The organism is Paenibacillus hemerocallicola (assembly GCF_006265175.1).
GTDB classification, from domain to species: domain Bacteria; phylum Bacillota; class Bacilli; order Paenibacillales; family NBRC-103111; genus Paenibacillus_AB; species Paenibacillus_AB hemerocallicola.
Genome location: NZ_VDCQ01000077.1, coordinates 355 through 46244 on the forward strand (window position 1 = coordinate 355; position 45890 = coordinate 46244).

Sequence of the window (45890 nt, forward strand, 5' to 3'; positions counted from 1 at the left end):
ATTTAATATGATTACTACATAAGGCTCGGTAGCTCAGTCGGTAGAGCAGAGGACTGAAAATCCTCGTGTCGGCGGTTCGATTCCGTCCCGAGCCACCATGTATGTCCAAATTGCCATTGATGGCATGGGACATGATTATGGAGGCTTAGCGAAGTGGCCAAACGCAGCAGACTGTAAATCTGTTCTCTTACGAGTTCGGTGGTTCGAATCCATCAGCCTCCACCATTTATTGCCTTTCTATATTTAGGCTTCGCCTTTGGGCTAATTTTCAAGCGCGAGCCATTAGCTCAGTTGGTAGAGCACCTGACTTTTAATCAGGGTGTCGTAGGTTCGAGTCCTACATGGCTCATCAAAACCTCTCCGTTGCGAGAGGTTTTATTATTTTATGATCTTATAATTTCGCCGAAGGACACAGCCATCCCACGATAGGATTGGGGTTTTAAGGCGGGATTCCAACCTTAAGGAACCCAGCTATACTATTACTGAACCTAAGTTCGCCAATAGTAAAGCTGGGTTCCTTCTTCTTCATTGTCTCGACCGGGACGAAGTGAATTATCGTGCAGATTGCAGCCGATCGGCGACCGACTTCATTTTTTGCTCCATGGAGGACGGACGGTCCCGGCGATCGTCTATTTTGATCGTCGTGCATACCCGGTCCGCTCCTTGGTCAAAAGGCGATTCATGAAGCTTGCGCACGATGTCCAGCAAATCGGACAATTCCCCTTCAATGATGGTGCTCATCGGCGTCATCTGATACTGGATCGGCACGCCGGCCTGTTCCAGCAAGCTCTGCATATTCGCTACATAACCGCTTAGGCTTGTGGTTTGCGTGCCTACCGGAATGACAGTGACCTCTATAATCGCCATGCCGAAAACCTCCCGTTTGATCAATGTGGCCCGTAATACTAACACTTGTATTGTAAACGGATATGGGCGATTAAGCCAATCTCATTTCCGGTAGCACGATCCAAATTACAGTTCGAATCGTTTTGCTTGTTGCCGGATATATTCCGACGTTCGCGAGGCCAATGCCATGACGGTATTGGTCGGGTTGCCGGCTCCCGAAGTCACGAAGAGGCTGGCGTCGCATACGAATAAATTCGGGATGTCGTGCGTTTGTCCGTACGAATTGGCGACCGACGTCTCAGGATCGTTGCCCATACGACATCCCCCCATGAGATGGGCGGTATCGGGAACGACATATTCCACTTTTCCGCCGGCCGCCCGCAGGATAGAGCTCATCATGCCGACGGCGTGCTCGATCAGTTTCAGATCGTTCTCGCCATAGCTGAACGATACGTTGGCTCTAGGCAAACCGTGCTGATCCTTTTCTTCGGCAAGAGTTACCCGATTGTGTTCCGACGGGAGCACTTCCCCCACCATCGTCACCCTTCCGTACATATTGTAATCGAGCAAAGCCTCGTGCAGCCGCTGTCCCCATACGGGTCCTTGCTCCGATTGGGAGATGCCGTTAGCGAAACCGACCGGTCGGGAACCGTGGGCATGCAGCGAGTAGCCTCGTACGAAATTATTTTTCCGATCCGTCTCGTAGAAATCCTGCGTTGTGGCCAATACAGGCGTTCCTTTATACAAGCGGATTTCCTCTTCGAACTTGGCATAAACGTCTTGGCTGCTGTGGGGCATTATCGCTTTGCCGACCCATCCGCTCCGATTGGCCAGTCCGTCGGGAAATTTGGAGTCGGCCGAGTTCAGCAGCAATCGGGGAGTCTCGACGGCGTAGGCGGAAACGATGACGATGCGCGCTTTTTGAACATAGGTCTCGTTGTTATGGATGAACTCGACTCCCGCGGCCCGTCCGTCATCGTTCATTAGAACCCGAGCGACCATACAATCGGCAAGCACTTCCGCTCCGGCAGCGATCGCTTTCGGGATATGCACGATCAGCGTGCTGAATTTGGCATTGGGCATACAGCCTTGGTTGCAAAATCCTCTATTGATGCAAGGAGGACGACCTTCGAAGGGAGCGGATAAAATGGCCAAGGGCGGCACGGCCGAGCGAATGCCGAGCTTCTCGCAGCCATTCATGAACATGTAAGCGTTAGGGCTAAGCGGCTCGCGCTCGGGATAGGGGTAAGGACCGTTATAATTCCCCCAAGGAAAATGCTTCGGTCCGGACACGGCTATTTCTTTCTCGATTTTGGCGTAATAAGGTTCCAAATCGGCGTATCCGATCGGCCAGTCTTCTCCGACGCCGTCCAACGTCCGCGCACGAAAATCGGAATCGTGAAAACGCAGAAACACGCCCGTAAAATGGGTCGTGCCGCCCCCGACGCCGCGACCTGAATTGTTATGCCCCATCTTGAGCGGGTCGGCCCCTTCTACAAGACGCGTATCCTCCCACCCCAACGATTTCATGGCCAGCTCGTCGCTGGCAAAATCGTGCTGCGGGTCCCGGAAAGGCCCGGCCTCCAAGACGACGACGCGCATACCCGCTTCGCTCAATTCCTTGGCCAGTACGCCACCGGCAGCTCCGGCGCCTACTATGACTGCGTCGACTTCATCGTTTGCGTATTTTCGATGCAGGGTCATGTATCCGATTTCGCCTCCCAAGGGTCCAACTGGCCCAGGTTTGCCCGCACATAACCTCGCGGATAAGCCGGACCGCCGTAACCGATCTCCGACCAAACCGTAGGATGCGAATAATACGATTCGACCGTCCAGCTCAACAGTCGGTTGAAAAACGCTTTTTGCGGAAAATTGGAATCTTCGTCCAAAGGAAGCTTCTCTTCGCTCAAGGCGGTAATGATCGATAGCTGGTCCGTTTCGGTTAAATCGATGAACGGACGCAAATAATAGGACATCGCCCATTGGTCCAATCGCTTCATCCCCAGTCGAAGCAAGTCGCCGGCTTTGGGAACGGACGGCTTACGCTCGCTTTCCCCCGATGGGGCAGTTAGCGACCGATCGATGTGGCTCAGCACGAATTGAATGATATTGGCCCGATTATCCCCTGCCAGGATGGAGCAGAGGGCGCGCAGCATTTCCGCCTCCGTCAAGGTAAGCGACTGATACCCGTCTACGCCTTCCAAACGGGAAGCGACGATGGAACGGGAATGAGCGTCCCAAGCCTCCTGCTCGCTCATTACATTATAGTCCGGATAACGGCTCTTCTTCATGGACGTCACCTCCAATAAATCGCAATAAGCCCGAGAGCGCTGATCGCCGTAAACAAAAAAGGCAATACAACCGGAGGGCCGATCAAAAAGTTGCGCATTTGCCAGCCTCCGACTCTCACACGGACGCCTTTGGCGTGAAAATATACGCCAACGAGACCGTCCAACACGCCCAGAGCCATAAACAGCACGAACAGCATCCGCAGCCAGCCGGCGTTATAGAACGTAAGCGCAAGTCCAGTCGCAAAAAAGATCGGTGACGATACGACTGGCACCCACATCGATTTATGGTGGAAATTTTGCCTGTAATGAAACATGGTCACTTGAATGCCGATCAAAACGAACGCTACACTGACGAAAAAAATCAAGAAGCGGTCCAAAGACCAATGATCCCAATACACGGGACATCCCTCCATGCAAAATGGTTAACGGATCCGCATTTACTCCGGTGCGGGAAAGGTAAGAGCGCCATGAGGCATCATCGCTACTTCGCAGTCTTCATTGTTGATGACGCTCGAGACCAATTGCTGCAAGTCGCGAACGGGAATAAAACCGGCCAGCTCGGTCAACGCATCGGGCATATCCGAATACAGATAGACCGTATGCTTGGAAACGATTTGCTCGATTTGAGCCACTTTATGGGCACCCAATACGAACTGTTCCTTCAATTTGCGGAGCATGGTCGGCCGGTCCCGAATCGTCTCGACCCAATATTGGAAAATACCGTTGCCGAACAGCTCCTCACAGCGCGCAAGCAATACGATCGAGCCCCCGGGCTTGGTGAAGGCCGATGCATTCTGCATCGTTTTGATCGCTTGGTACAGCTGCAAATCTTTGGGGGATCCTCCCGTAGAAGCCAGAATGATGTCGTACTGACTGCTTACGGGAACGAAAAAACGTTTCCTCGCCGCTTCAAGGCCTCTGCGATGAGTGGGAATCAACTCTCCGGAATACGCTTCGAGCAGCTCTTGGCGATGGTTCGCGATCACGTTGAACAAAAAATGGATCGGCACGAAAGCGAGCGCTTCCTCCAGATCGCGATGTATCGGATTATCCGGATCGCCTAGCGCCGCCTTATAGCGCCCGGACAGTGCATGGTTCGCCTCGATGCAGCGGTGGGATGCCGTACCGGGAATGAGCGCCTTAACCCCGCCGGAAACGCCGACCAGCCGGTGCGGCTCGATATTTCCTGTCGCTATGAGCAGATCCGCTTCGACGACGAGGCGATTGATTTCAATCGGAGTACCGAGACTGGTCGTTCCCACGGCGACGCAATCCTCGGATAGCGCGGAATGATTCACGACCGCTACGCGCTCAAAAGCCTCCTCGCCGACAAGCCGTTTCAATTCCGCATCCGTATGTTTTCGATGCATGCCGAGCGCTACAACGATTCGTATCCGGTCGTCGGCGATGCCCCCTCGATTCAATGCGCCGAGCAAGGCCGGCAAAAACAAGCGGCTCGGGCATAACCGTGTTCCGTCGCTCACCAGAATGACGGCCCGGCTACGGCCGGCAGCCAATTCGTGAAGCGGTTTTCCCGCGACGGGATGGCGAAGCGCCTCTTCTATAATGCCCTCGGCCGAACCGTCGGCTTCCGAGTGATAGTCGATTATCGTCGGAGAATTGGGGCAATCGATCGTGACTTCGACATGTCCGTTACCGTAAGGGAATAAAATCGGATGTACCTTCTTTCCTCGGGCTGCTGTGTGAAAAGTCCGAATGAGAAAATTATTTCCATTTGCCCCCGGAATAAACCAAAAATAGAAAGCCTCACGATCTGGGAATTATATCCTCACAGCAGCGATCCAGGAGGAGGGATGAAGCGGACAAGGTTTTCATCCCCCGTCAAAACGTGTATCATGAAACATATATCGCATTTTCAATCTCGAAGGCGGTCGGTCAGGGGGAAGTTTCAACATGGTGCAATGGGATCGGATCAAGCAGCAACTGGAGCAAATACTCGGAACCGAATTCCGGCGCGGACGGGTGCCTGCCGCCAAATGGAACCTGAGCGTCGAGAGCGATGCGGGGAAAAGCCGTATCCTTGACGGAAGGTACCATTTCTTTCTATATAAAGACGGGGGGCATATCCAAGCCGTATCGGTGGACGAGCCGATGCTGACCCCGTCCGAGAAACAGCTGGTCGAGCTGATGCTCGAAGCATATCGGACACAGGAGAAGCGAAGCGTTACGCCGGTTCATTCGGAAGACGAGCGGAAATCGCATCTGATCCGGACGTGGATCGCTCAGCAGCTCGAGCAAGGCATCTTCGACGCGGAGCTTCCAGACACGCTGGCGGCCAACTTTGCCTTATATACGCCAAAAATTCCGCTGCTCGTCTACGGCGATTATTCCGATCAACGGAAGGCAACTTACCAGGACTTGAAAAAGCTGCTGGAAAGTTTTTTCGACGGAGAAATCGTGCTCATCCCGCTGCTCGATAAAGAATGGCTTATTCTCGGGCCGGAATCGCTTCTTCAGGAAGGCGGAGAAGGCGAAGAAGAAACGGCGGAGGACATGCTCGCATCGCTCGGCGACGCGCTGCACGAAATGCTCGTTACGGAGTGGGTGGGCGAATGTCACATTGCCGTCGATTATCCGCTTCCGCCGACCAAATCGCTGCTGGCCTCGGTCTCCAAGCTCCGGGAGGCGATGACGCTCGGACGGACCTACCGCGTAGCGGACAATATCCATATGCCTTGGAGGCTGCAGCTGGAGAAGCTGCTGCACCCGATCGGCGAAGAGCAGAAGCAATTGTTTCTGGAGCGCGTGCTGAAGCGGATGGACCTGTTGAAGGATGTCGAAATGATGACAACGCTGGAACAGTTTATCGCGCTGGATTGCAGCGTGAGCGACACGGCCAAGAAGCTCTTCATCCACCGTAATACGCTGTTGTACCGCTTGGACAAGTTCAAGCAGGAGACGGGGCTCGATGTCCGCACGTTCCGCCATGCGGTATTGGTGCATGTAGCGCTCTTATTGTACAAAGTAACGAAAAGAACGTGATTTTTTTGTAAACAATGTGCATAGTCATGAAACGGGCCATAGGTTAATATAAAGCTGTGGAATATGAATACTAGGAGGAATGATCCATGGCAGGCGTTCGTTTGAATCATATCGTAAAAAAATATCCAGGGGCCGCGGAATCTACCGTTAAAGACTTCAATTTGGAGATCAAAGACAAAGAATTCCTCGTACTCGTAGGCGCTTCCGGCTGTGGAAAATCGACAACGCTCCGTATGATTGCAGGTCTGGAAGAAATTACGTCCGGCGAGCTGTTCATCGGTGACCGCCTTGTCAACGACGTCGCTCCGAAAGACCGCGACATCGCGATGGTATTCCAATCCTATGCCTTGTATCCGCACATGAACGTTTATCAAAACATGGCGTTCGGTCTGAAATTGCGCAAATTCAAAAAAGCCGAAATCGATGCACGCGTGCGCGAAGCGGCTAAAATTCTCGATATCGAAGTATTGCTCGACCGCAAGCCGAAAGCTCTTTCCGGCGGTCAGCGCCAACGGGTAGCTTTGGGCCGCGCTATCGTTCGCGATCCGCAAGTGTTCCTGATGGACGAACCTCTTTCCAACTTGGATGCCAAGCTGCGCGTGCAGATGCGCGCCGAAATCAGCAAGCTGGCCAAACGTCTCGAGACGACCGTCGTATACGTAACGCATGACCAGACGGAAGCCATGACGATGGGCGATCGTATCGTCGTTATGCACCAAGGCGTTATCCAACAAGCGGCTTCTCCGGAAGAAATTTATAATTTCCCGACCAATATGTACGTAGCCGGCTTTATCGGGTCGCCTTCGATGAACTTTATTCACGGTTCGCTCTCCGAGAGCGGCGGCAAAGTCCGCTTCAAGGCTCAAGGCGTAGATGTTGCCCTGCCGGAAGGCAAAGCGCAAATTCTTCGCGACCAAGGCTACATCAATAAAGAAGTCGTGTTCGGGATTCGTCCGGAAGACCTTCATGACGAGCCGATCTTTATGGAAGGCTCCCCGGAAAGCCATGTGAGCGCAACGATCGAAGTTTCCGAAAACCTCGGTCACGAAGTTCAGCTTCACTTGAGCGGACTCGGCACGCAATCGGTTGTCGCCCGTGTAGACGGCCGTTCCGGCTTCAAAGACGGAATGACGATCAAGCTTGCGATGGACATGAACAAAATTCACATTTTCGATAAAGAAACCGAAATCAACGTATTGATCTAATGAAGAATGAAGGAAGGCCGACGGCTATCGTCGGTCTTCTTTGCATTTTGCCGGCCAGGAGCAGGTGAAGGTTGCTTTCGCACCGCATTTCCATTACCATGAAAACATTGGAACATAAAGGAGACGTCAGGCAATGGGGAAAAAGACGAAAGTTTCCGACCTCGTCCGTAATTTTCACCTGGAGGTCGTGACCGGAGAAGAAGGGCTAGGGCGGCTGATTAAAGTAGCGGACATGTATCGGCCCGGCTTGGAGATGGCTGGATATTTCGCTTACCATCCCCGGGAACGCGTGCAAATATTGGGGCGGACGGAGCTGACGTTTTTCGAGACGTTATCGGCCGAAGAGCGGCACGATCGGCTTAAGAGACTGTGCAAGGAGGAAGAAACACCCTGTATGATCGTGACGCGCGGCCAAAATATTCCGGAAGAGCTGATCCGCGAAGCCGGGGAGTATGGCTTGCCGCTGCTGCGCAGTCCATTGGCGACAACGACGCTCGTAAGCCGGATAACCGATTTTCTGGAAAATAAGCTGGCGCCGACGACAACGATCCACGGGGTATTGGTTGAAGTATACGGGATCGGGATGCTGATTACCGGTACGAGCGGAATCGGCAAAAGCGAAACGGCGCTGGAGTTGGTCAAACGCGGCCATAGGCTGATCGCCGACGATGCGGTCGAAATTCACCAGACTCCGGATCATGTGCTTGTCGGCAATGCGCCGGATTTGATCAAGCATTTGCTCGAAATTCGCGGTGTCGGCATCATTAACGTCATGACGCTGTTCGGAGCGGGAGCGATTCGGAACAATAAGAAGATATCGCTGGTCATCCGCCTCGAGACGTGGCAGCAGGATAAGGAGTACGACCGGCTGGGACTGGACGAGGAACTTACCCGCATCATCGATACGGATTTGCCGCTTGTTACGATACCGGTTCGACCGGGACGGAATTTGGCCGTCATCATCGAGGTGGCCGCGATGAATTACCGGTTGAAGCGCATGGGCTACAACGCCGCATTGCAGTTTACGAACAAACTGACCGAGTCGATATCGGGTGATTTGGACGATTCGGAATAACCGCACTTAAGAAAAATAATGGCTTAAGGAGTTGGAGTATGGCTTATTTGCTCGATCCGATCGCTTTTTCGCTGGGGCCGATATCGGTGCACTGGTACGGGATCATACTGGGCTCGGCGGCGCTGGTAGGGCTGTGGCTCGCGGTCATGGAAGGGAAGCGGTTCGGAATCTCTCCCGATTTCTTCATGGATCTGCTGCTGATCGGAGTTCCTTCCGCAATTATCGGAGCCCGTCTGTATTACGTCGCGTTCAAGTGGGATGCATACAAAAACAATTTATTGGAAATATTTCAAATCTGGCACGGAGGCATCGCGATCTACGGGGCGCTCATCGGAGCCATTATAGCCGGCTATATTTATTTTCGCCGAAAGGGCTATAATTTCTGGAGAATCGTGGATATTTGCGCGCCTTCGCTTATCGTCGGGCAAATGATCGGCAGGTGGGGCAATTTCGTCAACCAGGAAGCGCATGGGGGGCCCGTGTCCGAGACGTTCCTGCGCGACACTTTGCATTTGCCGAACTGGATCACCGATCAGATGTATATCGGCGGCCTGTTTTACCATCCGACGTTTTTGTATGAATCGCTCTGGAACTTGGCCGGCCTGCTCGTACTGCTTTGGCTGCGCCGCCGTCCGTTTCTCCGTTCCGGCGAGTTGTTTTTCAGTTATTTTATTTGGTATTCGATCGGCCGGTTTTTCATCGAGGGGCTGCGCACGGACAGCTTGGCTTTCACGGCGCCGTCTTGGCTCGCTTCCTTGATCAATGGCCTTTGGTCGCCGATGAACGTGATGTTTGAGGCGGGCTCGATGGATTACGGCAATGTCCGCATTTCGCAGCTGCTGGCGATTCTTATTATAATAGCCGCGGTTGTACTGATTATCGTGCGCCGTAAAAAGGGATGGGCGTCGGAGCGTTATTCCGATCCGATCCGTTCGACGAAAACGACGGCTATTTCTACCTCGGAAGCGGGCGAGGGCATTTGAGCCCGCTGCCTATAACGACCAGGGAGGATTTGATACATTGGCAATCACGACAGTATTATTCGACTTGGACGGCACGATTGTCGACACGAACGAGCTGATCATTCAGTCGTTTCTGCATACATTGGAAGGCGAGACGGAGCTGCCGTACACGAGGGAGCGAATCGTCCCCCATATGGGCTATCCGCTCCTGGAGCAGCTGCGTTTTTTTACGGGCAAAGAACAGGTGGACGAGCTGGCGGTCAAGTACCGGAAATTCAACCTGGACAAGCATGACGAGCTGGTCGCGGAATTTCCCAACGTTCGCGAGGTGCTGGCCGAGCTGCAGCGCAGAAATATCCGGATGGGCGTCGTGACGAACAAAATGCGAATTACGACGCTAATGGGACTTAAACTATGCGGACTCGATTCTTATATGGAGACGCTCGTTACGATAGACGACGTTGTAAGGGGAAAGCCTGACCCCGAAGCGGTATTGAAGGCGCTCGAGCAGATGAAGGCCGATCCCGGGGAAGCTCTTATGGTCGGAGACAGCCAGTACGATATTATCGCGGGCCGGGACGCCGGAGTAAAGACGGTCGGAGTATCCTGGTCGCTGAAGGGCGAAGACCATTTGCGCACGTTCCGGCCGGATTATGTCATTCGCGATATGAGGGACCTGCTGGAAATCGTCGGATAAAGAGGGATCGGACAGTGAGACGAACGGAACGGTACCCGGTCGAAGGGCCGAATGCGCTCTGGCAAATTTACAAGACGGTCAGCAAATGGAAATCGGTTCGGAACTTTATATGCATCCAGTTTACCCGCTATTGTCCTTCGCTGCCGGTGAAAAACTGGGTTTACCGCAACGTCCTCCGCATGGAAGTAGGGGAGAATTCGGCTTTCGCGCTGATGGTGATGGTAGACGTCTTCTTCCCGCACAAAATCCACGTAGGCTCGAACTCGATTATCGGCTACAATACGACGATTTTGGCTCATGAATATTTGATACGGGAATACAGGCTTGGAGACGTACATATCGGCTCGAACGTCATGATCGGCGCCAACACGACCATACTGCCGGGTGTCACGATCGGCGACGGCGCCGTCGTGGGAGCGGGCTCCGTCGTTCATCGCGACGTAGAGCCCGGCAGTTTCGTGGCGGGCAATCCGCTGCAGGTGATACGCAGGGCGGGGGAGTAGGGGAAGGGCCATACTCTTGCCGAATCTCCCCCGCTTGCGGACAATCGCCGACATTAAACGGTTTTTTCCTGCAGGCCTTTGGCCTAACCCCTTAACGACCTTCCTTCGATAGTGATCCAGGCATATCAATCCTCTGCACGATTGTCCCCTCTCGGCCTTCTGTGAATTACAACTGCAAAATCCCCTTATCGAAGTAGAAAACAATTTGTAAAGGCGATTGACGGTGCGGTAGCCTCATGGTAAACTTACAAATACATTCTTTATTTAGGTAGTATGGTAGCATGGTGTCGCTTTAATGCGATGAAGAATCTGTCCCATAGGTCGGATGCGGGACCGCTATATGCGAACCCGAACCATGAAATGCCGTACGGAATCGATGTCAAGAACGGGGTGCCTCATGTCGAAACCGAAAGTTTTTGAAAAGCCGCCCGGCGTCAAGGATTATTTGCCGGATACGGTCGCCAAGCTGCGGCGCATAGAAACGAACGTGCTGGATTGCATGCAAAAGTGGGGGTACCGGCAAATCATTACTCCCACTTTGGAATATTACGATACCGTCGGGGTGGCCAGCTCCACGACCGACCGGAAGCTGTTCAAGCTGCTGGACAAGAAGGGAACGACGGTAGTGCTGCGCTCGGACGTAACGGCTCCGATCGCCCGCGTCGTCGCTTCTTTATTGAAGGATCAGCCGTTTCCGTTGAGGCTTTCCTACCATTCCAACGTATTTCGCGCATTCGAGGACGAGGCGGGGCGGGAAGCGGAGTTTTTCCAGACCGGCGTCGAGCTGGTCGGGGATCCTTCCGCCGACGCGGACGCGGAAGTGGTGGCACTGGCCATCGCCAGCTTGAAGGCGGCGGGCATTCGCCATTTCAAAATTGCGCTCGGTCACGTCGGCTTCCTGAACGGTTTGTTCCAGGAGGCGCTGCCCGACCGGCAGGACGAGCAAAGCGCTCTCAAGGAGCGGCTGCTGCAGCGGGATCATGTCGGATACCGGGATCTGCTGCGCAAATACGAATTGAGCGATTCCGTAGGCCGGGAGTTGGAAGGCATATTGCGGCTGCGCGGCGGGCAGGAAATATGCGAGCAGGCGCGGAGCTTGTCGCGTGACCGGATGGCTCAAGAGGCGATTCAGCATTTGTGCCAAGTGTGGGACGTGCTCGAGGCATATGGCGTAAGCGAGCATGTGCTGATCGACCTGACGATGATCGGGGATTTTACGTACTATACCGGAATGACCTTCGAGGGTTATGCCGCCGATCTCGGCTTCCCCGTATGCAGCGGGGGACGCTACGACAATTTGCTGAAGCAATTCGACCGTCCGGCGGCGGCGACCGGCTTCGCGCTCAAGACGAACCGGATGCTGGAGGTGGCGGATGTGGAAGAGACCCCGGAGCCGTATCGGGTGCTCGTCCTGTATGTTCCCGGCCAAGCGAAAGAAGCGCTGGCTTGCGCTCAGGGGTTGCGCGCCCGGGACAACATTATCGTCGAGACGACGCGGGTCGATACCGATGCCGCGGAAGCGGGCGCCGGCGCACGGCTGCTGGACGTCGCGCGGAATAAAGCGGACGCGTCCGGGTACGACGAAGTGATCGAGTTCGGCTGAAGGAAAGGATGGTAACGATGGAAGACCTGTTGAAAGTGGCGATTCCGAAAGGAAGAATCGTCAAGCATATACATCGGCTGTTTCAGGCTGCGGGACTGCCCTTGCCGGAAGACTTGGACGACTCGCGGAAATTTATCGTTCCCGTTCACGAGATGGGCATGGAATTTATCGTGGCGAAGCCGGCCGACGTTCCGACTTATGTGGAGTACGGAGTCGCCGATATCGGAATAGCCGGCAAAGATGTGATGATGGAAGAAAACCGCAACGTGTACGAGCTGCTCGACCTGGGCATCGCCCGCTGCAGATTTTCCGTCATCGGGCTGCCGGACTGGAAGCCGGTGCTGAACCCGCGCGTGGCGAGCAAATTTCCGAATGTCGCCTCGCAATATTTCCGCGAAAAAGGGCAGCAGGTCGAAGTGATCAAGCTGAACGGCAACGTCGAGCTGGCCCCGCTGATCGGCCTTGCCGACCGAATCGTAGACTTGGTCGAGACGGGCAACACGATACGCGAGAACGGCTTGGTCGAGCTGGAGAAAATAGCCGATATTACGAGCCGGCTCATTGCCAACCGGGTCAGCTACCGGATGAAAAACGGCGCCGTCCAGCAGCTATGCGACCGGCTGCAGTCGGCGATTACCGCCGCTGGCGCGAGATGAACGGGAGGCAAGGACACGAATGCGGATTATAAAAGCGAACGAATTCAAGCTGGCGCGCGAAGTGGAATACGGCACTCCCGAGCAGAACAAAACCGTGAGCGACATTCTCGAACGCGTACGCACGGAAGGCGACGCCGCCGTGCTGCGGTTTACCGAGAGCTTCGATAAAGTAAAGCTGGAAGCCGGCCAGCTCCGTGTAACGGAACAAGAAATAACGGCCGCGTACGACCGCGTCGAGCCGCGCTTCATCGAGGCGCTGCGCCGGGCGGCGGCGAATATCCGCAGCTTCCACGAGAAGCAGAAGCGCAACTCTTGGATGGATGTGCAGCCGGACGGCACGACGCTCGGTCAAATCATCCGACCGCTGCGCCGCGTCGGGCTGTATGTGCCCGGAGGCAAGGCGGCGTATCCTTCATCCGTACTGATGAATGCGATTCCGGCACAGGTGGCGGGCGTACCCGAGATCGTCATGGTCACCCCGGCGTCTACGGGAGGCAAGGAAGGAATCGATCCCTACATTTTGGTGGCCGCGGCCGAAGCCGGCATCCGCGAAATGTACCGGGTCGGAGGGGCGCAAGCGGTAGCGGCGCTCGCCTACGGAACGGAAACGATTCCGCCGGTCGATAAAATCGTCGGCCCCGGCAATATATACGTAGCGCTGGCCAAACGGTACGTATATGGCGTAGTCGATATCGACAGCATCGCGGGACCGAGCGAAATTCTCGTACTTGCGGACGACAGCGCAGACCCGTCGTATATTGCCGCCGACCTGCTGTCGCAAGCGGAGCACGACGAGATGGCCTCGGCCATCCTCGTCACGACCTCGCGGCCGCTTGCCGAGGCGGTGCTCGCGGAAGTGGAGACCCAACTGGCGACACTCCCGCGCAAAGAAATCGCGGAGAAGTCGATCCGGGAGCGCGGCGCGATACTGCTGGCCGACAGCGAGGTCGAAGCCGTCGCCACGTCGAACCGGCTTGCTCCGGAGCATTTGGAGCTGCTCGTCCGGGAGCCGTTCGGCTGGCTCGGCCGGATCGAGAATGCCGGCGCCATTTTCCTCGGCCCTTACAGCTCGGAGCCGGTCGGCGACTATTTTGCCGGCCCCAACCATATATTGCCGACCAACGGCACGGCGCGATTCTCATCGCCGCTGAGTGTCGACGATTTTCTGAAAAAATCGAGCGTCATCCACTACAGCAAGGAAGCGCTGCTGCGTGACGGCGAAGACATTATGACACTGGCCAAGCACGAGGGACTGGATGCCCACGCCAGAGCGATTCAAGTCCGACTGGAAAAGGAAGGGGAGCGAACATGAGCGAAACGGCAAACCGCCCGGCCCGTACGGCCGGCATCGATCGGAAAACGAATGAAACGAACATCAAGCTGTCGTTGAACGTGGACGGCACCGGCAAATCGGAGATCGCGACCGACGTGCACTTTATGAATCATATGCTCGACCTGTTCACGAAGCACGGCCAGTTCGATCTCCGCGTGGAAGCCGAAGGGGATATCGAGATCGACGATCACCATACGACCGAGGACATCGGCATCTGTCTCGGACAGGCGCTGCGCGAAGCGCTCGGCGACAAGCGCGGCATCAAGCGGTACGCGAACGTGTTCGTGCCGATGGACGAAGCGTTGGCGCAGGTGGCGATCGACATCAGCAACAGGCCGCATCTCGAATACCGGGCGGAGTTTCCGTCGGCGCAGGTGGGAAGCTTCACGACCGAGCTCGTACACGAGTTTCTATGGAAATTTGCCTTAGAGGCGCGCATTACGCTGCACGTGATCGTCCACTATGGCCGCAACACTCACCATATGGTGGAGGCGATATTCAAAGCGCTGGGCCGGGCTCTCGACGAGGCGACCTCGATCGATCCGCGCGTGCAGGGCGTTCCTTCCACGAAGGGAGTGCTCTGACGCGTGATCGCCATCATCGATTACGGCATGGGGAATTTGCACAGCGTAAGCAAGGCGGTCGAACGTCTCGGGTACGATGCGCTCGTAACGTCGAATCCGGACGAAATCATGGCCGCCGACGGCGCCATTTTGCCGGGTGTCGGAGCGTTCGGGGATGCGATGGACAACCTGCGCGAGACCGGATTGAAGGATACGGTATTGCGCTATGCGGAAAGCGGCAAGCCGCTGCTCGGCATTTGTCTCGGCATGCAGCTGCTGTTCGCGGAGAGCGAGGAGCATGGCAAGCATGAAGGACTGAACCTGCTTCCCGGCAAAGTGATCCGCTTCCGCGGCCCTTACAAGGTGCCGCATATGGGGTGGAACAAGCTGTCGTTCCGCAAAGCCTCTCCGCTCCTGGACGGCTTGGAGGAAGGGCACGTCTATTTCGTCCATTCGTATCATGCGATTCCGGAACAGACGGCCGACCTGCTGGCCACGACCGATTACTACCAGGCGGTTACCGCCATAGTCGGCCGCAATAACGTGTACGGCATGCAGTTTCATCCGGAGAAGAGCGGCGAGCTGGGCATGCGGCTGTTGGAGCGGTTTTTGACGCTGTGCCGTTGAAATCGCCGACACTTATCGGACAATCCGCCGGGGAGCCTTCTATCTAGAAGGTTTCTCCGACTATAGGCAAAGCGTTGTATACGGGCGGCGGCACGTCGAGAGAAGCAGGCGGCACGCCGACAGAAGGAAACCGGGGGAGAAGCGCGTATGTTAGCGAAACGTATCATACCTTGTCTGGACGTCAAGGACGGGCGAGTCGTAAAAGGCGTAAATTTCGTCAATTTGCGCGATGCGGGGGATCCCGTCGAGCTGGCGGCCGCTTATGACAAGGAAGGCGCCGACGAGCTCGTCTTCCTGGACATATCGGCTTCGTTCGAAGGACGGGCGACGATGGTAGAGGTCGTGAAGAAGACGGCCGGGGAGATCACGATCCCGTTCACCGTCGGCGGGGGCATTTCCAGCGTGGACGATATGAAGCGGCTGCTTCGGGCGGGCGCGGACAAGATCGGCATTAACACCGCGGCGGTCAAAAATCCGCGCCTGGTAGCCGACGGAGCGGCCAAGTTCGGCTCCCAGTGCATCGTCGTGGCGATCGACGCCAAATTTAACGTTGACTGGGACGAATGGGAAGTGTACACCCATGGCGGACGCAACGCGACCGGCATCAAGGCGCTCGAATGGGCGCAGCAGGTCGAGGGGCTCGGCGCGGGCGAAATTTTGCTGACGAGCATGGACGCCGACGGGACGAAGGACGGCTTCGATCTGAAGCTGACGCGCGCCGTGTCGGAAAGCTTGAGCATCCCGGTCATCGCTTCGGGCGGAGCGGGGCGCAAGGAGCATTTCCATGATGTGTTCACGCAAGGAAAGGCCGACGCAGGTCTGGCCGCGACGATTTTCCACTATAAGGAAATGACGATAGAGGAAGTCAAGCAAGATTTGAAGAGCAAAGGGGTGGAGATACGATGAGCGAACAAACGTTCGAAAGTCTGGCGGAAGCGGTCAAATGGGACGGACAAGCACTCGTGCCGGCTATCGTGCAGGATGCAGTCAGCAAAGAAGTGCTCATGCTCGCCTATATGAATCGGGAATCGCTGCGGTTGACGCTCGAATCCGGGGAAACGTGGTTCTGGAGCCGTTCCCGCTCCGAGCTGTGGCACAAGGGCGCGACCAGCGGACATATCCAGAAGGTGCGCTCGCTCCGCTACGATTGCGACGGCGACACACTGCTCGTTCAAGTCGAGCAAACCGGTCCCGCTTGCCATACCGGCGCATACAGCTGCTTCTACAACGAAGCCGTTGTCGGGGATGGAATCTCCGGCGGGTCGAAGCAGACCGCGGGCCGGTTCGATATTCTCGAGAAGCTGGAGGCGATTATCGCCCAGCGCGACGCGGAACGCCCAGAGGGGGCTTACACGACGTACTTGTTCGAGAAGGGCGTCGACAAAATTTTGAAGAAGGTCGGGGAGGAAGCGGGCGAGGTGATCATCGCCGCCAAAAACCGCAGCCACGAGGAGCTTCGCTACGAGGCTAGCGACCTGATCTTCCATCTGTTGGTACTGCTGCGCGAGCAGAAGCTGCCGCTCGACGACATAATGGCGGAACTGGCGCGCCGTCATTTGAAGCAAAAAAGCGAGTATGCGATCAGCGATTGACTCGTCGGATAACGATCCAAGATCCGCCATCGTCCCACTCAGAGGAACGACGGCGGGTCTTTTTTGGCTCGGGTTAATCCAAGTACTGGCATAATGCTGCTGTAAAAATGGGATCGCTCTCCGTCGGCTGCTGTATATACGGGTCACTTTGTGACGAATTCATGAAAAGCGGGTCGGAATCCTTTTGAAAAAACATGTCGAAGGAGTATAATAAGCTTGGACAACTTTATGAAGTTACCGAGTCAAGTCAAGTTAAGGTTTTGTTGAACCGTGCTGAGAGGCTTTAACCATTTTTAGGAGGTAACCATGTACAAGGACAATTGTAAAATTTTTTCCGGATCGTCCAATCCGAAGCTGGCGGAGCGCATTTGCGCCGAGTTGGGAATTCCTCTCGGGCAAATCAAGCTGTCGCGCTTCAAGAGCGGCGAGATCTACTGCCTGTTCGAAGAGTCGGTCCGAAATTGCGACGTCTTCCTGGTGCAGACTTTCTCGCATCCGATCAACGACCACTTCGTAGAGCTTCTCGTCATGATCGATGCGGCCAAGCGGGCATCCGCGAGAACGATCAACCTTGTCATCCCGTACTATGGTTATTCCAGACAGGAACGCAAAGCCGCGCCGCGCGAACCGATTTCCGCCAAGCTCGTAGCCGATTTGCTCACGACGGCGGGAGCCAACAGCATTTTGACGGTAGATTTGCACGCACCCGCCATTCAAGGGTTCTTCAATATACCGGTTAACCATATGACTTCACTCGACTTGATCAGCGACTATATCCGCAACAAAAAGATTAAAAACCCGGTCGTCGTCTCGCCGGATGCCGGACGTGCCACAACCGCCGAAAACTTGGCCAACATCCTGAACGCGCCGTTCGCGATCATGATCAAAAAGCGCCACGCGCATAACGAAGCGACGATCACGCACGTGATCGGGGACGTCGAAGGCCGGACGCCGATCATTATCGAAGATATGATCGATACGGGGAATACGATCGTCAAAGTCGTGGAAGGGCTAAAGGATAGAGGGGCCGAGGACAGCTTCGTCTGCGCGACCCATCCCGTGTTCTCCGGGCCGGCGCTGCAGCGTCTCGACCACCCGAACATCCAGGAAGTCGTCATTACCGACTCGATCGCCTTGCCGAACGGACATCCGGAACGGTTCAAGGTGTTGTCTCTGGCGCATTTGTTCTCCGACGCGATCCGCATTATCATCGACGGCGGTTCGATCAGCACGCTGTTCAAATACGGCGGCGTATAAGCGCCGGCTGTCTGAAAACCGCTTCGGTCCCCGGCGGCCGCGCATCGCGACATTGCCGCAAAGCAGTAGGTAATCCAAACGATGTGTGTTATACTCTGAGGTAAGTATAGTTGCCGGAGGTGCCTGAAGCATGGCAAAGAAAAAGCATGTGGCCAAGACGAAGAAACGCAACGTCATCACGGTCCAAATGGATGCCACGTTCTTTTTCGAGAGAGCCGTCCATTCGTTGGACCGAAATCGCTACGATAAGGCGCTGAAATATTTCCGCCGGGCCGTCGAGTTCGAGCCGGACAATCCGGTCAACCATTGCAATCTGGCAGGCGTTCTGTCAGAAACGGGAGATTACGAAGAGTCGAACCGCATATTGCAGCAAATCGTCGAGCAAATCGATCCGTCGATGACCGAGTGTTATTTCTATATGGCTAACAATTATGCCAACATGGAAAACTACGAGGCGGCGGAAGAAGCGCTCGTTTACTATTTGGAGCACGATCCGAACGGCCATTTTCTCGAAGAGTCCGAAGAAATGATGGAGTTGCTCGGCTACGAGCTGGAACGCCCGACCAAGCTGAACTCGATCAAGAGCAGGGAAGGATTGTTCGAGCACGATAAAGCCCGCAAGCTGCTGGAGGAAGGCAAGTTTTCCGAGGCGGTGCGCATTCTGGAGAAGCTTGTCAAGAAGTCTCCCGACTTTTTGGCCGCCCGCAACAACTTGGCGCTAGCCTACTATTATATGGGCCTGTTCGACAAGGCACTGGCTACGATCCGGCAGGTGCTGGACTTGGAGCCGGGCAATTTGCATGCCTTGTGCAACCTGGCCATATTCCACCAGCACAACGGCGATCAGGAACAGCTGAACGAATTGCTTCTCAGCCTGCGCAAGACGTATCCGATGCATTACGATCACGTCTTCAAGCTTGCGACGACGATGGGGATTTTGTCCGAGCACGAGACGGCGTACCGGCTGTTTCGACGGTTGCTGAAGACCGGCGAGTCGGGGCTCGACCCTTGCCTTTACCACTATACCGCGGTGGCGGCCTGCAATATCGGGAAGTATGCCGAGGCCGAGAAGCTGTGGCGTACCGTCGAGAAGCTGGATCCGGGCACGGATATTCCGCGTTATTACCTGGAGCAGCTTAGGGAAGTCGAGAACGGCACGAGCAAAAAAGCGCTCAGCTACCATTACCATTTGCCGTTCGAAGAGCAGTTCCGCGTACTGGAAATGGCCGCAGACGGCATACCGGATCATATGAAGCGGGATCCACTCGTTCGCTCTTCGTTCTTCTGGGCTCTTCGTCACGGGGACGTCGAGACGAAGCTGCAGGTGATCCAAGCGTTCGGCATTATCGCGGACAGCGAAGTGGAAGATGCGCTGCGCGAATTTTTGCTAGACCCGGAGGAAGACGAATACTTGAAGAAGGTCGCCATCTTCGTACTGCGCAGCATGCGCGCGAAGGAGCCGATCTACGTCAATCTGGACGGCAGGGAGACGCCGCTCGCGTCCTCGCCATGGTCGCCGAATTTGCCGATTTGGAAAGACAAGTGGCAGGAAGTGATGGAAGCCGCGCTCCACAAAATGGATAAGCGGTACGACATGATCCAGCAGCACGATTTGGAGACACTGTGGGTAGAGTTTCTGACCCGCGTCTACCCGGACGTGCCGAAGATCGGCAAGGTCGAAGGCTGGGCGGCCGCGCTCGAGTATTTGACCGCGAAAATGCACCGCCGCGAAATTTCGTACCACGAAGTATCGGTCCGTTACGGCATTTCCGTGACGACGGTCAGCAAAAACGTCAAAATCATCGACCGGGCATGCGGCTTGAAGGAAAAGATGGACGCCATCTTTCCGAAGCTGTCGAGCTCGGAGCCGTTCTAAACGGCCAATGCGGTTGCAGATAGAAGGAGGAGGCAAGCAATGTACAAGACGATAGTAGTCGGCACAGGCCCTGCGGGACTGACTGCGGCCATTTATTTGGCCCGCGCCAATCTGAATCCGCTCGTAATCGAAGGACCGGAACCGGGCGGACAATTGACGACGACGACGGAAGTGGAGAACTTCCCCGGCTTTCCGGAAGGGATCATGGGCCCCGAGCTGATGGACAATATGCGCAAGCAGGCGGAACGGTTCGGCGCGCAATTCCGCACCGGCTGGGTGAACGAAGTCGACATGTCGAAACGGCCGTTTACGCTTAAGATCGAAGGCGGAGAAGAGCTGGTAGCCGAGACGCTGATCATCTCGACAGGCGCTACCGCCAAGCTGCTCGGCATCGAGAACGAGAAGGACAATATCGGACGCGGCGTCAGCACCTGCGCGACATGCGACGGCTTCTTCTTCCGCAACAAAAAAATAATCGTCGTGGGCGGCGGAGATTCCGCCATGGAAGAAGCGAACTTCTTGACTCGCTTCGCTACCGAAGTCCGCGTCGTGCACCGCCGCAACGAGCTGCGCGCCTCCAAAATCATGCAGGACCGAGCTCGGGAAAACCCGAAAATTACGTGGAGCCTGAACAAGGCGCCGATCGAAGTCGTAGCCGGGGACAAGGGCGTAACAGGCTTGAAGGTGAAGGATGGAACGACCGGCGAGGAAGAGATTATCGAAACGAACGGGATTTTCGTGGCGATCGGACATACGCCGAACACCGGCTTCCTCGGAGGCCAATTGGAAACCGACGAGCTCGGCTATTTGGTGGTGAAGCCGGGAACGTCTGAAACGAACGTGCCTGGAGTATTCGCCTGCGGAGACGTACAGGATCACAAGTATCGCCAAGCGATTACCGCCGCGGGCAGCGGGTGTATGGCGGCGCTGGATTGCGAAAAGTTTCTGGAAGAAAACTCCGTGCACGACTGGAGCGTTTCGTTGTAATCGTAAAAACGGGTCGAAGGAGAACCTCGTGTTCTCCTTTTCATTTTGTATGCGGCAGCATGGTTTCAGCCATTCGGAAAGGTCGGCGATGCCGCCCGGGCCGCGGTTTTATGCGATTTTTGTAAAAGCCGGGATCACTTGACCTTACCGGTAGGTTGGCTTATAGTTGGTACAGTAGAATACATTTTCGGTTGAGGTGACATGACGTAATGTCGGAGAAGATTTATATCGGCGTGGATTTGGGCGGCACCAGTATCAAGGTGGGCATTTGCGACGAGCAAGGCAGTCTGCTGCATACGTACGAAGGTCCGACGGGGACCGAGGGCGGGGCGGATGAGGTGCTGGACCGCATCGCGCAGTACGTGAGAAAAATCGTGTCCGACTCGACATACCAATGGGAGCAAGTAGCCGGCGTCGGAGCGGGAATCGCCGGATTTCTCGACTTGGCTTCGGGAACGGTGCTGTTTGCTCCGAATTTGGGATGGAAAGATGTCGCCGTGAAGCAGGAGCTTGAGTCGCGTCTCGGTCTGCCGGTCGCGATCGATAACGACGCCAATGTGGCCGCGCTCGGAGAAGCATGGAGCGGTGCCGGTGCGGGCCTCGACAATATCGTAGCTTTTACGCTCGGAACGGGCGTTGGCGGCGGCATTATCGTCGACGGCCGAATTTATCAAGGCTTCCGCGGCATGGCCGGGGAGCTTGGCCATATCAAGGTCGTTCCGGATCTGGAAGCGATTCAGTGCGGCTGCGGTCAGTTGGGCTGCGTGGAAACGGTTGCGTCCGCTACCGGGATTATCCGGATGGCCAAGGATGCCGTGCAGCGCGGGGAATCCACCTCGCTGTCGTTGAACGAGACGATTACGGCCAAGGAAGTATTCGACGCGGCGAAGGACGGAGACGAGGTCGCCATTCGCATCGTCAAGCGGGCGTCCTATTATTTGGGCAAGGCAATGGCGGCCGTGGCGGTCGTCCTGAACCCTCAACGGTTCGTCATCGGCGGAGGCGTATCGCGCGCCGGAGATGTTTTATTCGACGAAATCCGCAAAGTATACGTCCAAAACGTGCCCGAGGTATTCACGCAAGGGGTCGACATCGTGCCGGCCAAGCTTGGCAATAATGCTGGAGTCGTCGGAGCAGCCGGATTAAATTTGAAGCAGCGTTCATAGAATCAAGCAAGGGATCGATGTCCGGACCGCCGACAGTCTCAAGTGATGGGAGGGAACGCGCATGGAGGATAGCCCGAACGTGGCGAGGTTGGTCATCATTACGGGAATGTCGGGAGCGGGCAAGACGATTGCGGTACAAAGCCTGGAGGATCTCGGTTTTTTTTGCGTCGACAACTTGCCCCCCGTGCTCATTCCGAAATTTGCCGAGCTGATCGATCAATCGAAGGGGCGGATCGGCAAAGTCGCGCTCGTGATCGATTTGAGAGGGCGGGAGTTTTTTACCGCTTTATCGGAATCGCTTCGTACGATTAAGGAAAACTATACGCTGACGTACGAAATCCTGTTTCTGGACGCGACCGATTCGACGCTCGTGCAACGGTACAAGGAAAGCCGGCGCCGACATCCGCTTGCCCCTGAAGGACTGCCTCTCGACGGCATCCATTTGGAGCGCAAGCTGCTCGAAGAGCTGAAGGGCATGGCGACGCAGGTTATCGATACGAGCAGTCTGAAGCCGGCGGAGCTGAAGGAGCGGATCGTTTCCCGGTTTACGAGCATAGGAAAAGGAAGCATATCCGTCAATGTGATTTCGTTCGGATTCAAATACGGGGTTCCGATCGACGCCGATCTCATATTCGACGTCCGGTTTTTGCCGAATCCCCATTATGTGGAACAGCTGAGACCGAATACGGGGCTTGATCCTGACGTGTACGATTACGTGATGAAGTGGAGCGAAACGAAGGAGTTTCTGACCAAGCTCATCGATATGCTCCAATTTCTCATTCCCCAGTATACGAAGGAAGGCAAAAGCCAAGTCGTAATCGGAATCGGCTGTACCGGGGGCAAGCACCGCTCGGTCGCTATTGCCGAATATTTGGGTAAAATGCTCGGTAACAGCGAGACTGAAGTAGTGCGAGTCAGTCATCGGGATGCCGATCGCGATCGCCGTCCCGAGGTGAGTCGATGAGCGCTGAGAAAGTGGAGGACAGCCAGCCCAGAATCGTCGTAATCGGCGGAGGCACGGGTTTGTCGGTCATGCTGCGGGGCTTGAAGGAAAAACCGCTGGACATAACCGCCATCGTAACGGTTGCGGACGACGGAGGCAGCTCGGGCGTGCTGCGCAACGAGCTGCAAATACCGCCGCCGGGCGATATTCGCAACGTGCTCATAGCGCTTGCCGATGTGGAGCCGCTTTTGTCGCAAATGCTGCAACACCGTTTCTCGAGCGGAGCGGGCCTCGCCGGACACAGCCTCGGCAATTTGATATTGGCCGCCATGAAGGATATTACCGGAGACTTCGTTACAGGCGTCAAGGCGCTGAGCCGGGTGCTTGCCGTACGGGGGAGAGTGCTGCCCGCGAGCGATCATCAGATCGTTTTGAAGGCGGAAATGAACGACGGTACGTTCGTGGAAGGCGAATCGAATATTCCGAAGGCCGGAGGAAAAATTAAAAGGGTGTTTATCGAGCCCCCCGACGTCTCTCCGCTCGAGGAAGCGGTGGAAGCGATCCGGGAGGCCGACGCGATATTGATCGGCCCGGGCAGCTTGTATACGAGCATTTTGCCTAATTTGCTCGTACCGAAGCTGGCTGAGACGATCATGCAGTCGGATGCGGTCAAAATTTTCGTCTGCAACGTGATGACCCAGCCCGGCGAGACGGACGATTTTACGGTTAGCGATCATTTGCAGGCGGTATACGATCACGTCGGTTATCATATGTTTGATTACGTCATTGTAAATAACGGGGAAATTCCTCCGCAAGTGCAGAGCAAATATGCCGAACAGGGCGCGAAAGCGGTGCACCTGGACATGGACGAAGTGAAGAGGCTCGGCTACAAGGTCGTCGCGGACCGGCTCGTCTTGTTCCGGACTTACTTGCGTCACGACGCGGAGCGGCTTAGCCATCATATTTTTCAACTAGTGGATAGCTGGATGGTTCGAAAGAGGTGACGGGGGATGTCTTTTGCGGCGCAAACGAAGAAAGAGCTGACGATGGTGGAAGGCGAGGAATGCTGCGAGAAAGCGGAGCTGGCGGCGCTCATCCGGATGAACGGTGCCGTGCAGCTGACGAATCAGCGCATCGTACTCGATATTTCCACCGAAAACGCGGCCATCGCCCGGCGCATCTACATGCTGATCAAAAAAAATTACAACCTGCACACGGAGTTGCTGGTCCGCAAAAAAATGCGGCTGAAAAAAAACAACGTCTATATCGTGCGGGTGCCGAACAAAGTGCAGGAAGTATTGGGTAGTCTGCATATCGTATCAGAAGGGTTTCAGTTTACGCCCGGAATCGATAAGCGGCTCGTGCGCGGCAATTGCTGCAAGCGGGCTTACTTGCGGGGAGCATTCATGGCCGGGGGCTCGGTCAACAACCCGGAAGGCTCTTCCTACCATCTCGAGATCGCCTCGATGTATGAGGAGCACTGCCACGCTCTGTGCCAATTGGCCAACCGGTTCCAATTGAACGCCCGGTGCATCGAGCGGAAGAAGGGCTACGTGTTCTACATGAAGGAAGGCGAGAAGATTATCCAATTCTTGAGCCTGATCGGCGCGCATCAAGCGCTGCTGCGGTTCGAGGATGTCCGTATTATGAAGGACATGCGCAACTCCGTCAACCGGATCGTCAACTGCGAGACGGCCAACCTGAACAAGACGATCGGCGCTGCGGTACGGCAAATCGAGAACATCCGGTTTCTGCAAAAGGAATTCGGGCTGGACAATTTGCCGGAGAAGCTGAAGGAAGTGGCGGAGGTTCGGCTGCTCCATCCCGACATGAATTTGAAGGAAGTCGGGGAGCTTCTGAAAGGCAGCGTCAGCAAGTCGGGGGTCAATCACCGGCTCCGCAAGCTGGACGATCTCGCCGAAAAATTGAGGAATTCCTGAATGTTCGGAAATAGCGGGCTTGTCGCCTTTCTATGTCCGATAATAAATGATATAATATGTAAATAATCGATTTTGTTGAACGTTGACCATAAGATGTAGGGGGTATCCGTTTGATGACCAGACGTCCAGCAGTCGTAAGACTGAGAACGGGATTGCATGCAAGACCGGCCGCACTGTTCGTGCAAGAAGCGAATAAGTTTTCGTCGGAGATTTTCGTCGAGAAGGACGATAAAAAAGTGAATGCCAAAAGCATTATGGGCATTATGAGCCTTGCGATCAGCTCGGGAACCGAAGTCCACATAAGTGCGGAAGGTTCGGACGCAGAGCAGGCTGTAACCGCTTTAGTCGCATTGGTCGGCAAAGAGGAATTGGAGAACCAATAACAGCCGTTCGCGCTTGGCCCGGCAATCAAAATGGAGTATGATCACGAAGCTTCCTTGCATAAGGGAGCTTTTTGTGTTGTCTTTTTACGGAAAATGTCGTTTCCTCTGAAAAGTCGTCCCGTCCTCCAAAAATATGCAACCTTTTACCCAAAAGGGCGTCTAATGTTTCGACAGGCACTATACATAGAAAGAGTGGAGAGAGAACGGTGATCAGGAAAGGGTTAAGGAGATGGGCAGGGCTCGCCATACTGTGCGCGCTCATGATCGTGTCGGTCGTCCCGGCGTGGGGAGCGGGCACGTCGAGCGTATCGACGACTACTGTAAACATTTGGCTGAGCTTGGATGAGCCGGTTGCTTACGTGGACGGTAAAAAAATCGATTTGGATACTCCGGGCGTACTGAAGGACGGCAACAGCCGATTCGTCCCGCTGAAGTTTATGGGCGAGCAGCTAGGGATCGGAGTGAAATTCAACGACAAGACGAAACGGACGGAAATCGGCACGTCGCGCGCGAAAATCGAAATCGACGAGGTCAACAAATCCGTGTTCATCAACGGCGTCTACTTGACCTTCGACAGCGTCGCCCGGTCCTTCAACGGCAAGCTGATGGTGAAGGAAAGCTGGCTGTACGACTTCCTTGGAGCCAAGTATACGTTTAATGCGGATAAGAAGCGTCTAGAGGTAACGTTCGTGAAAAAGCCGCCGTCTCGCGTCGACGAGAAGGGCAATTCGCGCCCGGTGGCGAGATTCACGTTCGGCAAGCCGAAATATTTGATCGGCGAACCGGTGCAATATATCGATCTCAGCTATGATCCCGATGCCGAAGGGCTTCAATACGAATGGACCGGCAACGAAGAGGCGTTTTTCTCGCCCGGCAAATATTTGGTCACCTTGAAGGTGAAGGACGGACAAGGGCTGGTCAGCGATCTGTACTCCCGTTACATTGAAGTGTCGGACGAGATTATGCACAAATCCCCGATGGCCTTCAAGCTGAACACATATCCGCTTCAGTCGTTGATTCCGACGAACTGGATCGAGGTGTATGCGTACTTCAACGATTTGCCGAACTTCAAGAAAACCGTGACCGAGGACCGCTCCCGCAAGCTGCTCGTCAGCGACAGCCCGGAAACGTTCGACGAGAAGGGCATTTTCTATGCCGATACGGTGAACGGCAAAGCGCGGTTGTATGCGGATCACGTCAACGGCATGGACGAAAAGGTGCAGTTCATTATTATGGCGACGAATTCCGGCACGAAGCCGGTTACGATCAAGACGACCAACAAGGGCGAGGTGTACCCGTCCATTTACGCCAATCTGATCGGTCATGAGGCGTCCGTCGAATTTTTGCTGGGTGACGCTCCCGACAGCGAGATTGTCGTTCCGGCGGGTCAGTCCCGCACTTACGTGCAAATGCCCGACTTCTTGCCCGGTCAAGGCGTGAATGTAATCTACGACGTGGAGACGGACGGTCCGGTCGAATTCGCCTTTATGGCCATGGATGCGAGCATCGAGACGCCGATTTCGAAGTATCCGCTGCTGTACAAGCAATTGCCGGCCGATCAGCATATTCGCGGGACATTCCCGATCACGGAGAAACGCTGGGACATCGACGCCAGCTCGTTCACGACATCGACCCGGCTTATATTCGGAGATAACGAATATGATCAATGGCAGGTCGGTACCGATCCGACCCGCAAAAAAGAAGTGACCGACGACGGCAACTACGGCGTCGTGTACAAAATCCATTCGGACAAGCCGCGGAAAATGGCGATCCTGCTGCAAGCGCGGGGCGGCCCGTTCAAAGGCCCGTTCAAAATCAACGGTGAATTCGTGCTTGCGCCGACCTCAGGCGTCATTACCGCGTTCGAAACGGTGCAAATCCTGGCGCGGACGACGGGCAACGAGCCGTCGCTCGATATCGAGTTCACTCCGCCCGCGGGCTCCGCGTTTCCGATCAATTTGATTTTCTACCCGCTGGACTAAAAGGGTTGTCCCCAAAAAAACCTCCATTCCCACATTTTTAGTGGTTATGGAGGTTTTCGTTTCTATTGTGGGATTTCTTCATTAGGCCTTGCTCTAATGCTATTTGGCAAGTTCTTCTTGAATTTTTTTGTTGGTAGCTTCCTCGGCCGACCGCAAAGCGGTATTGATATCTTTCTTGCCCAGGATAGTATCGTTGAAGGCGGTCAGCAAATTCGACTCGGCTATACTGTTGAAGCGGGTAATCGGAACGGCCGGAGCGAACTCGGCCGGCAGCATCGCTTTAACATTTTTGCCTTTATACAGGTCGGATTCTTGGCCGAACGATTTTCGCAGCGTCTCGCTTTTGAGGGCGGATACGAATTCGCCGCGCTTCACTCCCGGCAATTGAAACGATTCGGATGCCAAGTAAGCGATCACTTGGAAAGCTTCGTCTTTTTGCTTGCTTATTTTCGTTAGCCAGAAAGCGTTGGGGTACGGCTGCGGGCCTACACCCGGCTTTTGCTTGTCTACCGGAAACGAAGCGATGTCCCAGTTCAGGTCGGCAAGCTCCTGCGCCGTATGCTGGGTGCTGACGGGCAGCCACATTGCGACGGATTTTTCCTGGATAAATTTATTGCGTTTGTTGGTGACGAAGGTCAGATTGGCGTCCATCTTGTAGCCTGGGATTTCGTAGAAGCGGACGATGTTGTTCAAGAATGATTTCCAGTTGTCGTTGTCCAAGGTGGCCTTATTGGTTGCAGGATCGACGGTTCGGAAAGATTGCTGGTTCAGTCTGGCCAAATGAGAGACGGATGCGAAGAAGCCGCGGTACTGCACCCCTCCTTCCTCCCGGGTAAGCTGCTTGGCCAACGTGTAAAGCTCGTCCCACGTTATGCCGTCCTTGGGATAAGCGACGCCGAATTTATTGAATATATCTTTGTTGTAATACAACGGTGCCGGGGACATGAATACCGGCAGCCCGTACATGCCGCCGTTTGCCAACTGCTTCAGTTGATCTACGGCCATCGGCTCGATTTGATTCAAGTCGTATTTGTACTTCTGAATGAGCGGTGTGATATCGTACTGGAGATCGTATTGGAGCACATTGTTGTATACCAAGCCCGTCGAGCTGAAAATGATGTCCAACTGTTGCCCGGCCGTCAACATTTCCTGTACCTTTTTCCCGTTCGTATAGGGAACGAACGAGGGTGTAATATGAGGGAATTTCTTTTTGATCGGCTCGGCGATTTCCTTTTGAAACCGTTCTGCCGGCCAGTCTCCTCCCCCGTCGTAAAATACGAGCTCAACCGGCTTCGGCGGAGTTTGCTCGGGCAATTGCGCTTGCTTGGAGTTCCCGTCTGTCGCACTCGTCCCGCTGCCTGCTCCCGACCCGCAGGCCGTTGTCAGCAAGACCGCGGTTGTCGCCAAGATGACGCCCCATACTTGTTTTTTTAATTTGGCCAACTGTGCTCACCTCGTCATTAGTTTGCAAACGATGGAAATCGGTCGCATGAGTTACTATAGCACAGATCATTCTGGATCGATTGATCGGCACTGCGGCAATTCAATCATGATTTGATTGCAGTTGCGGTTTCCGCGGTACGCCGAAAAGCCGAAGCGCGATTCGAATAACGGAAGCGGCCAATATCGCAATCCGAATCAAATTACGGCCGCTTTTAACGAAGTCCGGATCAAACGGAACCGATGCCGATATGCTACACTCGTGGAGAACCAATTTCCCCATCAACCCAAAGGGGTGATATCAGCAGGGCGATCTCGCCGCCTGTCCGTTTCTATTGTATAATGGTTCCAATAACCATTTGCTTCACGGCTTGAAGATGGTTATGGAGAACATATGCCCGGTTCAGGGAAGGGAGAGCCCGACCACATGAATCCACGACATCCTTATCGTATTTTGACGGACTATTATTACAACTGGAGAGGGTTGAATAACGGTTTGTCCTTTTTCCACACGCATCCGCAATACGAAATATACTATTTCCACAGCGGCAACTGCGACTACATGTTGGGGGAGCGGATCATCCGTCTGCAGCCCGGCGATCTGATTATTATGAACGGCATGACGCCCCATGGTCCCAAAGTTTACGAGCCATCCGAGTACGTTCGCACTATGTTTTCGTTCGACCCGTATTTGGTGCAAATTTTCGACGAGAATATGCGTTCATGCGATCCATTGAAGCCGTTTAACGTGCTGAGAAACTACCACTTCCGTTTATCGCCCGATGCCAAGGCGGAATGCGAAGACATTTTGAAGCGAATTAACCGGTTTTATTGTCAGAACGACATTGTCCAGTACAACCGCTTTTTGATGGCGTTTTACGACTTGCTCATGTTCATCCTTGTTCAAGGTCGCTCTGTCATAGAGGAGAGGCAAAGAACCGGTTCGGAACGGGAACAGTATGTGGGTAGACTGATCAACTTCATAGATCTGCATTTTATGGAAGATCTGAAGCTGGACGACCTCGTGAAAGAGGTTCATATAAGCAAGTTTCACTTAATGAAACTGTTTCGCGAAGCGACCGGCAAAACGATAACCGACTATTTATACGAACGGCGCATTAACCAGGCGAAAATTTTATTTTTGTACGAAAAGGAACCATCCGTTACCCATGTGTGCTATGAAGTAGGGTTTAAGCATTTGGCCCATTTCAGCCGGCTATTCAAAAAGCAGGTCGGGCATACGCCGGAAACGTACAAAAAACTGGCCCATTCCGCAGGCGGGCAGCTTCAGCATCGGAAATGACATTCCCGGAATAATGAAAGCGGTTTCTTTCTATGGAATATAGCGTTTCGAAACATCCTGCCTGCCGGGGAGCAATCTGCAAATTGTCTCAAGCGAGGAGAGGATTCGATGAAGGACAGGGAAGACTATCAGCGGCAGGACATTGCCCGAGAGTCGGCTAAAGAAGCGGGAACCCCCGGTAATCCGATGATCGATGATCGGGATAGTTATAGAAATCGGGAGCGTGCGATCAGCCGAAGAAAGATGCTTGCCGCTATAGGGACGGCGGGAGTGGCATTCGCTGCGGGCGGGCTGCTCCAAGCAGGCGCGAGCGGGCGGGGAGGGGGTCGGGGGGTAACCGATTCGGTCTATGGACCCGACAATCCGGAGTCGGACGAATGTTGTGTACGGTATGCGTCTATGGCGGAGCTGCGAGCCATGACGACGGCGCCGGATGCCGAGCTGTACTATTTGACCGATCCGGGCAAGGAAGGATATTTCCAATACGATCCGGCAGATGTTTTGACACCGGATAATACGGGTACGGTTCTTGTCTCTGTATTCGGCGCTCGGTTCAAAAGGCTGCAAGTGAACGGCCTTTTCCCAATTAACTGGTTTGGGGCGGCGGGAGACGGCATCCAGGACGAAACCGCCGCTTTGCAGGCGGCGATCAACGCGGCCGCGGAAGTCGGCGGTCAAGTATACCTTCCCCCGGGCACATTCCTCATAGCCGCCCGCCATACGTTCCAGACACCCGGCTCTCTCGACTTCGGCTATGCTGTACGGGTCCCCGCAAACGTTACAATTGCCGGAACGACCGGCACGATTTTGACGCAAGCGATTACGTACGCGAATAGAAGGGTTCTGTTTTATGTGGAAGGCTCTCATGTATCCATTCGGAACTTCCGGATCGAGAACACGTATCCGATCTCGCCGGGCGGCAATTTATCCAGCATCGAATTCGGGGCTGGCGACGGGTTCGACGCTTCGCTGTCCGCCAATATCGAGAATATTACAATCGAGAACGTTACCGTCTACCGTTCTTGGCACCCGGTCAAGTTTCATTTCTCGGACGGGTCGGGCAAGACGGCCGGCAATATAATCGTGCGCGGAGTCCGTTCCTACCACGACAAGACGTCGAAAAGCAGCGGAGGCATCAACTTTCGATCGACCCCGAACGGTCGGATCAGCCGTGTCACGGTCGATTCGTGTCACGTACACGATCCGGTTACGTCCGCGGCTGTAGGTTTCTACGGCGTACATGATGCAACTGTTTCCGGTTGTTCCGTCACCGGGTCCGGGCCTAATGCGGCCGGCATCCAGATCGAAAATGGCGGGAAGCTGATTGCCGTTACCGGAAACACCTGCACCGATAATGTAAACGGCATATGGGTGGACGATTCGGTCGACGTCACGATTACGGGAAACGCAATCACCGGAACCTCGAATGCAAAAGGGATTCGCGTGACGCGTCAAGGCTACATCGACGAACCGAATAAGCTGACTACCGGAATCGTCATCACCGGGAACAGCTTAAGAGGCTGCCGGATCGTCGCCGAGGAATTCGGCGCTTCTCCGGCGGGAGCCTTTGGCGCGGTTTCTGTGGCGAACAACGTTATTGTCGGCGATGGTGCGAATGTGACGACCGCGATCCATATGTACAGGGTGCCGTATCTTACGGTCATCGGCAATACGGTGCTCGGCGCCGGCACTTATTCGTTGTATTTCTCGACATCGGCAGACGATATGCTTATTGTAGCCATGAATATGACGGCAAAAGCCGGTAACGAAGCATCTTCCGGCATGAGGGTTACCGGTACGGCCGTCCATATGAACATAGTTGGCAATATGTTCGCCAACGGATACGATTCATTGGGCGGGCAGGAAGGGGCGTCGGTCGCCAACAGCACATGGAATGGAGCGGTCATGTGGCATTATGGGGGGACCGGCATTATGGCGGGCAGCGGCTCGCCCGAAGGAGTGCAGAGCGCGTCCAGCGGGTCCGTGTTCCTTCGCAGGGACGGCGGTTCCACCCAGACTTTGTATGTGAAAGAAAGCGGCGCCGGCTCTACCGGATGGGTCGGCAAATAAACTGCCTTACGCCGAAATAACAAAGAAGCTTGAAGGAACTTCGGTTCCTCAAGCTTCTTCGCTTTGCCGAATGTTATATTTTCGCTACGACCTTATCGATCAGGCCGTAGTTTTTCGCTTCTTCGGCGCTCATGAAGTAGTCGCGGTCGGTGTCTTTGTCGATGCGCTCGAGCGGCTGTCCGCTGCGTTCGGCCAAAATGCCGTTCAGCTTCTCGCGCAGCTTGATAATCCGCTTCGCGCGAATCTCGATGTCGCTTGCTTGACCTTCGGCTCCGCCGAGCGGCTGGTGAATCATCACTTCGCTGTTGGGCAGCGCGTAGCGTTTGCCCTTGGCGCCCGCAGCGAGCAGGAACGCGCCCATCGAGGCGGCCATGCCGACGCAAATGGTGGAGACGTCGGGCTTGATGAATTGCATCGTATCGAAAATCGCCATGCCGGCCGTAATCGAGCCGCCGGGGCTGTTGATGTACAGGCTGATGTCTTTATCCGGATCCTGCGCCGCCAGGAACAGCATTTGCGCGATGATCGCATTGGCGACCGCGTCGTTCACGGGCGTTCCGAGGAAGATGATGCGGTCCTTCAGAAGACGGGAGTAAATATCGTACCCGCGTTCGCCGCGAGCGTCCTGTTCGACTACCATTGGAATAAAACTCATGACCATAGCCTCCTTTAGATCAAGCGGGATAAGTCCTCACAGAGTACGTGACGTGCGATGACGAACAATCGCGATTCCGCACTAAGGTAGGAAAACTACAATTATCATAACGCAAAACGGAACAAAGGTCAAGAAAGGTCAAATTCCATTTGACGTTGTATGGCGCATGCCCGTTTGCTGCCGTTTTCCCCGGTTTTGCGCAAATTGCACGGAAACCAAAAAAAACGTCCGGGGACGTTTTCATCGTTTGCATCTATGACGCGCTCGCAAGGAATCGAACCTTGATCTCAGGCTCCGGAGGCCTACGTCATATCCATTGGACCACGAGCGCATATCGAGTTCGTCTTAGGCTGTTTTCAGACGCAAAATTGATTATATACAATCGGTGCGGAAATTGCAAGCGGCTTCGCATTATTTTTTTTCGATTAAGAACGTTCCAACGAGTCAAAATGATCGTATGCCGGCTTGCATTTTCAGAAAAAGATGCATATAATAAAAATGAACTAGCGGGACCAAAAATGTATATGCGGGACATAAATGGTCCCGATGCATGCCGCGGTAATCGAAAGCGGGAGTGTGTCCGTAGTCCATGAGACTGATTTTGGATATTCAGAAGCGGTTGCTGCCGGATTTGACCGACGTATTGAAGAAGAGATACACGATTTTGCATCATATTTCCACGACCGGCGTCGTCGGCAGACGCGCTTTGGCTACTCATCTGGAGCTTACGGAGCGGGTGCTGAGATCCGAGGTCGATTTTCTCAAGGAACAAGGACTGCTCGTTACCGAGACTTCGGGGATGAAGCTGAGCGAAGCCGGCCGCAAGCTGCTGGAGGATATGGAGCCGATCGTGAGGGAGCTTCTCGGGCTGTCCGATTTGGAGGAGAAGCTGCGGGAGCGGTTTTCGCTGCGCCAAGTCATTATCGTCCCGGGAGATTGCGATCAATCGGAGCTGGCGAAGAAGGAGCTCGGCCGGGCGGGAGCGACCGCGCTGCGCAAATATGCCACCAAGGATGATGTAGTAGCCGTAGCGGGCGGATCTACGCTTGCGGAAGTAGCGGACCATCTGACTCCGTCGGTTCAGATGAAAGGCAATGTGTTCGTACCTGCCCGAGGCGGCTTGGGCGAGAGCGTAGAGCTGCAGGCGAACTCGATCGCCTCCACGATGGCGAAGAAGGCGGGCGGCCAATACCGGCTGCTGCACGTACCCGATCATTTGGGCGAAGAGGCCTACGTATCTCTCATGCAGGATCCGAACATACTGGAAGTCGTCGAAGTCATTCGCGGCGCCCGGATCGTCGTGCACGGGATCGGGGACGCTATGGTGATGGCCAGACGGAGGAAGGTCGACCGGCTCACGATCGACGAGCTGCTCGGAGAGGGCGCTTTGGCCGAAGCATTCGGCTACTATTTTGACCGCGACGGCAAGGTCGTTCATAAAATGCCGACAGTCGGACTCCGGCTGGAGGATATCCAATCGACGGAAGTCGTAATTGCGGTGGCCGGCGGCAAAAGCAAGGGCGAAGCGATAGCGGCGGTCATGAAATTCGGCCACGAGGATGTTCTCGTAACCGATGAGGCGGCTGCAGCCGAGCTGATAAGGTTCATCTAGCGATTGTTATCTTGACGGGCTTCCGGGCTTGTCTTGACATAAAAGAGTCCACATGCTCAAGGAGGAATAACAAAATGGTAAAAGTAGGGATTAATGGCTTCGGACGGATCGGGCGGAACGTATTCCGCGCCGCGCTGAACAATGAACATGTAGAAATCGTCGCAATCAACGATTTGACCGACGTAAGCACGCTCGCTCATTTGCTGAAATACGACACGACGCATGGCCGCTTGAACGCAACGGTCGAAGCCGGCGAAGGCGCGCTGTTCGTAAACGGCAAAGAAATCAAAGTGTTCGCCGAGCGCGATCCGGGCAACCTGCCTTGGGCATCCGTAGGCGTAGAAATCGTAGTGGAATCGACAGGTATTTTCACGGCCAAGGAAAAAGCGGAAGCCCACCTGAAGGGCGGCGCGAAAAAAGTTATCATTTCCGCTCCCGCGACGAACGAAGACATCACGATCGTTATGGGCGTCAACGACGACCAATACGACCCGTCCAAACATACGATTATTTCCAACGCATCGTGTACGACGAACTGCCTGGCTCCTTTCGCCAAAGTGTTGAACGACAAGTTCGGCATCGAAAAAGGCATGATGACTACGATCCACTCTTACACGAACGACCAGCAAGTGCTCGACCTGCCGCATAAAGACTTGCGCCGCGCGCGCGCAGCCGCGGAGAACATCATTCCTTCGACGACGGGCGCAGCGAAAGCCGTATCCCTCGTGCTGCCCGAGCTGAAGGGCAAATTGAACGGCATGTCTTTCCGCGTTCCTACTCCCAACGTATCCGTAACGGATCTCGTAGCCGAGCTGAAAACGAACGTAACGGTCGACGAAGTGAACGCGGTGCTGAAAGAAGCGGCCAACGGCGCGCTGAAGGGCATCCTGTTCTACACCGAAGAGCCGCTTGTATCGAGCGACTTCAATGGCGATCCCGCTTCCTCGACGATCGACGCGCTGTCTACGATGGTCGTAGGCGACAATCTCGTGAAAGTCGTATCATGGTACGACAACGAGTGGGGCTACTCCAACCGCGTTGTAGACTTGGCCGCTTTCATCGCCGACAAAGGCCTGTAATCGAATAGCATCCGTGAGAGGGGAGAAGCGATTCTCCTCTTTCCCTGTGTGTACTATGCGCATTCTGCCAGGCGGTATCTCGTTATCATGCTTACGAAAGTAAGCCGTTGCTTCGCAAAAGCTCTGTCCATGCTTACGATGCCAGCTTTTGCTCCGCAAAAGCTCCGAGGAGGAACTCCCATGAACAAAAAAAGCGTTCGAGACATAGAAGTATCCGGCAAAAAGGTGTTTGTCCGCGTTGACTTCAACGTACCGCTCGAGAACGGCCAAATCACCGACGACACCCGCATCCGCGAGACGCTTCCGACGATCCGCTTCTTGGCCGAAAAAGGCGCCAAGGTCATTTTGGCCAGCCACATGGGCCGTCCGAAAGGACAAGTCGTCGAAGAGCTGAGATTGACCCCGGCCGCGGCGCGTTTGTCCGAGCTGCTGGGCAAACCGGTAGTGAAAGCCGACGAATCGATCGGAGACGCGGTGAAAGCCCAAATCGCCGAGCTGAACGAAGGTGACGTGCTGCTCCTGGAAAACGTGCGCTTTCATGCGGGCGAAGAGAAGAACGATCCGGAGCTGGCGAAATCGTTTGCGGAGCTTGCCGACCTGTACGTCAACGACGCTTTCGGCGCCGCTCACCGCGCTCACGCTTCGACGGAAGGCATCGCGCATCATTTGCCGGCCGTATCCGGCTTGCTGATGGAGAAAGAGCTGGACGTATTGGGCAAAGCGCTTCATCATCCGGAGCGTCCGTTCACGGCTATCGTAGGCGGCTCCAAAGTGAAGGACAAAATCGCCGTCATCGAGAATTTGCTGAATATCGCGGACAACCTGCTCATAGGCGGAGGCTTGTCGTATACGTTCCTGAAGGCGCAGGGCTATGAGATCGGCAAATCGCTCGTCGACAACGAGAAGCTCGACCTGACGCTTTCCTTCTTGAAGAAAGCGAAGGAAAAGGGCGTCAACCTGATGCTGCCCGTCGATATCGTCGTCGGCGACGATTTCAGCAACGACGCGAATACGAAGATCGTGCCGATCAACGAAATTCCGGCCGACTGGGAAGGCTTCGACATCGGACCGAAGACGCGCGAGCTGTACGCCGACGTCATCGCCAAATCGAAGCTGGTCGTCTGGAACGGACCTATGGGCGTATTCGAGCTGAACCCGTACTTGAACGGAACGAAGGCGGTAGCGGAAGCTTGCGCCAAGACGGAAGGCTACACGGTCATCGGGGGCGGAGATTCCGCGGCGGCGGCCGAGAAATTCCATCTGGCCGACAAAATGGACCACATCTCCACCGGCGGCGGAGCATCGCTCGAATTTATGGAAGGCAAAGCGCTCCCGGGCGTCGTTGCTTTGAACGATAAGTAAACAGCTCTTGCGTCCCCAACCCATATGTGAAAAGGAGCGATTTCCGATGAGAACGCCGATTATTGCAGGCAACTGGAAAATGTTTAAGACGGTCGAAGAAGCAGTCGCATTCATCGACGAAGTAAAGGGCAAGGCCGAGGTCGAAGGCGTAGAAAGCGTCATTTGCGCGCCGTATACGAATTTGCCGGCTCTCGTGGAAGCCGTGAAAGGCACTTCTCTGAAGGTAGGAGCGCAAAACCTTCATTGGGAAGACAACGGCGCCTTCACCGGCGAGATCAGCGGCGTCATGCTTAAAAGTTTGGGCGTTCACTACGTGATTATCGGCCACTCCGAGCGCCGGGCTTATTTCGCCGATACGGACGAGACGGTTAATAAAAAAGTGCACGCCTCGTTCAAGCACGGCTTGCTGCCTATCGTTTGCGTAGGAGAAAGCTTGGAAGAGCGCGAAGCGGGCAAGACGAAGGACGTGTGCCGCGTACAGACGGAAGCGGCCTTGCAAGGCTTGAGCGCCGAGCAGGCGGCGCAAACGGTCGTCGCTTACGAGCCGATCTGGGCGATCGGAACGGGTAAAACGTCAACGGCTGACGATGCGAACGAAGTCATCGGCTATATCCGCGAGCGGATCTCGGTCCAATTCGGCTCCGACGTTGCAGGCAAAGTGCGCATCCAATACGGCGGCAGCGTGAAGCCGAACAACATTCGCGAGTTTATGCAGCAGCCGGACATCGACGGCGCGCTTGTAGGGGGCGCCAGCCTGGAGCCGGCTTCCTACATTCAGCTTGTCGAGGGGGCGCGTTAACATGTCCAGATCGAAACCGGTTGCGCTAATCATCATGGACGGCTTCGGCTTGCGCGGGGAGACGAGCGGCAACGCCGTAGCCCAGGCGAACAAGCCGAACTACGACCGTTACTTGGCGACGTATCCGCACACGACGTTGACCGCTTGCGGCGAAGCCGTAGGGCTTCCGGAAGGACAGATGGGCAACTCCGAGGTCGGCCATCTGAACATCGGCGCGGGCCGTATCGTGTATCAGGACTTGACGCGCATTTCCAAGTCGATCCGGGACGGGGAGTTTTACGACAACGAAACGCTTCTCGGCGCGATCCGCCACGTCAAGGAAAAAGGGAAGAAGCTGCACCTGTACGGGCTGCTGTCCGACGGCGGCGTGCACAGCCACATCGATCATTTGCTCGCCCTGCTGGATTTGGCCAAGAAGGAAGGCTTGACCGACGTATTCATCCACGCTTTCCTGGACGGACGGGACGTTGCGCCGGACAGCGCGAAAGGATACATCGAACGTTTGCAGGCTCACATCGCCAGCATCGGAGTAGGACGGATTGCCACCGTACAAGGCCGTTATTATGCGATGGATCGTGACAAAAGGTGGGAGCGTACGGAGAAATCTTACCGCGCGATGGTATACGGTGACGGACCGCAGTATACGGATCCGATCCAAGCCGTTGCCGAGTCTTACGAGAAGTCGGTGTTCGACGAGTTCGTGATGCCGACGGTCATCGTCGATGCGCAGGGCCAGCCGGTCGGCTTGGTCGAGTCGGAGGACGGCGTCGTTTTCTTCAACTTCCGGCCGGACCGGGCGATTCAGCTGTCCCAAGTGTTCACGAACGCCGATTTCCGCGGCTTTGACCGGGGGCCTAACGCCCCGCGCGACTTGTATTTCGTCTGCTTGACGTTGTTCAGCGAAACCGTAGGCGGCTTCGTTGCGTATAAACCGAAAGATCTCGACAATACGCTCGGCGAAGTGCTCGTCCAGAACAACATGAAGCAGCTTCGCATCGCCGAGACGGAGAAATATCCGCACGTCACGTTTTTCTTCAGCGGCGGGCGCGACGTCGAGCTTCCGGGCGAGACCCGCATCCTGATCCCTTCGCCGAAGGTGGCGACGTACGATCTGCAGCCGGAAATGAGCGCTTACGAAGTAGCGGCCGCGGCGGTCAAGGAAATCGAGGCCGACAAGCACGATGCGATCATCCTGAACTTCGCGAATCCGGATATGGTCGGCCACTCCGGCATGCTGGAGCCTACGATCAGAGCGGTTGAAGCGACGGACGAATGCATGGGACGAGTGGTCGAGGCGGTGTTGGCCAAAGGCGGCGTGGCGATTATTACGGCGGACCACGGCAACGCCGACATGGTATTTGACGAGAATGGCCGTCCGTTTACCGCCCATACGACCAATCCGGTCCCCTTCATTGTGACAGACAAATCTGTTACACTAAGGAACGACGGCATTTTGGCGGATATCGCGCCTACGATTCTCGATTTGCTGCAAGTAGCCAAGCCCTCCCAGATGACCGGTACGACGATGTTCGTTTCCAAGTGAAGATTATAATCTCCCCGGTCGCTTGACGCCGGGAAGCGTAAAGTTTGGTCTGCTCGGGTAGCGGACTGCATAATTTATTCAGGTGAAGGAGTGTTCACGAAACCATGACTATTATTTCCGACGTATACGCACGCGAGGTTCTCGATTCCCGCGGCAATCCGACTGTCGAAGTCGAAGTGTTCCTCGAATCCGGCGCGAAAGGCCATGCCATCGTTCCATCCGGAGCTTCCACCGGCGCATACGAAGCCGTCGAGCTTCGCGACGGCGACAAAGGCCGTTACCTCGGCAAAGGCGTTATTAAAGCGGTAGACAACGTGAATTCGATCATCGCTCCGGAAATTATCGGACTCGACGCTCTGGATCAAGTCGCAATCGACAACAAAATGCTCGCACTGGACGGAACGCCTAACAAAGCGAAGCTGGGCGCGAACGCGATTCTTGCCGTGTCGATGGCCGTAGCCCGCGCGGCTGCAGACGCTTTGAACGTACCTTTGTACGTTTACCTGGGCGGCTTCAACGCGAAGCAGCTTCCGGTTCCGATGATGAACATCATCAACGGCGGCGCACATGCGGACAACAACATAGACGTGCAAGAATTTATGGTATTGCCGGTAGGAGCCTCTTCCTTCAAAGAAGCGCTTCGTTGGGGCACGGAAATTTTCCATAACCTGAAGGCCGTATTGAAGGAAAAAGGATTGAATACCGCAGTAGGCGACGAAGGCGGCTTCGCGCCGAACTTGAGCTCCAACGAAGAAGCGATCCAAACGATCATCTCCGCGATCGAGCGCGCGGGCTACAAGCCGGGCGTAGACGTATTCCTCGGCATGGACGTCGCTTCCACCGAGTTTTTCAAGGACGGCAAATACCACCTGGAAGGCGAAGGCAAATCGTACACGCCTGAAGAGTTCGTAAACTTCCTCGCTTCCTGGGCCGACAAATATCCGATCGTCACGATCGAAGACGGCTGCGCCGAAGACGACTGGACCGGCTGGAAGCTGCTTACCGAGAAGCTCGGCAACAAAGTTCAGCTCGTCGGCGACGATTTGTTCGTAACGAACACGAGCCGCTTGAACCAAGGCATCGAGCAAAATATCGGCAACTCGATTCTCGTCAAAGTAAACCAAATCGGCACGCTGACGGAAACGTTCGACGCGATCGAAATGGCGAAACGCGCAGGCTATACGGCCGTTATTTCCCACCGTTCGGGCGAAAGCGAAGACAGCACGATCGCCGATATCGCCGTAGCTACGAACGCGGGCCAAATCAAAACGGGCGCTCCGTCGCGTACGGACCGCGTGGCGAAATACAACCAATTGCTCCGCATCGAAGACCAACTGGGCAGCACGGCGCAATATTTGGGCCGCGCCTCGTTCTATAACTTGAAAAACTTCAAATAAGGGCAACGGAAAGGAGGGGATTCCCGTGAGTCGGTGGATGATAACGATACTGTTTCTGGTCGGATCCGCCATCTTGACGAACTGGATCCCCTTCTCTTCTTTTTTTCGCAATGTCGACACGATGGTGCACGAGTTGGGTCATGCGGTCACGACGCTGGTGCTGTCGGGTCAGGTGTTATACATTGAGCTTTACTCGAATCACAGCGGGGTGACGTATTCGTATATCGAGCGGGGCTGGAGGACGATCCCGTTGGGCTTGTCCGGATATATAACGGCATCGCTGTTCGCCGCATTTTTGTTCAGCCTGTACGGCAAAGGCAAGCTTAAGGCCGGCTTTATCGCCATGACGCTGCTCGCCGTCGTATCGCTCGCTTTTTTCGTCAACAACTCTTTCGGCGTCATGTGGCTGATCGGATTTATGATTGTCAACGTAATCGCCATGCTGGTGCCTTTCGAATGGTTCCGCAAGTTTTACTATTTGCTCGTCTCGTTTATTTGCCTGGAAGAATCGGTCATGGGGCCGATCCATTTGATCTTGCTGTCCGTCACGAGACCGGGTCAAGCGGGCGATGCGTCCAGCTTAAGCCGGGCAACCCATATACCTGCTATCGTATGGGCCGTCTTGTTCCTTGTTATTGCGCTGTTATGCGCTCGTAAGGCGATTGCGGCTTTCGTCGGAAGAAACCGTTCCGGCCGGACGCGTTCTTCGCGTTGGGAAAGCCAAGCTTAAATGAAGTCGAGGCACCGTTCGTAACGCCGATAGTAGCGCTAGTCCGCTATCCTTGTAATTTGGCGTCCGATATGGTATATTTAATTTTGCTTTGTACTATGGCTACCGAACATGTTGATCGTAGATCATACACGTAGATACATAAGGCATTCGAACAGGAGGTGGATCAGATGGAAATCTTCTTGAAAATTTTGCTGGTCATTGCGTCGATCGGGCTGATCGCCGTTGTGCTTCTGCAAAAAGGAAAGAGCGCGGGACTCTCGGGCGCCATCTCCGGCGGTGCGGAACACCTTTTCGGCAAGCAGAAGGCGCGCGGTCTGGAGTTGCTTCTTTCCCGGGTAACGGTCGGATTTGCGGTTTCGTTCTTCCTGTTGTCCCTTATCGTCGCATACGTCGTAAAATCCTAAAGATCGAAACGAACGCAGCAGGGGTGCAAGTGCTCCTGCTGCTTTTTTAGTTGGCGGAAGCCCGGGCGAAAAGAAGGCGGATCGTATTCGCGTAGCGCTTCCCATTTATGGGTAATGATTTGAAAGGGCTTAAAGTTGCAATGGAAGCTCTTCGAGGGGGTTGAGCGTTTCGAAAACGTCAATACTACGTAGAGAGAACTTATTTTCTAATGAGACAGGTGAACATTGATGATAACAAAAGAAGAACTGCTCGATTTCATGCGCGAGAAGGCATACAAGCCTATGACGTATCAGGAGCTGGAGAAAAATTTCGACATCGGCGACGCGGAGTCGTTCAAGCAATTTCTGAAAATGCTGAATCAGCTCGAGGAGGCCGGAGAAATTATCCGGACGCGCACGGAGCGTTACGGTGTGCCGGAGCGGATGAATTTGCTGAAGGGCAAGCTGCAGGCGCATGCCAAAGGCTTCGGCTTCCTGCTGCCCGACGACAAGGAGCACCCGGACGTCTACATTCACGCCAACGATATGAACGGCGCGATGAACGGGGACATCGTATTGGCGAGAATTACGTCCAAAAGCGCGGCCGGGGGCAAGCTGGAGGGAGAGGTCGTCCGGGTCGTTACCAGAGCGATAACGCAAATCGTCGGAACGTTCCAAAGCTTCGAAAGCTATGCATTCGTCATTGCGGACGACAAACGGATCACCAAAGATATTTTTATCCCGAAGGAAGCTTTCCAAGGTGCCGTGACGGGGCAAAAGGTCGTTGTCGATATCGTCCAATATCCGGAAGGACGCGCTGCAGCCGAAGGACGGATCGTCGAGATTTTGGGCCATAAGGATGACCCGGGCGTGGATATATTATCGATCATCCGCAAGTACCAGCTGCCGGAGGCGTTCCCGGACGAAGTGCTGGAAGAGGCGGAGCAAGCGCCCGATTCCATCGCGGAAGAGGAGCTACAAGGGCGCCGGGATTTGCGGAGCAGACGGATCGTGACGATCGACGGCGAGGATGCCAAAGATTTGGACGATGCCGTTAACGTGGAGAAACTGCCGAACGGCAACTATTTGCTCGGCGTACATATTGCCGACGTTAGCTATTATGTACGGGAAAACTCCGCGCTCGACCGGGAAGCGTACAACCGCGGGAGCAGCGTTTATTTGGTTGATCGTGTCATCCCGATGCTTCCCCACCGATTGTCGAACGGGATATGCAGCTTGAATCCGAAGGTGGACCGGTTGACGATGTCCTGCGAGATGGAGTTCGACGGCAACGCACATCTCGTTCGCCACGACGTTTTCACCAGCGTGATCAAGACGACGGAGCGGATGACTTATACGAACGTCCGCAAAATATTGCGCGGCGAAGACGAAGAGGTTACGGAGCGTTACAAGGATTTGGTCGATTTTTTCAAGCTGATGGAAGAGCTGGCAATGAAGCTTCGCGGCAAGAGAATGGGCCGCGGCGCGATCGACTTCGATTTCCAGGAAGCGAAAATACTCGTCGACGAGAACGGCAAGCCGACCGACATTGTCAAGCGGGAGCGTTCGATCGCGGAGCAAATCATCGAGGAATTTATGCTAGTAGCCAACGAAACCGTTGCCGAGCATTTCCATTGGATGAAGGTGCCGTTTCTGTACCGGGTCCATGAAAACCCGGACGGCGACAAGCTGCAGCATTTCATGGAGTTCATTACGAACTTCGGTTACGTGGTGCGGGGTAAAGGCAATACAGTGCATCCGCGCGCTCTTCAGACGTTGCTGGAGGAAATACGCGGCACGAAAGAAGAGACGATCATCAGTACGGTCATGCTCCGTTCGATGAAGCAGGCGCGTTACGACGCGAGCAGCCTGGGCCACTTCGGGCTGGCGGCCGAGTTTTATTCGCACTTCACTTCGCCGATCCGGCGTTATCCGGATTTGATCATTCATCGCATTATCCGCGAGGTGCTGGAAAGCGGCGCGCTGTCGGAGAAGCGGCATGAATATTTGTCCGGAAGGATGGACGATATCGCGCGCCAATCGTCGGAGCGGGAGCGTCTCGCGGTAGATGCGGAGCGCGACACGGAGGCTTTGAAGAAAGCCGAATATATGCTCGACAAAGTGGGCGAAGAGTTCGAGGGCATGATCAGCAGCGTGACCAACTTCGGCATATTCGTCGAGCTGCAGAATACGGTGGAGGGTCTTATCCGGTTGAGCGATCTGCATGACGACTACTACCATTACCATGAGATGCAGCATGCTCTGATCGGCGAGCGGACGTCCAAAATATACCGGATCGGGGACGATGTCAAAGTTCGCGTAGTCCGGGTCAATCTGGATGAGCACAACATCGATTTCGAGATGGTGGACGCGCAGCCTCGCCAGCAAAAGGTCAACTTCGTGGACGGCAATCGAGGGCGGCGCGGCAAGCAGGTCGGCGACGAAGGCCGTGAGCGGGAACGCGGCCGCGGCGGACGAGGCGGCGTGGACGCTTGGGGCTTCAGCCGCGGCAACGGCAACGCGGGCGGTGCGGCCAAGCGAGGCGAGCGCGGAGCGGCGGCTGGCGAGGGCGGCAAGGCCGTCGGCGCGGACGGCGGCGGAGGCGAGTGGACGAACGTGCGGCCGGACCGGCGAGGTTCCGGAGCCGGAGGCAGCCGGGGCGGCGGACGCGGGCGTGCGGGGGCTGCCGGCGGCAGCTCGCGAGGCGGTGGCGGCGGAAGCGGAGGCAAGCGGCCGGGAGGCTTCGGCGCGTCGCGCAAGCCGAAAGGCGGCGGCGTGAAGGGCGGGGCGCTGGCAGGAGCGAAGAAGCGCGGGAAAAAATAACTATAGCGATAGGCTCGCATTGATTTTGACCGGTGAAGTTGATACAATGAACTCCTAGCATAGTGAGAACGGCAGCGGACGGCCCGCCCGGGGCGTCCGTTCCTTCTGGCGAAAGGAGGGAACCGGATTGAGCAAGAAAAGCGACGGCAAGCTGCTCGCGCAGAACAAGAAAGCGTCCCACGACTATTTCGTCGAGGATACGTATGAAGCGGGTCTCGTATTGACCGGCACCGAGATCAAGTCGCTGCGGGGCGGTCGGGCGAACATTTCGGACGCGTTCTGTACGATTCGGAATGGAGAAGCGTTTATCAACAACATGCACATCAGCCCGTTTGCGCAGGGCAATCGCAGCAATCCGTCGGACCCTACCCGAGCGAGGAAGCTGCTGCTCAAGAAAGAACAGATTCACAAGCTGCTCGGGCTCGCCAAGCAGCAAGGCTATACGATCGTTCCGCTCAAGGTGTATGTCCGCAACGGATACGCCAAGCTGCTGATCGGCATCGCCAAGGGCAAGAAGCAGTACGACAAGCGTGAAAGCGACGCCAAGCGCGATGCGCAGCGTGACATCCAACGCGCGCTCCGCGAGAAGCAGAAGGTCGCGCGGTAACATGGACTGAAGTTGAGAAGGGCGATATAGTTTCCATGGCAAGACTGCCAAGGTGCGCTATCGTTTCCATCAACAATCCGTCGCACGGGCCGGAGATTGTGTTATAATACAAATACGGCGATGAAATGCGCCGTCGGTTCGGCTCCGTCAAGCCGCTTAGCGAAGCACCTCGTTCCAGAACGACGAGACGACTTCCGATCTCGGGGGCGTTTTTGGATTCGACGGGGATAGTTCGAGCATGAGTAGCGGGTAGTGGGGCTGCGTCCACTATAAAACGCGAACGCCAATTAACTGGCAAACAACAACCAAAACTCGCTTTCGCAGCTTAATAACCTGTGACGCGGCTTCTACCCTGCATCGCCCATGTGCCGGGATAGGGGCTCAACCTTAGTGGGATACGCTGTCTAGTCTCCGCCTGGGGCTAGCTGAAGAAGACAATCAGGCTGACCCAAAGGGTAGTCGGTTACAGGACGACTCTAGGGTGACATCAAATCTGTAACTACACCCGTAGAAGCTGGTGTGGCGTTATCTTCGGACAGGGGTTCGACTCCCCTCGCCTCCATACCAAACAAGAGCACCCGTAAGGGTGCTTTT

The 45890-nt window shown here is 55.2% G+C and carries 41 protein-coding genes, 4 tRNA genes and 1 other RNA gene; 38 read left to right on the forward strand and 8 right to left on the reverse strand.

Annotated features, from left to right (window positions below):
• Positions 1–22 precede the first annotated feature (22 nt).
• The 3 genes from FE784_RS34730 (at position 23) to FE784_RS34740 (ending at position 349) form a co-directional block, all read left to right on the forward strand.
• Positions 23–98, forward strand: a tRNA-Phe gene (locus FE784_RS34730).
• Positions 99–139: 41 nt separating this feature from the next.
• Positions 140–225, forward strand: a tRNA-Tyr gene (locus tag FE784_RS34735).
• A gap of 51 nt (positions 226–276) precedes the next feature.
• Positions 277–349: transfer RNA gene (locus FE784_RS34740), tRNA-Lys, on the forward strand.
• Between the two features lie 203 nt (positions 350–552).
• Here the strand turns inward: FE784_RS34740 and FE784_RS34745 are convergent.
• The 5 genes from FE784_RS34745 to FE784_RS34765 all read right to left on the reverse strand — a co-directional run bounded on the left by FE784_RS34745 (position 553) and on the right by FE784_RS34765 (position 4855).
• Complete coding sequence (locus tag FE784_RS34745; RefSeq protein WP_139606844.1) at positions 553–867, reverse strand: MTH1187 family thiamine-binding protein; 315 nt, start codon at positions 865–867, stop codon at positions 553–555.
• Between the two features lie 105 nt (positions 868–972).
• Positions 973–2550, reverse strand: coding sequence for a GMC family oxidoreductase (locus FE784_RS34750; RefSeq protein ID WP_139606845.1), 1578 nt, complete (start codon positions 2548–2550; stop codon positions 973–975).
• Positions 2547–3137, reverse strand: coding sequence for a gluconate 2-dehydrogenase subunit 3 family protein (locus FE784_RS34755; RefSeq protein ID WP_139606846.1), 591 nt, complete (start codon positions 3135–3137; stop codon positions 2547–2549). The genes FE784_RS34750 and FE784_RS34755 overlap by 4 nt, the downstream gene beginning before the upstream one ends.
• A 5-nt stretch (positions 3138–3142) precedes the next feature.
• On the reverse strand, positions 3143–3535 hold the full coding sequence (locus FE784_RS34760) for a hypothetical protein (protein ID WP_246132321.1): 393 nt from the start codon (positions 3533–3535) through the stop codon (positions 3143–3145).
• A 39-nt stretch (positions 3536–3574) separates the two neighbouring features.
• Entirely contained in the window at positions 3575–4855 is a 1281-nt protein-coding gene (locus tag FE784_RS34765; protein WP_425465584.1) for a nickel-dependent lactate racemase family protein, read from the reverse strand.
• Positions 4856–5051: 196 nt separating this feature from the next.
• Between FE784_RS34765 and FE784_RS34770 the strand changes: the two genes are divergently transcribed.
• The 22 genes from FE784_RS34770 (at position 5052) to FE784_RS34875 (ending at position 27490) form a co-directional block, all read left to right on the forward strand.
• The gene (locus FE784_RS34770) at positions 5052–6140 is read left to right on the forward strand and encodes a PucR family transcriptional regulator (RefSeq protein WP_246132322.1); all 1089 of its coding nucleotides are present in this window, start codon (positions 5052–5054) and stop codon (positions 6138–6140) included.
• 86 nt (positions 6141–6226) lie between these two features.
• Positions 6227–7345: an ABC transporter ATP-binding protein gene (locus FE784_RS34775; protein ID WP_139606849.1), complete on the forward strand. Its 1119-nt coding sequence runs from the start codon at positions 6227–6229 to the stop codon at positions 7343–7345.
• Positions 7346–7478: 133 nt separating this feature from the next.
• Complete coding sequence (gene hprK, locus FE784_RS34780; protein WP_139606850.1) at positions 7479–8420, forward strand: HPr(Ser) kinase/phosphatase; 942 nt, start codon at positions 7479–7481, stop codon at positions 8418–8420.
• 38 nt (positions 8421–8458) lie between these two features.
• The gene (gene lgt / locus FE784_RS34785) at positions 8459–9403 is read left to right on the forward strand and encodes a prolipoprotein diacylglyceryl transferase (RefSeq protein WP_176706730.1); all 945 of its coding nucleotides are present in this window, start codon (positions 8459–8461) and stop codon (positions 9401–9403) included.
• 37 nt (positions 9404–9440) lie between these two features.
• On the forward strand, positions 9441–10079 hold the full coding sequence (gene ppaX, locus FE784_RS34790) for a pyrophosphatase PpaX (RefSeq protein ID WP_139606851.1): 639 nt from the start codon (positions 9441–9443) through the stop codon (positions 10077–10079).
• Positions 10080–10093: 14 nt separating this feature from the next.
• Positions 10094–10582, forward strand: a complete 489-nt coding sequence (locus FE784_RS34795) for an acyltransferase (RefSeq protein ID WP_139606852.1) — start codon at positions 10094–10096, stop codon at positions 10580–10582.
• Positions 10583–10979: 397 nt separating this feature from the next.
• Complete coding sequence (locus FE784_RS34800; protein WP_139606853.1) at positions 10980–12185, forward strand: ATP phosphoribosyltransferase regulatory subunit; 1206 nt, start codon at positions 10980–10982, stop codon at positions 12183–12185.
• Positions 12186–12202: 17 nt separating this feature from the next.
• On the forward strand, positions 12203–12841 hold the full coding sequence (gene hisG / locus FE784_RS34805) for an ATP phosphoribosyltransferase (RefSeq protein WP_139606854.1): 639 nt from the start codon (positions 12203–12205) through the stop codon (positions 12839–12841).
• Positions 12842–12860: 19 nt separating this feature from the next.
• The gene (gene hisD, locus FE784_RS34810; RefSeq protein WP_139606855.1) at positions 12861–14153 is read left to right on the forward strand and encodes a histidinol dehydrogenase; all 1293 of its coding nucleotides are present in this window, start codon (positions 12861–12863) and stop codon (positions 14151–14153) included.
• Positions 14150–14758: an imidazoleglycerol-phosphate dehydratase HisB gene (gene hisB / locus FE784_RS34815; RefSeq protein WP_139606856.1), complete on the forward strand. Its 609-nt coding sequence runs from the start codon at positions 14150–14152 to the stop codon at positions 14756–14758. The genes hisD and hisB overlap by 4 nt, the downstream gene beginning before the upstream one ends.
• A gap of 3 nt (positions 14759–14761) precedes the next feature.
• Positions 14762–15364, forward strand: a complete 603-nt coding sequence (gene hisH / locus FE784_RS34820) for an imidazole glycerol phosphate synthase subunit HisH (RefSeq protein WP_139606857.1) — start codon at positions 14762–14764, stop codon at positions 15362–15364.
• A 147-nt stretch (positions 15365–15511) separates the two neighbouring features.
• Positions 15512–16270 carry an imidazole glycerol phosphate synthase subunit HisF gene (hisF, locus tag FE784_RS34825; RefSeq protein ID WP_139606858.1) on the forward strand — a complete coding sequence of 253 codons (759 nt, stop codon included), beginning with the start codon at positions 15512–15514 and terminating at the stop codon, positions 16268–16270.
• The gene (gene hisIE / locus FE784_RS34830) at positions 16267–16956 is read left to right on the forward strand and encodes a bifunctional phosphoribosyl-AMP cyclohydrolase/phosphoribosyl-ATP diphosphatase HisIE (protein ID WP_139606859.1); all 690 of its coding nucleotides are present in this window, start codon (positions 16267–16269) and stop codon (positions 16954–16956) included. Before hisF ends, hisIE begins: the two co-directional genes overlap by 4 nt.
• A gap of 306 nt (positions 16957–17262) precedes the next feature.
• Positions 17263–18213, forward strand: coding sequence for a ribose-phosphate diphosphokinase (locus FE784_RS34835; RefSeq protein ID WP_139606860.1), 951 nt, complete (start codon positions 17263–17265; stop codon positions 18211–18213).
• Between the two features lie 130 nt (positions 18214–18343).
• Entirely contained in the window at positions 18344–20089 is a 1746-nt protein-coding gene (locus FE784_RS34840) for a tetratricopeptide repeat protein (protein ID WP_139606861.1), read from the forward strand.
• 39 nt (positions 20090–20128) lie between these two features.
• Positions 20129–21076, forward strand: a complete 948-nt coding sequence (gene trxB / locus FE784_RS34845; protein ID WP_139606862.1) for a thioredoxin-disulfide reductase — start codon at positions 20129–20131, stop codon at positions 21074–21076.
• Between the two features lie 209 nt (positions 21077–21285).
• The gene (locus FE784_RS34850) at positions 21286–22242 is read left to right on the forward strand and encodes an ROK family glucokinase (protein WP_139606863.1); all 957 of its coding nucleotides are present in this window, start codon (positions 21286–21288) and stop codon (positions 22240–22242) included.
• A 61-nt stretch (positions 22243–22303) separates the two neighbouring features.
• The gene (gene rapZ / locus FE784_RS34855; RefSeq protein WP_139606864.1) at positions 22304–23206 is read left to right on the forward strand and encodes an RNase adapter RapZ; all 903 of its coding nucleotides are present in this window, start codon (positions 22304–22306) and stop codon (positions 23204–23206) included.
• A complete protein-coding gene (locus tag FE784_RS34860; protein WP_139606865.1) occupies positions 23203–24189 on the forward strand; it encodes a gluconeogenesis factor YvcK family protein in 987 nt (328 codons plus the stop codon). The genes rapZ and FE784_RS34860 overlap by 4 nt, the downstream gene beginning before the upstream one ends.
• 6 nt (positions 24190–24195) lie before the next feature.
• Positions 24196–25125 (forward strand): DNA-binding protein WhiA, encoded by a 930-nt coding sequence (whiA, locus tag FE784_RS34865; RefSeq protein WP_139606866.1) that lies wholly within the window; start codon positions 24196–24198, stop codon positions 25123–25125.
• A 113-nt stretch (positions 25126–25238) separates the two neighbouring features.
• Positions 25239–25508 (forward strand): HPr family phosphocarrier protein, encoded by a 270-nt coding sequence (locus FE784_RS34870; RefSeq protein ID WP_110842828.1) that lies wholly within the window; start codon positions 25239–25241, stop codon positions 25506–25508.
• Positions 25509–25714: 206 nt separating this feature from the next.
• Positions 25715–27490: a stalk domain-containing protein gene (locus FE784_RS34875; protein WP_246132323.1), complete on the forward strand. Its 1776-nt coding sequence runs from the start codon at positions 25715–25717 to the stop codon at positions 27488–27490.
• Between the two features lie 99 nt (positions 27491–27589).
• Here FE784_RS34875 and FE784_RS34880 read toward each other — a convergent pair whose 3' ends face one another.
• On the reverse strand, positions 27590–28933 hold the full coding sequence (locus FE784_RS34880) for an ABC transporter substrate-binding protein (RefSeq protein WP_139606867.1): 1344 nt from the start codon (positions 28931–28933) through the stop codon (positions 27590–27592).
• A gap of 424 nt (positions 28934–29357) precedes the next feature.
• On the opposite strand from FE784_RS34880, the gene FE784_RS34885 reads away from it, so the two are divergent.
• Both FE784_RS34885 and FE784_RS34890 read left to right on the forward strand, forming a co-directional pair.
• Positions 29358–30233, forward strand: coding sequence for an AraC family transcriptional regulator (locus FE784_RS34885; protein ID WP_176706731.1), 876 nt, complete (start codon positions 29358–29360; stop codon positions 30231–30233).
• Positions 30234–30341: 108 nt separating this feature from the next.
• Positions 30342–32303, forward strand: coding sequence for a NosD domain-containing protein (locus tag FE784_RS34890; protein ID WP_139606869.1), 1962 nt, complete (start codon positions 30342–30344; stop codon positions 32301–32303).
• Positions 32304–32376: 73 nt separating this feature from the next.
• Here FE784_RS34890 and clpP read toward each other — a convergent pair whose 3' ends face one another.
• On the reverse strand, positions 32377–32958 hold the full coding sequence (clpP, locus tag FE784_RS34895; RefSeq protein WP_139606870.1) for an ATP-dependent Clp endopeptidase proteolytic subunit ClpP: 582 nt from the start codon (positions 32956–32958) through the stop codon (positions 32377–32379).
• Between the two features lie 259 nt (positions 32959–33217).
• A tRNA-Arg gene (locus FE784_RS34900) sits at positions 33218–33289 on the reverse strand.
• Between the two features lie 258 nt (positions 33290–33547).
• Here FE784_RS34900 and FE784_RS34905 point away from each other — a divergent pair.
• From FE784_RS34905 to ssrA, 11 genes are all read left to right on the forward strand, one after another.
• A complete protein-coding gene (locus tag FE784_RS34905) occupies positions 33548–34570 on the forward strand; it encodes a sugar-binding transcriptional regulator (RefSeq protein ID WP_139606871.1) in 1023 nt (340 codons plus the stop codon).
• A 74-nt stretch (positions 34571–34644) separates the two neighbouring features.
• Complete coding sequence (gene gap / locus FE784_RS34910; protein ID WP_139606872.1) at positions 34645–35649, forward strand: type I glyceraldehyde-3-phosphate dehydrogenase; 1005 nt, start codon at positions 34645–34647, stop codon at positions 35647–35649.
• 180 nt (positions 35650–35829) lie between these two features.
• The gene (locus FE784_RS34915) at positions 35830–37011 is read left to right on the forward strand and encodes a phosphoglycerate kinase (protein ID WP_139606873.1); all 1182 of its coding nucleotides are present in this window, start codon (positions 35830–35832) and stop codon (positions 37009–37011) included.
• Between the two features lie 46 nt (positions 37012–37057).
• Positions 37058–37810 (forward strand): triose-phosphate isomerase, encoded by a 753-nt coding sequence (gene tpiA, locus FE784_RS34920; RefSeq protein ID WP_139606874.1) that lies wholly within the window; start codon positions 37058–37060, stop codon positions 37808–37810.
• 1 nt (position 37811) lies between these two features.
• Positions 37812–39353, forward strand: a complete 1542-nt coding sequence (gene gpmI, locus FE784_RS34925) for a 2,3-bisphosphoglycerate-independent phosphoglycerate mutase (RefSeq protein WP_139606875.1) — start codon at positions 37812–37814, stop codon at positions 39351–39353.
• A 104-nt stretch (positions 39354–39457) separates the two neighbouring features.
• Positions 39458–40750 carry a phosphopyruvate hydratase gene (gene eno / locus FE784_RS34930; RefSeq protein WP_139606876.1) on the forward strand — a complete coding sequence of 431 codons (1293 nt, stop codon included), beginning with the start codon at positions 39458–39460 and terminating at the stop codon, positions 40748–40750.
• Between the two features lie 25 nt (positions 40751–40775).
• Positions 40776–41480, forward strand: coding sequence for a M50 family metallopeptidase (locus tag FE784_RS34935; RefSeq protein WP_139606877.1), 705 nt, complete (start codon positions 40776–40778; stop codon positions 41478–41480).
• 170 nt (positions 41481–41650) lie between these two features.
• On the forward strand, positions 41651–41887 hold the full coding sequence (secG, locus tag FE784_RS34940; RefSeq protein WP_138879145.1) for a preprotein translocase subunit SecG: 237 nt from the start codon (positions 41651–41653) through the stop codon (positions 41885–41887).
• 228 nt (positions 41888–42115) lie between these two features.
• On the forward strand, positions 42116–44689 hold the full coding sequence (rnr, locus tag FE784_RS34945) for a ribonuclease R (RefSeq protein WP_139606878.1): 2574 nt from the start codon (positions 42116–42118) through the stop codon (positions 44687–44689).
• A gap of 127 nt (positions 44690–44816) precedes the next feature.
• The gene (smpB, locus tag FE784_RS34950; protein WP_139606879.1) at positions 44817–45296 is read left to right on the forward strand and encodes an SsrA-binding protein SmpB; all 480 of its coding nucleotides are present in this window, start codon (positions 44817–44819) and stop codon (positions 45294–45296) included.
• A 202-nt stretch (positions 45297–45498) separates the two neighbouring features.
• Positions 45499–45861: a transfer-messenger RNA gene (gene ssrA, locus FE784_RS34955) on the forward strand.
• Positions 45862–45890 lie beyond the last annotated feature (29 nt).

Coding starts and splice junctions, on each gene's coding strand:
- FE784_RS34770 (WP_246132322.1), top strand. CDS start 5,052: ATGGTGCAATGGGATCGGATCAAGCAGCAACTGGAGCAAATACTCGGA.
- FE784_RS34775 (WP_139606849.1), top strand. CDS start 6,227: ATGGCAGGCGTTCGTTTGAATCATATCGTAAAAAAATATCCAGGGGCC.
- FE784_RS34870 (WP_110842828.1), top strand. CDS start 25,239: ATGACCAGACGTCCAGCAGTCGTAAGACTGAGAACGGGATTGCATGCA.
- hprK (WP_139606850.1), top strand. CDS start 7,479: ATGGGGAAAAAGACGAAAGTTTCCGACCTCGTCCGTAATTTTCACCTG.
- clpP (WP_139606870.1), bottom strand. CDS start 32,958: ATGAGTTTTATTCCAATGGTAGTCGAACAGGACGCTCGCGGCGAACGC.
- FE784_RS34835 (WP_139606860.1), top strand. CDS start 17,263: ATGTACAAGGACAATTGTAAAATTTTTTCCGGATCGTCCAATCCGAAG.
- FE784_RS34860 (WP_139606865.1), top strand. CDS start 23,203: ATGAGCGCTGAGAAAGTGGAGGACAGCCAGCCCAGAATCGTCGTAATC.
- FE784_RS34840 (WP_139606861.1), top strand. CDS start 18,344: ATGGCAAAGAAAAAGCATGTGGCCAAGACGAAGAAACGCAACGTCATC.
- hisG (WP_139606854.1), top strand. CDS start 12,203: ATGGAAGACCTGTTGAAAGTGGCGATTCCGAAAGGAAGAATCGTCAAG.
- eno (WP_139606876.1), top strand. CDS start 39,458: ATGACTATTATTTCCGACGTATACGCACGCGAGGTTCTCGATTCCCGC.
- tpiA (WP_139606874.1), top strand. CDS start 37,058: ATGAGAACGCCGATTATTGCAGGCAACTGGAAAATGTTTAAGACGGTC.
- FE784_RS34745 (WP_139606844.1), bottom strand. CDS start 867: ATGGCGATTATAGAGGTCACTGTCATTCCGGTAGGCACGCAAACCACA.
- hisIE (WP_139606859.1), top strand. CDS start 16,267: ATGAGCGAACAAACGTTCGAAAGTCTGGCGGAAGCGGTCAAATGGGAC.
- whiA (WP_139606866.1), top strand. CDS start 24,196: ATGTCTTTTGCGGCGCAAACGAAGAAAGAGCTGACGATGGTGGAAGGC.
- hisB (WP_139606856.1), top strand. CDS start 14,150: ATGAGCGAAACGGCAAACCGCCCGGCCCGTACGGCCGGCATCGATCGG.
- rnr (WP_139606878.1), top strand. CDS start 42,116: ATGATAACAAAAGAAGAACTGCTCGATTTCATGCGCGAGAAGGCATAC.
- FE784_RS34755 (WP_139606846.1), bottom strand. CDS start 3,137: ATGAAGAAGAGCCGTTATCCGGACTATAATGTAATGAGCGAGCAGGAG.
- trxB (WP_139606862.1), top strand. CDS start 20,129: ATGTACAAGACGATAGTAGTCGGCACAGGCCCTGCGGGACTGACTGCG.
- gpmI (WP_139606875.1), top strand. CDS start 37,812: ATGTCCAGATCGAAACCGGTTGCGCTAATCATCATGGACGGCTTCGGC.
- FE784_RS34850 (WP_139606863.1), top strand. CDS start 21,286: ATGTCGGAGAAGATTTATATCGGCGTGGATTTGGGCGGCACCAGTATC.
- FE784_RS34905 (WP_139606871.1), top strand. CDS start 33,548: ATGAGACTGATTTTGGATATTCAGAAGCGGTTGCTGCCGGATTTGACC.
- FE784_RS34915 (WP_139606873.1), top strand. CDS start 35,830: ATGAACAAAAAAAGCGTTCGAGACATAGAAGTATCCGGCAAAAAGGTG.
- secG (WP_138879145.1), top strand. CDS start 41,651: ATGGAAATCTTCTTGAAAATTTTGCTGGTCATTGCGTCGATCGGGCTG.
- FE784_RS34885 (WP_176706731.1), top strand. CDS start 29,358: ATGAATCCACGACATCCTTATCGTATTTTGACGGACTATTATTACAAC.
- FE784_RS34800 (WP_139606853.1), top strand. CDS start 10,980: ATGTCGAAACCGAAAGTTTTTGAAAAGCCGCCCGGCGTCAAGGATTAT.
- lgt (WP_176706730.1), top strand. CDS start 8,459: ATGGCTTATTTGCTCGATCCGATCGCTTTTTCGCTGGGGCCGATATCG.
- hisD (WP_139606855.1), top strand. CDS start 12,861: ATGCGGATTATAAAAGCGAACGAATTCAAGCTGGCGCGCGAAGTGGAA.
- FE784_RS34890 (WP_139606869.1), top strand. CDS start 30,342: ATGAAGGACAGGGAAGACTATCAGCGGCAGGACATTGCCCGAGAGTCG.
- gap (WP_139606872.1), top strand. CDS start 34,645: ATGGTAAAAGTAGGGATTAATGGCTTCGGACGGATCGGGCGGAACGTA.
- rapZ (WP_139606864.1), top strand. CDS start 22,304: ATGGAGGATAGCCCGAACGTGGCGAGGTTGGTCATCATTACGGGAATG.
- FE784_RS34750 (WP_139606845.1), bottom strand. CDS start 2,550: ATGACCCTGCATCGAAAATACGCAAACGATGAAGTCGACGCAGTCATA.
- hisF (WP_139606858.1), top strand. CDS start 15,512: ATGTTAGCGAAACGTATCATACCTTGTCTGGACGTCAAGGACGGGCGA.